A 55,443-nucleotide genomic window follows, 5' to 3' on the forward strand; every position below is an offset into this window, starting at 1 on the left:
CCGGGACAATCTCAGCAGTGGTCATTGCGTTCCCAACTAAAGAAATTAAAAAAGTGCCCGCGCTGTTCCAAGTGTTATTTAAGGAAAACAAACAGCTGACAATAGAAGAGCTTATTCCTATGTTCTCTGAATGGGCCCAGCTTGCTCGCCGCGAAGGCCTTCTTGCTTTAGAAGCGAGCATTGAAGATGTAGATGATGCTTTCCTCAAAAACGGGCTCAGCATGGCTGTTGACGGGCAAAGCGCGGAATTTATCAGAGATATCATGACAGAGGAAGTCGAAGCAATGGAGGACAGGCATCAGGCCGGAGCCGCTATTTTCACACAGGCAGGAACGTATGCGCCGACACTTGGAGTACTCGGCGCTGTAATCGGACTGATCGCCGCCCTATCTCATATGGATAACACAGATGAGCTTGGACACGCCATCAGTGCGGCCTTTGTTGCCACCCTTCTCGGTATCTTTACGGGATATGTATTATGGCATCCTTTCGCGAATAAATTAAAACGAAAATCAAAACAAGAAGTAAAACTGCGTGAAGTCATGATCGAAGGCGTCCTTTCCGTACTTGAAGGACAAGCACCGAAAGTCATCGAACAAAAGCTTTTAATGTACCTTCCTGCGAAGGACCGCTTGAAATTTGCAGAACAAGGAGAGGCGCAAAATGGCGAGAAAAAAGAAGAAGAAGCATGAGGACGAGCACGTTGATGAATCATGGCTGGTTCCTTACGCCGATATTCTAACTCTTCTCCTGGCTTTATTTATTGTGCTGTACGCGAGCAGCTCGATTGACGCAGGTAAGTTTCAAATGCTTTCAAAATCATTTAATGAAGTCTTTACGGGCGGCACCGGCGTGATGGACTACTCCAGTGTCATCCCTCCTGAAAACGATTCAGACGGAATTGATGAAGTGAAAGATGAAAAAGAAGAGAAAGAGAAAAACAAGAAAGATCGAGAAAAAGCGGCTGATCAAGAAGAACTTGAAAGTGTCAAGAGCCAGGTAGAAAAGTTCATCAAAGATAAAAAGCTCGAACATCAGCTGGAAACAAAATTGACTAGTGAAGGTCTTCTGATTACGATTAAAGACAGTATTTTCTTTGATTCTGGGAAAGCGACCATCCGTAAGGAAGATGTTCGGCTTGCAAAAGAGATTTCCACTCTTCTTGTGATTAACCCGCCGAGGAATATCATTATCAGCGGACATACGGATAATATGCCAATTAAAAATTCTGAATTCCAATCAAACTGGCATTTAAGCGTCATGAGAGCGGTAAACTTTATGGGACTCCTGGTTGAAAACCCTAAGCTTGACGCAAAAGTGTTCAGTGCCAAGGGCTATGGTGAGTATAAACCGGTGGCTTCCAACAAAACTGCGGAAGGCCGAAGCAAAAACCGGCGCGTTGAAGTTCTCATCTTGCCGAGAGGCGCTGCGGAAACGAATGAACAATAGAAAAAAAGGAAGCCTTGTGATAGATCAGGCTTCCTTTTTTTACTTATTATGAAACTGTTTTGCGTTTAATCCTACTCTTTTTAACATCTCTGTACACATCTCTACCTCTTCTTCGCTTAATACGCTGATCATTTCATCAATTTCCGCAGCGTGATCAGGAAAAATATCATTCAAAAGACCGGTGCCTTTTTCAGTGATTTGTGCAAATGTCACTCGTCTGTCTGTAGGAGACGCTTTCCGAATGAGAAGTTCTTTTTGCTCCAGCTTATCTACAACATATGTGATGCTCCCGCTAGCCAAGAGAATTTTATCCCCTATCTGCTGCAGCGGCTGATCGCCTTTATGGTACAACAGCTCAAGCACAGCAAATTCAGTCGGATTCAGCCCATGATTATGAATATGCTTATTCATATGATCGTTAATAGACCGATACGCGCGCGACAGCACGATAAATAACTTCAGTGATTTTTCTGTCATGTCTCAATCATCCTTTTAGAAACCGTTACAGAGAAACATTAATAAACAAAGACGGAAATGTCAATAAAAATCTTTCCAATATTTCTCTTCTTTTTGATCATGTAAACCACCCAACATCTTTTTCTAATTTTTTTGGTTATTTTTTCTTATTAAAGAAGAAGAAACAATGATATAATACCTCTAATCAGGTGTAAGTTGGAGCGATGCAAATTGAAAATACTAAAAGGCGCCTGCGGGAGAATCAAACTTTATTTGATACTGGTCGTGATTCCGGCACTCGTCATCAGCTTTTTCGTATATGAAAAAGAAAAAGATACAATAGCTATAGAACATAAGCAAGAAGCAAGTGTTATGCTGAACCTTCACCGCAACAAAATTAATTATTTAATCGGAGAAACAAAGGCGAGAATGACCTCCCTGTCCATCGCCATCGACAGACCGGTTGATATAAAAAAAATGCAGTCTATTTTGGAAAAAGCCTTTGATTCAGAGCCGAGATTTTCCGGTCTCTATCTTCTTAATACAAAAGGAGACGTCACTGCAAGTTCAACAGAATTAAAAACGAAAGTAAACCTGGCAGACAGATCTTTTTTTACAAAAGCGAAGGAAACCAAAAAGACAGTCATTTCAGAAAGTTATTCGAGCAGAATTACAGGCCAGCCAATTTTTACAATTTGTGTCCCTGTTTTGGACTCAAAACGAAATGTGACAGATTATCTTGTCGCAGCGATTCAAATTGATTATTTGAAAAATATCATTAACTTGCTGAGCCCTGATGTTTATATTGAAGTAGTGAACCAAGACGGGAAAATGATATTTACGAGCGGACAAGCCTCTCATGCAAAAGATCAGAAACCAGTCAGCGGATTTCTGGATGATATCAGCTGGAATATGAAAGTATATCCGAAGCCGGTCACAATAGAAGAACTGACGAAAAGCCTTGTTCTGCCACTTTCATGTACTATTGTTTTGCTGAATATCCTTTTTATTCTCGTGCTGTATTATTTGCTGAAACGCCAGACTCAGCTGGAGCGCTCAGAAAATGAGGCGCAAAAATTAGAGCTGATCGGGACGCTTGCTGCCAGCACAGCTCATGAAATCCGCAATCCGCTCACCGGCATAAGCGGCTTTATTCAGCTGCTGCAAAAGAAATATAAAGGTGAAGAAGATCAGCTGTACTTCTCCATTATTGAACAAGAGATAAAGCGCATTAACCAAATTGTGAGTGAGTTTCTCGTTCTCGGAAAACCGACAGCTGAAAAATGGGAGCTGAACTCGCTTCAGGATATTATCGGTGAAATTATGCCGATTATCTATTCTGAGGGCAACCTATACAATGTTGAAGTCGAATTACAGTATTTAACCGGGCAGCCCTTACTCGTTAAATGTACAAAAGATCATATTAAACAAGTGATTTTAAATGTAGCAAAAAATGGCCTCGAATCAATGCCTGAGGGAGGAAAACTGACGATCTCCTTGGGTGCTTCGGATCAAAAGGCCATTATCAAAGTTGTGGATAACGGTGAAGGGATTTCTCAGGAAATGCTGGATCATATCTTCCTTCCCTTTGTTACTTCTAAAGAAAAAGGAACCGGTCTCGGCCTTGTCGTATGTAAACGGATTGTGCTGATGTACGGAGGCTCCATTCATATCGAAAGTGAAGTGCGAAGAGGTACAGAGGTGACGATCATCCTCCCCGTATCCGCTTCATAGCCCCCTTGACTGTGTCAGGAGGGCTTTTTATCTTCGTGACCGGGCATTGCCACTTGACTTGCTCGCCGTTCTGCCAGAAAAGAGTATTTTGATGAAGCGCAGCAGCATTTTCAGAAGCAAAAAAAACATAAAGAATACCAAAAAACCCTTTAAACCCTCAGTAGCATCTAAAAACTCCATATTCCCTCTCCCCGTCACTTTTTGTTGAATTTCAATCGCGAATACGATGACAATGATAACTGTAACGGTATAGATAAAGGACAAGGCTGTCATGCTCCACTTAGAAATCCAAGTAAACACAGCGTGAGTGACGCCGAAAAAGAAAATGCCAAAAACGCCAATCACCCAAAAGTGCATTTCTTTGTCGGTTAAATGAATGCCGAACATTCCGCATAATGAAATAAAAGCATCATGAAATTGATTGATCATTTCAGTAATGATAATCGCCAGTTCTTTCATCAGTTCCCTCTTTCATATGAATTTTTCCAGAAAAAAAGAGCGCTTCTGAAAAGCTCTCTCTTTATATATGCATCTGATAGCGCCGCTATTTATTTGCATCATATGCAGGCATGACATCTCTGCGGGGCCACAAGCCTAATTTCTTTACAAGGCCTTGAATCCCTTGAGAATGTTCGTTTTCTAGCATAAGCTGCTGATATTCATTCATTAAACAGTCCAGCTCCTGACTGTGCCTGATCGTGTCATGGCCCGTAAATCCCTGTTTTCTAGCGGCATCTATCATTAACTTTCTTTTTTCATCAATAGACACCAACAATCTTTCTTGTTCAGAAGAACCGCCCATTCACTTCACCCCTCGCCGCTAAGAAATAGGAAACAAGTTTGATTGGGTTATTGTGCATTATTACAGATTATACTTTATTTGTAAACATATTTTCATTAAATAAGTTAAATTTTCAGGTATAATAGATTTATTGATAGGATTAGAAGAACAATACCCAGAGGAAGAATATCTTAAACACGCCGCCAGGCAGGAGGTATGCCACATGAAGAAAAAGAAAGCATTGATGCTCGGAGCGGCAGGCGGAAAAGCGATTTTAAAAAGGAAAAACCGAAAAAAATGTATCCAGCATATTACTGTTTTTTTGCAAATGCTTCGTGATTGGAGAAACGGCGACTACCCTCATTCACAGGTTAAAACGCTTTTACTTCTAACTGCTGCCATCTTGTATATCGTCATGCCGCTCGATATCATTCCAGACGTTATCTTCGGTCTTGGGATCATAGACGATGCAGCTGTTTTAGGTTTGATTTGGACACTGATTAAAAAAGAAATGTCACGATATGAAAAATGGCGTTTGCAATGAAGAAGCCCCGTTCGATTTGAAAGGGGCTTTCAGATTGTTGACAACATCCTAATACTTTTTGAGTTTTAGGATGTTGTCCTCTTTTCCTGCTTATTGATTCACGCTGTCCTTTTCATAAATCGGAATCCAGCCTTCGGTTGTCACAAAGATTCTTACCGCGACAACTTTTCGGTCCTCCTGAAGGGTGAAGTAATGGCGGATATTTTCAGGCACTGAGATTAAATCTCCGGGGTTTAAACGGACATCAAAAAACGTGCCGTCTTTGCCTTGAATGACAAAAATCCCATGGCCGCTTACGATAAAACGGACCTCATCGTCTGTGTGGTGATGCTCTCTTTTAAAGTTCTCAAGCAGTTCATCAAGTTTCGGATTGCTGTCTGACAATGAAATAACATCCTGTGCTTTGTAGCCGCGGCGGTTTGAAATATCTTTAATTTCAGTTTCAAAGGCATCAAGGATTTGCTGTTTTTCTTCTTCTGTCAGATCATATTTCTCTGAAAGCTGTTCTGGGAGCTTACACATATCCCATTGCTCATAAATGACCTCTTGACTGTCCAGAAAGCTTGCTACTTCCTCTTGATTTTCAATCGTTGTATTTGCCTCATCATGAATACGAATTGTTGCCATTTCAGTTCCTCCTTTTATTTAACCAGCTGATGCTGAATTGTGTTCAATTTCAAATGGTAGCTGAACAAAAATTCATATGCTTCAAGCACTCTTTTTGCTTCAAACGCTGTTCGGCCCCAAGCTGTAATACCGTGATTTCGGATTAGAACAGCTCCTGAATCTTCTGAAACCTCTTCCGCAAACAGTGCCGCGAGCGTCGGAATATGAGCTGGATTTTCAATGATCGGAATGGTCACTTCTGCATTCTCTTCCCACAGTCCGAGCGCTTTTATGATTTCCTGGCCTCTGAATGTGATTTTCTTTTGGTCTCCGTATAGCTCTGAGATGACATTATTGTTTATCGTATGGACGTGCAGGCAGCATCCGGCATTGGTTTTATTGTACAAATGTGTATGCAAAAGCGTTTCCGCTGACGGTTTCAGAGAATGCCCGCTTTCGGCAGGCTCTCCGTTTTGATCCACCAGCAGAAAATCTTCATCCGTCTCTTTGCGTTTATCTTTTCCGCTTGCGGTTACGAGAAAGGTTAAAGGCTCATCAGAAACCTTAATAGACAGATTGCCGCTAGTCGCCGGAAACCAGTCTCTTTCAGCCAATTCCCGTTTTACTTCAGCGAGCTCTCGCCAGCGTTCTTGTTTTGCAGCCATTCCTGTACCTCCGTTACGTTCTCAATATCTTTTCTAATCTCATGAAAATCTTGATACGGGAGATGATTCAGATTTCGCTCCCGGCATTCGTTTAATAAATAATCCCTTGCAAAGCAAAGGTCAGACAGCTTTGCCGCCTCCACATCTGTAACCGAGTCACCGATCATGATGAGATATTGGTCCGCTTCAGAAAGTTCATGTATCACCGACGGTTTGCAACACCCGCATTGATTGCTGCATGATCCTTTGCAAGAATGAGGCCAGTCAATATGAATATAGTCGCTGTCAAATGACGCATGGTTGCAATAAATACGTTCTTTCTCCACAATGCCTTCAAGCAAAGGATACACAAAAAAGTCCATTCCTCCGCTTACGACATAAAACGGAAGCTCGTGCTCATTGATAAACGCTACAAATTCCCGAAAGCCTTCCCTGATTTTTGCATCTTCCAATACAAATCTTGTAATCTCTTCTTTTAAACTGCTAGGCAGAAGGCCGAACATCCGCCCGACACCTTCCTTGATCGACAGCGTTTTGGAAAGGACGCCGTCTTTTAATGCCGTCCACTCCGGGGGAGCGAATGTTTTCATGATGCTTATAATGTTGTCGTTTCTCGTGATGGTTCCGTCAAAGTCACAAATGATTAAAGGTTTTCGGGTCGTCATACGGCTTCAACCTTTCCCCATTTATCAAGCGCAAGCTTTAGATCCTTGCATTGTTCGGCTTTTTCATCAATCGGCTGGGCTTCTAAGACCGCATCAATAATGGCTCTGAACGCTTTGCCCCCGCCTTGAGCGCCGTTCGGATGTCCGTGTACGCCTCCACCGGCGTTAATTATATGATCTATGCCGAAATCCCGCATTAAAAGCGGAACCATACCGGGATGAATGCCTGCTGACGGAACGGCAAATGTTTGGTTAAAGGCATCCTCTCTTACACATTCTTCATGAATCGCCAGCGCATGTTCTTTCGGAAGCGCAACCGAGCCGTATGGCGACGGAAAGAGACTGAAGTCAGCACCGCAATACCGGTTTAATTTTCCGAGCAAAAGAGCGTGAGAAAAGCCATAAAACGGAGAAGATGTGAACGCCCCGCTGACCGCTGGATGCGCCATAATCGGGATCGCAATTTCGGGATCTTCCGCAAGGCTTTGCATGACGTCCAAGCCGTAAGCGAAAACATTAAACAAAAGCGCATCCGCTCCTAATTCGGCGGCGCGTCTCGCTTTATCTTTCAGATCAGCCGTACGTCCAGTCAAATTGACCGCATACAGCGTTTTATGCCCGGTTTGTTCATACGTTTCTTTCAATATTTGCTTGCCCTCTGTAATTCTTGTTTCAAAAGGCGCCGGACCTGTCTCAAAGAAAATTTCATCGTCCTTGATCAAGTCAACTCCGCCAAGCGCCTGCTGTCTGAGCTGTTCTTTAATATCACTCAAGTCCCTTCCGATAACCCCTTTAAATATGCTCATTAACAGCGGTCTCTCAAATTCCCCCAGCAACTTCCGGATGCCGTATACGCCAAACTTCGGTCCCGGCAGCGTGCGCTTAAATGCTTCAGAGAAGTGAAGATCGAGTAATTTGATTTTCCCATCAAGCGACAGCTTGCCAAACACTGTTGTCAGCAAAGCCGGAATATCCTGAGAGAAATTGATGTCAGGATAGGCGATTGTGATCACCGCTTGTTTTTCTGATGCAGGAGTTCCCTCTCTTTCCTCGACCTGTATCACCCGCCCCTTGTGCTTTTGCATTTGCTCCTGTTTCACCAAGGGCAAATCCGTCCAAGAGCCAACTGTCAATCCTGTTGCGATTTGTTCTGCTTTTTTCTCTGTATCGGCTCCCGGTTCGGTCAGGAGATATGTTGCCAATAACTCACTCATGCCAGAGCTCCTTTCATTTTCATCCATATAAAAAAACCTCTTCAAACAGCAATCGCGTCTAAAGAGGTTTCGTTTCTCGTCCGAATCTTATCTCTCAGCCGCCAGCTGCAAGAATTAGCACCGTGCTTTACAAGTCGGTTGCCGGGCTTCATCGGGCTCGTCCCTCTGCCTGCTCTTGATAAGAAAATATAGATTTTATAAATTATTTCGAATTATCCCATCGTTATCAAGTCTTGTCAATGCTTTTTTGGGTAAACAGGTTCAGTTTCCCAATTCGATAAGCGGCTTCCTTCAGTCTTTCTTCACTTGTCAGCAGCCCGACTCGGACGTAGCCCTCGCCATATTCACCGAAGCCGTTTCCGGCTGCAACCGCCACATTCGCTTTTTCCAGCAAAAGGTTTGAGAACTGCTCGGAAGTATAGCCTTCAGGCACAGGCAGCCATGCAAAAAATGAACCTGCCGGAGCTGTCACATCCCAGCCGATTTTCCGGCATGACGCGATCCAAACGTTTCGCCTGCTTTCATATCGGGCATTTTGCTCCGCCACACACGTCTGATCAGCTAACAGTGCCGCCGCTGCAGCCTCCTGAGTCGCTCTGAAAAGACTGACAAACATATGGTCTTGATACAGATTGATCGCTTCAATGACCGAAGCGTTTCCAACGGCAAAGCCGACCCGCCACCCTGCCATATTATATGTTTTTGACAGCGTGTAAATTTCAATGCCGATATCCTTGGCACCTTCAGTCTGCAAAAAACTTAAAGGCTTTCCGCCGTCAAATCCTACAGCGCCGTAAGCAAAATCGTGAACGACACAGACCCCGTTTTCTTTCGCAAAACTCACGGTTTCTTCAAAGAAGTCAGGGGTAGCAACGGCTCCGGTCGGATTATTCGGATAATTCAAATACATTAATTTCGCCTGTTCCCTCACTTCAGCGGTAATGCTGCTGTAATCAGGAAGAAACGCTCTGTCCTTTACGAGCGGCATCATTTCCATCTTCGCTTTCGCGAGTGCCACACCTGACCAGTAATCAGGATAGCCTGGATCCGGAACTAAAATGGTATCTCCGGGATTCAGCAAGCATTGCGGGAGCTCAACCAGACCGGCTTTCCCGCCGAATAATACAGCGACTTCAGTTTCCGGGTCAAGATCAATGCCATATTCTCTTTTATAAAATGCTGCCGCTGCTGATTTCAGACTGTATGAGCCGCGAAAAGACGAGTATTTATGATTTTCAGGATCAGCAACAGCCCGTTTCATTTCCTCGACGATATGTTCCGGAGTCGGCTGATCCGGATTTCCCTGTCCGAGATTGATGACGTCGTGTCCTTCTGCGAGCTTTCGGTTCACTTGCTGCACCAAAGAAGCGAAGAATTGTTGAGGCAGCTCCTTCAATACATCAGATTGTTCAAATTTCATCTATTCTCACCTTCTAAAAAAATCTTGAAATGATAGTCCATCATCATATATGGTTAAATAAAAAAAGTAAAGAAAAATGTGGAGTGATAATAAGATGAAATGGACGATATCTTGTCTTCAATTTGATATTTCATACGGAAAACCTTCAGAAAATATAAAAAAGGCTGAATTCTTCATCGAAAAAGAAAGCAAACATGCTGACGTTCTTGTTCTTCCTGAACTATGGACAACCGGATATGACTTGGCCAACCTTGATGAGCTCGCTGATGAAGACGGACGTTCTGCTCAAAGCTGGCTGAAGAATACGGCAAAAAAACATGGCGTTCATATTATCGCCGGATCGGTTGCTGTCAGAAAGGATTCTGATGTTTATAATACAATGTACATCGCGGATAAGGAAGGACAAATCATTAAAGAGTACAGGAAAGCCCATCTTTTTCAGCTGATGGATGAGCATGTGTATTTATCAGCCGGTTCCGAAGACGGATACTTTGAGCTTGATGGCGTCAAAAGCTCAGGATTGATCTGTTACGATATCCGTTTTCCGGAGTGGATCAGAAAACATACGACAAAAGGTGCCAACGTGCTGTTTATTTCTGCGGAATGGCCTCTTCCCCGCCTTGATCATTGGAAAAGCCTGCTTATTGCGCGGGCCATTGAAAATCAATGCTTTATCGCTGCCTGCAATTGCACCGGTTCAAATCCAAATAATGAATTTGCCGGGCATAGCCTGATTATTGATCCGTGGGGGCGCGTCCTAGCTGAAGGCGGCCGGGAAGAAGGCGTTGTCCGAGCGGAAATCGACCTTCAGGAAAGCGTTAAGGTGCGGGAAAACATTCCTGTTTTCGATGATATCAGAAAAGATTTATATTAGAAAATAGATTGACAATTTACTTAAACACCTGTTACTATGTTCATCAACTGATAAATTAGAATTGTTTAACAAGTGAATATATTCTCTTATCGAGAGTTGGGCGAGGGATTGGCCTTTTGACCCCAACAGCAACCGACCGTAATTCCATTGTGAAATGGGGCGCATCTTTTTCGCGCCGAGACGTTCGTCTCTTAAGGCACGGTGCTAATTCCATCAGATTTGATCTGAGAGATAAGAGAGGCGGACATTATATGTTAAGCCTCCTTCTCTCTGAGAAGGAGGCTTTTTTACGGCCATTCAGCTGAAAACATATCAAGAGATTACATAATTGGAGGTTATGACAATGGCAGTCACAAAAACACCTTTATACGAAACGTTAAATGAAAGCTCCGCTGTGGCACTTGCGGTGAAGCTTGGCTTATTTCCAAGCAAAAGCACGCTGACATGCCAGGAGATCGGAGACGGCAACTTAAATTACGTTTTTCATATTTATGATCAAAAACATGACAGAGCTTTGATTATTAAACAGGCGGTTCCTTATGCAAAAGTTGTCGGAGAAAGCTGGCCGCTGACAATCGATCGAGCCAGAATCGAAAGCAGCGCTCTCATCCGCCAAGGCGAGCATGTCCCTCATCTGGTTCCAAGAGTGTTTTATTCCGATACAGAAATGGCAGTTACTGTCATGGAGGATCTTTCTCACTTAAAAATCGCAAGAAAAGGACTCATTGAGGGCGAAAACTATCCGCGCCTGTCCCAGCACATCGGTGAATTTTTAGGAAAGACCCTTTTCTATTCTTCAGATTACGCGCTTGAACCTAAGGTGAAAAAACAGCTTGTTAAGCAGTTTACAAACCCGGAGCTGTGCGACATTACGGAAAGACTTGTTTTTACAGATCCTTTCTTTGACCATGACACAAATGATTTTGAAGAAGAGCTTCGTCCTTTTGTCGAAAAGCTTTGGAATAATGACAACGTCAAAATCGAAGCCGCTAAACTGAAAAAGTGTTTTTTAACATCTGCAGAAACGCTGATTCACGGTGATTTGCACACAGGAAGCATTTTCGCCAGCGAACTTGAAACAAAGGTGATTGATCCTGAATTTGCTTTTTACGGACCGATCGGATTTGATATAGGCCAATTTATCTCCAACTTATTTTTGAACGCACTCGGCCGTGACGGTGATGACAGAGAGCCATTATATCACCATGTCAAGCAGGTCTGGGAAGCATTTCAAGAGACATTCACTGAAGCCTGGGAGAGGGACAGTCTGGATGTTTACGCCAACATCGACGGTTACCTTACTGACACCCTCAGTCATATTTTTGAAGAGGCGATCGGATTTGCAGGCTGCGAGCTGATACGCCGGACGATCGGCCTTTCCCATGTGGCTGATCTGGATACAATCGTGCCGTTTGATAAACGAATCATCAGAAAACGGCTGGCGCTCGAAACCGGCACAGCCTTTATTGAAAAACGTTCGGACTTCAAAACGATCACAGATGTTATTGAATTATTTAAGTTACTTGTAAAGGAATGATCCATTCATGACCCATTCATTTGCTGTTCCACGTTCTGTTGAATGGAAAGAAACAACTATTACCATTTTAAATCAACAAAAGCTTCCTGACGTGACCGAATATGTGGAGCTGACGACGAAAGAGGATGTATTTGACGCGATTGTCACGCTCAAGGTAAGAGGCGCCCCGGCCATCGGCATTACGGCTGCCTTCGGACTTGCGCTTGCTGCAAAAGACATAGAAACAGATGATGTCACGGAATTCCGCAGCAGACTTGAAGATATCAAACAATATTTAAACAGCTCACGGCCTACCGCCATTAATTTATCTTGGGCGCTTGAAAGACTGAGCCATTCGATCGAAAACGCCATTTCCGTAAATGAAGCAAAAACGAACCTTGTCCATGAAGCGATTCAGATACAGGTCGAGGATGAGGAAACGTGCCGGATGATCGGCCAAAACGCCCTGCAGCTTTTCAAAAAAGGCGACCGGATTATGACGATCTGCAATGCCGGTTCTATCGCGACGAGCCGCTATGGAACGGCACTCGCTCCATTTTACTTGGCCAAACAAAAGGATTTGGGACTGCATATTTACGCTTGTGAAACAAGGCCTGTCCTTCAAGGTTCACGACTTACTGCGTGGGAGCTGATGCAGGGGGGCATCGATGTCACTTTGATTACAGACAGCATGGCCGCCCACACGATGAAGGAAAAACAAATTTCCGCCGTCATCGTCGGAGCCGATCGAATTGCAAAGAACGGTGATACGGCAAATAAAATTGGAACATATGGTCTCGCGATTTTAGCAAACGCCTTTGATATTCCGTTTTTTGTCGCTGCACCATTATCTACATTTGATACGAAAGTGAAAAGCGGCGCCGATATCCCGATAGAGGAACGGGATCCTGAGGAAGTGAGGCAGATTTCCGGAGTGCGGACCGCTCCGTCTGATGTGCCTGTCTTTAACCCCGCTTTTGACATTACACCGCATCATCTCATTTCGGGAATCATCACAGAAAAAGGGATTATGAGCGATAACTATGAAGAAGAAATTGAACATCTGTTTCAAGGCGAAAAGGTTCACTAAAAAACCGTTGGGCTTTGCTCATTATGGGCCAAGTCAACGGTTTTTTTGTTTGTTTTGATTGATATGAATGATTTCATCTTTTTGAGCGCTTGATAAGATATGCAGTTTCACAAACAGTTCGGCAAAAGCGGCAATTTTTTCAGAGCGGCTCGGCTTCAATGGCTTTGTCCTCCTTTTTCGTCAGACCAACTTTTTTAACCTAATAAAATGATATGTCGGGCCGCAAAAAAAGGGAACGTGCCATACGTTTTATTTTTCTTTGTAGGAAATTTGCTCGATGTTCAGCAAAAATGCTTTGATATCGGTTTTGCTCCCCGCGTATCCTGTTAACGCGCTGTTTTTGCTGATCACTCTGTGGCACGGGACAAAAATCGGCAGGTCATTTCGTTTATTAGCCTGTCCGACGGCGCGCACCGCTTTCGGACTGCCGACCGCAGCGGCAATGTCAGCATAGCTTCTCGATTCTCCGTATGGTATCATCGCCAGCGCCTCCCATACTTTTCGCTGAAAGGGAGTGCCCTTTTGGCTCAGCGGCAGTGAGAATGTCTTTCTTTCGCCGGCAAAATATTCATGAAGCTGTTTTTTCGCTTCCGCCAAACAAGGTGTTTCCTTGTGCTCTATATGCTGAACGGTTTCTTTCCAATCCATCCAATCTTCCTGGCTGAGAAATAGGCGGGTGATATGGCCATCCGCCTCGGCAATCATAAATTCCCCGAGCGGCGTTTTAGCTGTCGTATAGTAGTTCACTCTTCAATCCCTCTTTCTTGAGCATTCTGTCTGACGGGAAGCGTAAGGTGGAAAACCGTGCCCTTCCCTTCTTCACTTTCTACCATGATCTCGCCTTGATGTTCTTCAATAATTTTATAGCTTACCATAAGCCCAAGTCCAGTTCCCCGTTCCTTTGTCGTGTAAAACGGTTCACCAAGGCGTTTTAATTTATCTTCTGTCATTCCGACTCCCTCGTCTTTTAAGGAGATGAGAACATGATCTTGATCCAATGTCCTTATCGTCACAAAAATGTTTCCGCCGTCGGGCATCACTTCGATGGCATTTTTTAATATATTGATAAATACTTGTTTCAGCTGATTCGGTTCACAGTAGATCGGAGGAATGTCGTCAATTAAATCAAGATGCATTTGCACGTTGCTGAGATTGGCTTGCGCGTTCAGAAGGTCTATGGTGTCTCTCATAATTTGGGTGATATGTTTTTCTTCATACATAATGGCCTGGGGCTTGGCTAAAATCAAGAATTCGGTGATGATGGATTCGATGCGCTTTAGTTCTGAGGTGATCACGTTGAAGTAAAGGGTATAGTCTTCCTCCACACTTCCTTTCAGGAGCTGAATAAAGCCTTTAAGTGCTGTCATCGGATTTCTGATTTCATGAGCGATGCCGGCAGCGAGTTCGCCGACAACATGAAGGGTATCCGACTTGCGCAGGCGTTCCTCCAGCTCTTTTCGCTCCGTTACGTCTTTAAAGATAGCCAGGTTCATATTTTGAATGATATTTCGTTTAAATGAGAATTCCAGTTTTCTATTGTCACTGCTGCTCAGCAAAAACGGAATTTCGTTGTCCATTTCATCAAAATTAATCTGCCTTGCCGGTGATGCAAGATTTTCTATTTCATACGAAGAAATAATATCTAACAGGCTGTGCTTTTTTATCTCTTCATAAGACAGGCCTAAAATATGGCTTGCTAACGGGTTGGCGTCGATGATCCTGTATTGATTGTCGAACAATACATTGCCGTCCATTGAGCCGTTGAACACTTTTCTGAATTTCAGCTCGCTTTCCCGAAGCTCCTTTTCCATCCGCTTTCTGTCGCTGACATTTCTTAAAATCGTCAAGTGCTGGTTTTCGAGTATGGTCCGCTTTGAAGTAAATTCGAGTTCTTTGAACTGCCCGTTCGCCATTTGAAACAGCAGCTCTTCTCTGATCTCTCCGTATTTTGCGTATTTCCTCTTCGTTATGCTGTATTTCCGCTGCGAGTCAACGAGAAAATCACACACCTTTCGTTTCAGCAGCAAATTCATCGGCAGCTCAAAGATTTTACAGGCGGACTGATTCGCCTTCACGATTCTTCCGTCATTTGACCAGATGATAATGGCGTCCATCGCATTTTCAAATATTTCTCTGAAGCGCTCCTCGCTTTTAAAGAGCTGCAGCTCCATAGACCGCTTCTCTGTAATGTCCCTCATAATGGACATATAAAAACCGCTGATGATGTTTGATGTGATCGTGAATTCAAATAGCTTTTGGACTCCTGAACGAAGCTTGACGGGCAGCTCCCCCTTCGCTTTCCCCTTGCGGTTGAGCGTCTTCCAAATATTATCGAAATCTTTACGTGAGCCGCTGTCTATGAATTTGTACAACGATAAATGAGACAGCTCATTTTGATTGATTTCAAAACTTTTACAGAAGGACAAATTCGCATCAATAAAACCGCCATCTTTATCAAACAGAACGATTCCGTCAACAGCTCTGTCAAACAAGTCCTTAAAAAGCTGTTCATTCATAGAGAATTCCCGCTCTAGAATCTTCTTGGAAGATATGTCTCTCATGACAACAAAAAAGAAATCCTCGCCAATCCCTCTTTTGGCCAGAAACTCTATGTATTTAGTCGCTCCGCCATCAAGCCTGACCGGCACCTCCTTCCATAGGAAACCTTTCTTAAAAAACTTCTTTACAGCAAGATTCAGTTCATCCTTTGGGATAGAAAACAAAAAATCCAAAACGGAGCGAGTCTTCAAATCCTCCGAATCAACTTGAAGCATCCTTTCTGTGGCTTCATTCGCCTGAACGATTCTCAATTCATTATCACATATAAAAATAGCATCGAGCGTATTGTTGACAATCACTTGATGCTGATCTAACTCCTTTTTCAGCCGTGCATTTTCTTCTTTGATTCGCTTCAGTTCTTCCCGCAGCTCTGACTTTGTCTGGACATCAAGAGTTCCCATGCGTGTACACTCCTTCTTCAAAACCTATCCCTCAATATTTCTACAAAATGCAGGAACTTCCTTCATTTGCCCTATAAATTTCAGTAAATTTCAGCGCGGTTACATAACGAAGACATTTTCTACGATCCTTACCTCCACTTTACATCGACCTAACAATCAGCTGTTTTTCAATTCATTTTTCCTCTTTTATTTTAAAATATAAACCACCAGGGAATAATCTCTTAATGACTGATTAAAGAGAAGGTGATGCTATGAGTAAATCGCGGGACAGTTATTTTGATAATGCCAAATTCTTATTGATATTCCTTGTTGTATTCGGCCATATTCTTCGTTCTTTTATTCATGATAACAACTTTATGCTCTACCTTTACAAGTTCATTTACACATTCCACATGCCTGCCTTTATTCTTGTTTCCGGTTATTTTGCGAAAGGCTTTAAACGCGCTGGATATGTGAAAAAGCTGGCGGTCAAGCTGATTATTCCGTATTTGATTTTCCAAATCATCTATTCCGTCTTTTATTACATGATGCAAGACGAAAGCATGGCAAATGTGAATCCGATTGATCCGCAATGGTCGTTATGGTTTCTCGTAAGCTTATTCTTTTGGAACCTGCTGCTTTATCCTTTTTCAAAGCTTTCAAAGCTGTGGGCGCTGTTTGTCAGCTGCGGCATTGCCGTGCTGATCGGTTATCTAGACTTTGTCAGCAGCACGCTGAGCTTGTCACGGACATTTGTGTTCTTACCGATGTTCCTTGTCGGGTTTTATCTGAATAAACACCATTTTGATTTATTGAGATCAAAACGGGGCAAACAAATTGCACTCGGGGTGCTTGCCGCCGTATTCGTCATCTGCTGGGGCGTCGACTTTGACTATTCTTTACTGTTCGGCTCTAAACCGTATTCTTCATTTGGAGACGTTACCTTGGCAAGCGGGCTTTCCCGAATCGGCTGGTATGTACTCGCCTTTGCGGCAACCTTCAGCTTTTTAGCGCTTGTTCCGCAAAAACGGTTTTTCTTTACGAAATGGGGAACCCGGACATTTTACGTGTATTTGCTCCACGGGTTTATTATTAAAACGCTGAGACAGGTCGGGCTTGAGGATGGGCTTACTGACTATCAAAACTTAGTGATTCTCTTACTCTTAACAGCAGCCCTGACATCAGTACTCTCAAGCAATTTTGTTAAGACAGTTGCTCAGCCCTTCATTGAGCTGAGAATGACCAGCTTATCGCAATTTGTCAGAGGAACGGGCAAAAATGCTTATTTAAAATAGAAAAGCGCCTCTTAAGCGGACGCCGCCTAAGAGGTCTTTTTTATTTTCGTTTGTTCTCTTTTTTCTTTTCAGGCTTTGTGATTTCTAGCGTTTCGATGATCTTCCCGGCATTGTAATCCCCTAATTCACTTGAGAATTCTTCCTCCAGCACCTTCTTATTCATTGGCTTTTTATGATTTTGCATCTCTCTGCTATGGCGGTTTTTCTTCAAAATCACATGCCTCCTTGCCGGCCCTGTTTGGAATTGCGGTTGGCACCCCTAAAATTCGGGTTGTCATGATACTGTGTCTTATATGAATTTGGGTCCATGCTCTCGGTAGGTGTATTGTTATTTTTAATGGCCTCATCCACTTCGGCTTTGCGCTTCATACGAATCCTCCTCGCCTGTTTTTCAGACATTTGATTTCGCTAAAGATGCAGGAGCGTTAAACCGCACCTGTAGATGTTAGGTTCTCCAACTCAAACGGCGGCACACATCTTTTTTTTGGCAATCAAAAAACACCGCAAAACACGCGGTGTTTTTCTATCCGATAATCACTCTTTCCTTCGGATAATGATAATTCGCTTCAATTTCCTTCCTTCCGATCAGATACAGGAAGGTCAGGATGCCGATTCGCCCGATAAACATGACAATCATAATAACGCATTTTCCAACGTTGCTTAAATCAGCAGTAATTCCAAGTGACAGACCGGTTGTACCGAATGCCGAGCAGACTTCAAACAAAATCTCAAGCAGGGAATGCTCTTCAGTAATCGTAAGAATGAGTGTCGCGCCAAAAACGAGCAGAATCGCCATCATTGTGACAACAAGCGACTTCATGAGATCAGCAGGATGCAGCTCCCGTTTGAATACCTTTACGGATTTATTGCCGCGGGCAAAATGAAACAGCGCCAGAAGATTCAGGGCGAAAGTCGTTGTCCGTATGCCTCCCCCTACTGAACTTGGCGACGCACCGATAAACATCAGCGCACTCATAAATAGCAGGGTCGGGTCAGACAGCTGGCTTATATCAATCGTGGCAAGCCCTCCGCTCCTTGTTGTGGTTGATTGAAATAGAGAAAGGAATAAAATATCATGCCACGATTTACCTGCAAACAAATGATTTGCTTCAAGGACATAAATCCCTATCGAACCAAACAAAACAAGTGCGCCAAACATTGTTGTTGTAATTTTTGTAAATAAACTAAACGGATATCTCCGGTTTTTGGAAAACAAAAAGTCTTTCACTTCCACTAGAACAGGGAAACCGATGGCTCCGAAAATAATCAATAACAGTGTAATAAATTGCACAAAATAATCATGCCGATAGGGTATCAGAGAGCTGCCTGTTATATCAAAACCGGCATTTGTGGTTGCACTGACACTCGCAAAAAAACCATGCAAGTAAGCATCTTGAATGGAATCGTAGTAGGTTAAAAAATATGTCCCAAGGATGATGGCGCCAAAGAGCTCAATCCATAATATGAGAAAGAGAATCTGTTTCATAAGATTGACGATCCCAGAAAATTGTGATTGATTTTGATCGACCATCATTAATTTCCGTTCTTTTAACCCTATTCTTTTGCCCATTAGCAGCCAAACAGAAGTGCCTAATGTCATAATGCCAATTCCGCCAAACTGCAGAACAAACGCAAGAATAACAATTCCTGTTGTACTAAATGTATCAGCCGTATTCACAACAGAAAGCCCGGTTACGCTCACGGCGCTGACTGCTGTAAACAGAGCATCGATAAAAGACCATTCTGCTCCTTGTTTATGGGCCACTGGAAGACTCAATAAAATAACTGCAACCGTCACCGCAAGAAAATAATAAACCGCGATCAGCTGGGCCGGTGACAATGCCTGTATCAATTTTCCAAACTTTAATTTCATGTAAAATCCTTCTGCCTCTCTTTTTAAGTACGGTAATTATTCTAAAGATATTGGACACAATTTTAAAGGCTTTTACGCAACATTTTCTTAACTTGCTTATTTTTTTATCATTTTAGTCAAAGGATCAAATAAAAAACCTCTGAGAGGTTCTCTCAGAGGAACAAGGTGTTTGTATTATTTAGCTTCTAACCTTCTGATTCGCTCATCTAAATCAGGGTGAGTAGAGAAAAGCGAAGAGCGCTTCTTGCCATTAATCTTTAATGTTTGGACAGCTGTCTGATCGTCTTCCTTAATGCGGGAAGAATAGCTCTTAAGCGTCCGCAGCGCGTGAATCATTTTATCCTTGCCGGCCAGATCGGCTCCTCCTCTGTCAGCGTGGAATTCACGATGGCGTGAGTACGCAAACACAACCAGGCTGCCGAGAATGGAAAAGACAATCTGAAAGACAATCACTGCAATAAAATGAACGATCGGCGCAAGGTCTTCCTTGACAAAACGGCTTGCAATCCATGCTGCGATACGGGATAAAAAGACGACAAAGGTATTGACGATACCTTGTAAAAGCGTCATCGTAACCATATCACCGTTAGCGATATGCGCGACCTCGTGGGCAAGCACACCTTCAACCGCAGCATCATCCATTTGCTCCAGCAGTCCTGACGATACCGCCACAAGAGAACGGCGTTTTGACGGTCCAGTCGCAAACGCGTTCACTTCAGGCGAACGGTAAATGCCGACCTCCGGCATTTTCGTTAAACCGGCAGAACGGCTTAATCGATGAACACGATCAACCAATTGCTGCTCCTCGTAACTGAGCGTATGTTTTTCCGGATTCAGCACTTTGACGCCCATCATCGTCTTGGCCATCCATCTGGACATCGCAAGAGACATAAAGGAGCCGACAAAACCAACAACCAAACTGAACACAAGGAGCGCAATTGGATCGATACCGCCATCAGCGGTAAAGTACGTCCCGACTCCGGTAACCGAGCTTAAAACAGATAAAACGATCCCGATTGTTGTAAGCACCAAAATATTCGTTAAAATAAACAAAAAAATTCTTTTCGCCATAATAACCTCCGTTATTTTAAGTTCAAAAGAACTTGTATATTTAAATTATAAAACATCTGTTTGAAAATGCAAGGAATTAGACGTATGATGTTAATGTATTGCTGACGCTTAAATTTTAAATTCATACATAGACTTATATTCGCGTCAAATTGTTTTGAAGAGGTGAACAATGAACATTTTCAAACTCACTCGAACCGATATGGTGCGGCTGCTCTATTCCCTAAAAGGACAAGGAGAAATAAGCCCGCTCGACATTGTCGTCCAATCAGCGAACATGTCAGCAGATAAAGCTGCCAATCATCTTGAAATTCCTGAATTTCTTACAAGATATGAACGAAAAAAACAAAAAAAAGAATACGGTCTCTCTACAAACGAAATCGTAGAACTCGGCAACCTATGCGAGCTGACTTCGTTAAAGTCAACCGCAATCCAAAACTGGGTAAAGCGTGATTTCAAAGATCTGATCGGACATCCTGAGCTGGGCAAAAAATATTCGGTTGAACAGGCAGTCATACTTTTAATTGTACGTGATTTAAAATCGATTTATGACTTTGAACATATACGGGCTATTTTAAGAGTGGCGTTTAACACCATCTCAGACAGAACCGATGATGTCATCAGTCCGATTTCTTATTATGAAAGCTGCGCATATGTGCTTGATGCCGTTCATCACCAGGACACACCTTCTATGAAGGAATCAAATCTGCAGGAGATCGTCGAACAGGAAACAGATCGTCTCCGCCATCGTTTTGAAGAATTAAATGACAGCCAATGGCTTAAAATCAGACAGATTATTGCCATAACAGTTCTCTCCATTTTGACATTCCATATTCAGGCAACCGCACATAAAATGACAGCTGACATTCTATAGACTGCGGTGCCCCCGGCTAAAAAACCGGGGGCTTTCTTATTTTCCACAACAATTCCCAGCATAAATAACCCCCGTACATTTCAAACTAACTACGCGTTAAGAATTCTTTATAGAAAAAGGAGATGAAAAAGATGGCGAGCAGAAATAAACTCGTTGTTCCAGGGGTGGAGCAGGCACTAGACCAATTCAAACTCGAAGTGGCTCAAGAATTCGGTGTGAACCTTGGTTCTGATACAGTCGCACGCGCTAACGGCTCTGTAGGCGGGGAAATGACAAAGCGGCTGGTACAGCAAGCACAATCACAAATAAATGGCACAACTAAATAAATTCAGGCCTTTATTCGCCGGGGTCACTCGGCGAATTTTCAGTTTGAGCTGAATTATTTTCACTGCTGTAGCCGTTTGGATTACGGCGGTCAGAAGCGTTATCCCTGTTTGACGAAGAACGATTCTTGCCTTGTTCACCGTTATTCCAGTCCCTGTGATATTGGCTTTGATCCTTTTCAGCGCTGTTTCCTTCATTTCCTTTATCTTGAGGATCTTGTATTGGGGTTTGCTGATCCCCATCTTTTTCAGCATTTGTGTTTTCATCTGATTCCTTTACATTTTTATCTTTGTCACCATCGTTAGTCTGGCCATCCGTAGTATCTTTTTTCCGGTCTCCGGAATCTATATCATCCTGCTGTTCATTATCTCCTTGCTTGCTGTCCTGGCCGTCAGGTTGATCTTTTTTTTCATCCTCATTTTCGGCACTGTTTTGATTCTCTTCCCCGGATGGTTTGCTGGGGTCCTCTTTTGAATCTTTATTGTGATTCTTTTCGTTTGATTTGATGTAGCTGCCTGTTGAAACGCCTTCCTTCTTCGCTTTTTCCCTTGTTTGCATATCTGACTCAAGAGATTCCATGCGGTATGTCGTTTTATATTTTTCCGTCACATCATTCAGCTGTTTTTTCACAGCTTTTTTATATGTATTGTCTTCCGTATTTTCATAAACAGTGGAAATCAATATTTCTTTCGATTCCTTTACATATCCATGTTCACTGCAGTCGGTAATAATATTATCAATCACCTTTTTAAAATCAGTCTTCTCCCAATTATCTATATCATTGACGACCTTCTTTCCCTCATCGTTTAGAGGCGTCAGTTCAATCACTTCGTAATCGCTGTTTAACGCCATTTCAAAGCTTGGATTAATATCGATTGTCATATACGCATAGGCCTTATTATTAGAAAAAACGGGGAGAATAATAAAAATAAAAAGCATAATAGCGGTCATCGTAACGATCCCCATTTTGAAAGGGCGCAGTTTAAAAAAATCAAAAAAGCTGGCCCTTCTGCCCATGCGTGATTCACTCGGAAGCATGATTTCTTCTCCGATTTCATAGCTGCGGCGATCATGTTTAGCTTTTAAAAATTGTCCGTCAGGGGTCAGCAACGTGACGAATTTTCTATTTTTCTCTACTATAATCCCTCTTCTCATGAGTGCAGCACCCCTTTAAGATAATCTTTTAAATAAATATAATCACCCGTAATGATAATACACATCGCAATAATATATTTTCTGTTTCTCTCAATCGTTTTTCGGCTTACAGAGACCAGCTGTTCGAGCTGTTTCACCGGAAGCTGTTTCTTTGTATACAGGATAGCGGCCAATTCTTCATGTTCAACAAGGGTGATCGCCACCTTTATGGCGTTTTGCCTTGCGTCCGCATGTTTTGGAGAGTTTTCAAGCAGCTCTTTAAACGATAAACCATAATCTTTTAGCTGCTTTTGAAAATAGAGGATTTCCTCCCGCCTCTGCTCCTGTTCAATCTGACGGCGGTATTCATCAATGGAAAGCTCGGCTTCGATCAGGCTTTGAGATGACTCCTGATCGTCTCCTTCCTGTAAATCGATGTTGATATTCTGTGCGCTTCTTGCTTCTTTTCTGATGTAATCAATGACTTTTCTTTTTATAATAAGCTCAGCAAATGCGAGCAGCGAATTTCCTTTTTCAGATGAGTATTTTTCAATAGCTTCATTAAATGCGATGAGTCCGATGCTGAACTCATCGTCTTTTTCATCTATATATCGTTTACAAACGGATGAAACCGTCTTTGCGATAAATGGCTTATATTGCTGTATTAATTCATTCTGCAGATCTTTATTGCCTTTTTGTATACTTTCAACCGTTTTTTCAAGCGTTTGCTTCTTTTTTCCTAATTTAAACAAAAGGCTAAGCACTGGTTTCACCTCAGTTCCTCCCTATAACTACTCATTAATGATAGCTAATTTGATAGGGATTCGCAAAGGAGAAAAAGAAATATTGGTTTCCAATGTCTCAATTATGACAAACCATTCTGACGTCCTATACATGATTTCGTGCCTTTCTAGAGAATTAAGGGGGTTTTATCAGTGTTTTTTGTAACAAAGCTGTTATAAAAATGTTATTTTATTTCGTCTATGAAAACGTTTTAAACATGAAAAGACTCTGCTTTTTAAGCAGAGTCTCATATTACGCCCTTTCCCGGCTGCTGTTATTTTGTTCGTTTTGTGTGCCCTCCGGCTGTTTTTTACCTGACATGAACCAGCCGGAAACCGCGATTGCCGCTAAGACACCCCAGAATATCAGCTTCCATGTTCCAGAATGGATAAAGTGCTCAGAAACAATCGCTATGTCGTTATGGGCAAGTGTATATAAAGCAAGCTTCACTCCGACCCAGCCGACAATCACAAAGGCTGCTGTTTCTAGGCTTGGACGTTCCTTTAATAACTTAACAAACATTGAAGCCGCAAACCGCATGATCACCAGGCCGATGATACCTCCGGCCAAAATGACGGCAAATTGCCCTCCGTCAAGTCCGCCGATCTGTGGAAGCGGTGTTGCAGGAAGCGTAACCGCCAGCGCTACTGCCGCTAAGATGGAATCAACCGCAAACGCGATATCTGCCAATTCAACTTTTAAAACAGTCGGCCAAAAACCGCTTTGCTTCGTCTCTTTATGCGTGTCTTCTTTTTTAAACACATATCTTTTCAATAAGTGGCTTATTGAGATATACAGCAAGTAGATCGCGCCAATCGCTTGAACCTGCCATACGTTGACCAAAAAAGAAATGGCGAATAAAGAGCCAAATCGCAGAACAAAAGCCCCTGCCAACCCATAAAATAACGCCTTTTTTCTTTTTTCCTCCGGCAAATGTTTTACCATTACCGCCATCACTAACGCGTTATCGGCGGCTAAGATACCTTCCAGCCCGATCAAGACGAGAAGAACCCAACCATACTCCAATAATAATGCTGCATCCATAAATGATACCCTCCCAAAAAAGTTGTTTTCTTTCTCTTCATCCGATCTTATGGCGGCCGGACCATGCAAAAAAGACCTTTGCCGTCATAAGGCAAAGGTCTTGCTAGACATGAATTCAGGCATGCCAACAAAGCCGATGGATATCACAATCCATGGAATGACGACTTTGTTTCCGGAAACAAATCCGGACGCTACTCCCCTTTGGGATTTCAAGAAATATAATATTATACGTCAATGATATGTGCAGCGAGATCATTTGTCAACGCTTATTTTTTAAAAATGCAGATAAATGTTCTGAGTGCGTGCGTTTTTTCCTCTTTTTAATCAGCAAGTAGACCACGAACAAAGCTAAAATTGCAATCCCGATCGGAAGCATATATTGATCGAGAATAGAGCCGACTTCCTTCCAATTTTCACCGAGCTTCACACCGAGATACACATATACAAATGTAATGGGCAGCATGGCGATGAATGTGTAAATCGAAAACACCCAAACGTTCATTTTTGCAATGCCGCACGGTATAGAGATCAATGTGCGGATGCCTGGCAAGAAACGGCCGCTGAAGGCCACAAATCCCCCGTGTTTTTTAAAAAATTCATCCGACTTATCGAGAGCTTCAGGCTTAATGAAGAGGTACTTCCCGAAACGTTCAAGAAACGGCCTCCCTCCGTATCGGCCTATCCAATACAGCGTGAGCGGGCCGGCAACTCCCCCAAGCGATCCCGCCAAAACAGCGCCGGCAAGCGTCATATCACCTTTAGATACCCAATAACCCGCAAGCGGCAGGACGATTTCAGCAGGAATAAACTCAATACAGAGCGCTAGAAATATTCCAAAATAAGATAGGCTTTTAAATGCTTCTATCCAAGACATAATCAGTTCTTCGATATCCATCACTTCCCTTTTTTCATCTTTATGTATCATACATTTTGTTTTTTTCAGAAAACGTCAACATGATTTTAACACATATTTCACGGTCAGCTGAACTAAAAATAGATCTCTTGCAATTTCTATGGTCTCAAAGGCTGAAATTCTGCGGTTAAGCAGCCGATAATAATGAGAGTCAACAAGACTGGAACACACGGGGGGGAATCTCCATTTGGAAATACACGTATCATATAATATAACACTCATATGTTTATCAATTCTAATTGCCTGTGCCGCAGCGTATATTTCCCTTGAACTGTCAAGGAAAGTCACCATTCATACAGGCTTAAAAAGTAAGATTTGGCTGATCGGCGGCTCACTTATTATGGGATTCGGTATTTGGTCAATGCATTTTGTCGGGATGATGGCCGTCGATATCAAGATGCCAATGCAATATGAATTCATGCCTTTAATTGCGTCCATTGGCGCAGCTGTTTCCGGATCATTTGTGTCCCTCTATTTTGTCAGCCGGCACATTCTTACATATTACAGACTGCTTAGCGGGTCAGTTGTGCTTGGCGCGTCTATTGCATCTATGCATTATATCGGAATGTCTGCCATTTCCCGGGTAATGATTATGTACGAACCGCTTCTTTTTACAGCATCCATTCTGATTGCGATTGCGGCATCTTTCATCTCATTAAAAATATTCTTTGACTTGGCCATGAAAAAACATTCTGAACACCTTATGTTCTATAAAGTCATCAGTTCGATTGTAATGGGAATAGGCATTTCAGGCATGCACTATACAGGGATGCTTGCGGCAACTTTCCGTTTGGATACGGACCCGCCCGGAAGCCATATGGAAATCCATACATTTCATTGGTCGGTTTTTGTTGCGTTAATTATTTTCTGCATTCAAACGCTATTGTTATTCAGTTCCCATGCCGATCGAAAGTTTATTAAACAGAGCGAGCGCATAAAGGATAACGAACAGAGATTTCAATCTTTAATCGTCCATAATATTGACGCGATCTTTATTTTGTCATTAGAAGGAGAGATTATATCTTCCAATCATGCTGGTGAGGACATGATCACCAAATTTGGCTTTAGTATGCACGATTGGAGAAATTACATATCACAGAAGCTTGAACGCCTTTTTAAGCAGGTCAAACTAGATAAACAAGCCATCAACAGCGATAGCGAACTGATCACTGAAAAAGACCAGTTTCACTTAAATATTACGCTCATACCCGTCGAAGTCAATCAAGAACTGGACAGCATTTATGTCATTTGCAAAGATATGACAAAGCAGTACAGGGCAGAAAAAGAAATCCATAGAATGGCTCATTATGATTCACTTACAGATTTACCAAACAGACGGCATGCCATCTCGCACTTAACAGAGGTGCTGAATCGCGAACATACCTTGGATTATAACACCATTGTATTCTTTCTAGACTTAAACCGATTTAAAGTGATAAACGATGCGTTAGGACATAATGTCGGTGATCAGCTGCTTCAGATGACAGCTAAACGCCTGTCATCTGTTGTGCCTGATAATGGGTTTATCGCCCGTCTCGGCGGTGATGAATTTATTATTATCTTGACTAACGCCAATACCCGAACAGGCGAAGCGGATCTTCTAGCAAGAAAAATTATCCAAAAATTCAAAAAACCTTTTAAGATTCAAGATCAAACGCTTATTACATCTGTCAGTATCGGAATTGCGATATCACCAAAAGATGGGACGAACGGTCTTGAATTAATGAAAAAAGCCGATATGGCGATGTATGCCGCTAAAGAGCGAAACAAAAGCAAATACAGATTCTATTCTTTTGCAATCGGTAACAAAGAAACAGTCAAGCTTAACCAAGAGATGGAGCTCAGAGAGGCAATAGAAAACGATCGATTTATCTTGTATTATCAGCCGCAATTTAGTGCAAAAAATCAAAAAATGACGGGTGCAGAGGCGCTGATACGGCTTGTCACACCTGACGGGCAGCTGCGTCCACCCGGAGAATTCATCAGTGTTGCTGAAGAAACGGGTCTCATTATTGATATCGGAAAGTGGATTATAGATGAAGCATGCAAGCAGGCAAGGGCTTGGCATGACAAAGGTTTTGATCTTTCTGTCGCCATTAATATTTCCGCCAGACAGTTTCAATCCGAAGAACTGATTCTCCTAATCAAGGAGGCGCTTGTTAAATACCAGCTTCCTCCTCGGCTTCTGGAAGTGGAAGTAACAGAAAGCATGACAATGGAAAATCTCGATCACTCCAAGAAGGTGTTGTCGTCTTTAACGGAATTAGGAATCAGAATCAGCATTGACGATTTCGGAACGGGACACAGCTCCCTTAGCTATTTAAAGGACTTTCCGATTCACAGGCTGAAAATCGACAAATCGTTTATCGACGATATTCAGACACATCCGAAATCAGAGCAAATTACCGGGGCCATTATTGCCATGGGCCACCAGCTGTCTTTGCAGGTGATTGCTGAAGGCGTGGAAAATTCAGCTCAAAAACAGCTTCTTTACGAAAAAGGCTGTGACCATTTACAGGGCTTCTTTTTCAGCAGGCCCATACCGCCGGAACAACTTGAACAACTCATTCTTGAACAGCCGCCGCATTAACAGCGACGGCTGTTTTTTTACCCATAAGTTACTACACATGAATCGCTCTCCTCCTCTTCACACTAAAAGAAAAAAGGGGTTTATTGATATGCATACAATGTGGAAGGGATCGATCAGTTTCGGATTAGTAAACATCCCGATTAAGCTATATGCGGCCACAGAAGATAAAGACATTAAACTGCGCAGCCTCCATAAAGAGGATCACGCGCCTATCAAATACGAAAAAATTTGCACGAATTGCGAAAAAACACTCGGTCCTGATGAAATTGTGAAGGGATATGAATATGTAAAAGGAAAATATGTAGTGCTGACGGATGAAGATCTAAAAAGCTTAAAGCAGGAGCATGAGGAGAAAGCGGTTGAGATTGTTGACTTTGTTCAGCTTCAGGACATTGATCCGATTTATTTTAATCGCTCCTATTTTGTCGGACCCGGAGATAACGGTACGAAAGCCTATACCCTGCTGCGTGAAGCGCTGCGCTCAACCGGAAAGATCGGCATCGCCAATATGACAATCAGGTCGAAGCAGCAGCTAGCCATTCTCCGCGTTTATGAAAATTGTATCGTGATGGAGTCTATCCATTATCCGGATGAGGTCAGAAGCGCTGTCCATGTCCCAGGTGTACCGGATCAATCGAATGTAAACGATAAGGAACTGCAAACGGCAATCACATTAATAGATGAGCTGACAGCTGAGTTTGAGCCGGAGAAATATGAGGACACGTACCGGCACGCATTGCTGCAAAGAGTCAATGATAAGCTCGAAAATAAGGAAACAGCTGTCACTCCTGATAAAGCGCCTCCTCGTGAAGATGTCATTGACCTGGTCAGCGCCCTGCAAGCCAGCATCGACCGCACCAGAAAGCCGAACCGGGAAACTCCGGCAGCTGCACCAGCACAAGCCGCTGAACCGAAAGGAGCCGGAGATAAGAAACAAAAAACGACTAGAAAAAAAGCCTCCGGCACCTCATAGTCCATGGCGTTTACGATGCAGCCCGTCCTTACTTCATCACCGCCAATAGGAACAGAATGGCGCTACGAAGTAAAATATGACGGGTACCGCTGTATCCTCCGCATCCATTCGGCAGGTGTGACCTTAACTAGCAGAAATGGCTTGGAGCTTACCAGCACCTTCCCTGAAATCACACAATTCGCCAAAACCGCCTTTCAGCACATAGAAAAAGATCTTCCGCTGACACTTGATGGCGAGATTGTATGTTTAGTGAATCCTTATCGTTCAGATTTTGAGCACATTCAAGTGCGGGGCCGTTTGAAAAGGCCAGATAAAATCCGGGAATCGGCCAACGCGCGGCCGTGCTGCTTTCTCGCCTTTGATCTGTTAGAGCGACGCGGAGAAGATGTATCGTCACTTTCGTACCTGGATCGAAAAAAATTGCTGTACGACCTTATGGCTATGCCAAAACTTCCTGCATCTCCAAACCCTTATGCTAAGGAAACCATTCAGTATATCCCCTCCTTTGACCATTTTGATACGATTTGGGAGATGGTTACGAAATATGATGGAGAAGGAATTGTAGCGAAGAAAACAAACAGCAAATGGCTTGAAAAGAAGCGGTCATCCGATTGGCTTAAATATAAAAACTTTAAACAAGCTTATGTTTGTATAACAGGGTTCAACCCCAACAATGGATTTCTGACAGTATCTGTGTTAAAAAACGGCGTGATGACACCGATTGCCTCTGTCTCACACGGAATGCGCGATGAAGAAAAAAATGCCGTACGCAAAATTATGGAACAGCACGGACATCAAACACCATCAGGCGAATATACGCTCGAACCATCGATATGTGCAGCCGTTCAATACTTAACGATTCTCCAAGGCACATTGAGAGAGGTATCGTTTGTCGGTTTTGAATTCCATATGGACTGGACCAAATGCACGTATGCGCAAGTCATCCGCCACTCCAAACCGGTCCATCCGAAGCTGCAGTTCACAAGCCTGGATAAAATCATTTTTGAAAAGAATAAAAAAACAAAAGAAGATTTTATTCAGTACATGATTGAAGTCAGTGACTACCTGTTTCCCTTTTTGAAAAACCGTGCTGTCACAGTCATCCGCTATCCGCATGGATCAAGAAGCGAATCATTTTTCCAAAAAAATAAGCCGGACTATGCGCCGGATTTTATTCAATCTTTTTTTGACGGAAACCATGAACATATCGTCTGCGAGGATATGTCTACATTGTTATGGCTCGCCAACCAGCTTGCTTTGGAGTTTCATGTTCCTTTTCAAACCATTAAAAGCAGGCGCCCGGCTGAGATTGTCATTGATTTGGACCCGCCTTCACGAGAGGACTTTCCCATGGCCGTGCAGGCTGCAAATGAACTGAAACGGCTGTTTGACTCCTTCGGCATCACATCGTACCCGAAGCTGTCCGGAAACAAGGGCATCCAGCTTTATATCCCCTTGTCCCCTGAGGCATTTACGTATGAAGAAACACGCCAATTTACACAGCTGGTCGCAGAGTACTGCACCAATGCATTTCCCGAGCTATTTACCACAGAACGCCTGATCAAAAACAGGCACGGCAAATTGTATCTTGATTATTTGCAGCATGCAGAAGGGAAAACGATTATCTGTCCTTATTCGACAAGGGGGAACGAGCTTGGCACTGTCGCGGCACCGCTCTATTGGCACGAGGTACAAACGTCCTTAACACCCGCTATGTTTACAATTGATACCGTCATCGACCGGATAAAGAAGCAGGGCTGCCCATTTTTCGATTTTTACCGCAGCCCGCAAGACGAACCTCTTAGCGCCATTTTACATCAGTTGAACGGAAAGAGCTGACAAATAAGTCAGCTCTTTTCGTTCAACTGTACTTTTTTTCTAACCGCTCTTTTTCCTGGCGCTGGAGCGGGCTCAGCGGTTCATTATACAAATCGATATCAATCGCATATTTCGGCCGGCTTTTCACTTCTGAAAAAATGGTTCCGATATACTCCCCGATGATCCCGATTCCCATTAATTGCAGACCGCCCAAAAACCAAATGGAAATGATGAGCGACGCCCAGCCTGCATTTGTATGGCCGAGCAGCTTTTGAATAAATGCACCGATTCCCGCCACAGCGCTGACGAAAAATAAAACAAAACCTAAAAGCGTAAAAAAGCGAATCGGCGCGACACTGAATGATGTAATCCCGTTAAAAGCGAATGATAGCATTTTTTTCAGCGGATATTTCGTTTTGCCGGCAAAACGTTCCTTTCGGTCATACAAGACTTCGGCAGATTTAAAGCCGATCATGGGAACAATTCCTCTTAAAAACAGATTCGCTTCCGGATAGCGCGCAAGCTCTTCAAGCGATCTTTTATTCATTAGTCGAAAATCAGCATGATTATAAATTAATTTAATCCCAAGCTTATTCATGAGGCGATAAAATCCTAAAGCGGTCGTTCGCTTGAAAAAGGTATCGGTTTTTCTGCTGCGGCGGACGCCGTAAACGATCTCGCAGCCCTCATGATATTTCAATATAAAATCCCGGATAACAGAAATGTCATCCTGTAGATCAGCATCAATTGAAATGACACAGTCTGATTTGTTCTTCGCTTTATGGAGTCCGGCTAAAAGCGCTTTTTGGTGTCCGACATTGCAGGCTAATTTTAAGCCGGCAACCTTCTTGTTTCTTATGCTTTCCATGGCAATCAAGGCCCAAGTGCGGTCTTTGCTGCCATCATCGACAAACAGAATTTTACTGTCTTCAGCGATTAATGTTTCTTCAATCAAGCCGTCTACAACCTCTGTCAGCTGATGGCAGGTCTCCTGAAACACTTCCTCTTCATTGAAACACGGAACGACGATGGTTAACACTGGCTGTGGCTGTTTCAATCGATATCCTCCTTATCTTGTTTCATATAAATAAATGCGCCAGGCCGAATCTATATGGTCAAACGTCTTCACAAGCGCGAGATGGTTTTGATCAGCATTCATGATCGGAACTGAAGAAAAAATGTAACGACCGCCCATTTTTTTAAATACATCTGTATTTAATTGAAGATTGTTGATCGTTTTCTTCGAGTTCTTTTTAAAATCATATCGTTTCCCGAGCTCATCGACGAAAAGGTAGCAACGGCTGCCCCATTCATCAAAATATTGTTTCAGCCGAGCGTTTTTTTCCAGCTCTTTTTCAATGATTTTTCTAAATTCATATTTATATGAAAGCGGGTACAGGTTGTTATACGTATCTAACGTGTAAAACCCGTTATATTGGGCGATAGACGGATGCAGTCCGATGCTCGCCACCCTGTACGAATCTTGCGGTCGCCCGATATACTCCTTAATCTCCTTGAATTGCTCAGATGCATAAAACTCCCGGAATGTCGGCGCATTGTAGTGAACGCCATACGTATACTCTTCATTAAAAGGCGCCAAAACCATCAGCTGTGCAGCGACTGCGGCGTATACAAGCCATTTCCACCCTCTCCCCATCCGCCATATGAGATATAGAGCTATCGCAAAGCTTACATATATGACAAGCGGCCGGAGGAAATGGAAACGCGCAAAATTAAATTCAGCTAAAAAAGCAAATTTCTGCTTTGGCACAGTCCATATTTTGTTGAACCAAAACGCATACCATAAAGATAGTCCGTAATTAAGCGTAAATAAAAACAGATAAACATTTTCTAGCTTTGTCCGGTTTCGCTTGAACAGCATAGCTGCAAATATAAGCAGCAGGATCGGGAGGATGACAACGGTGTGAACGGTCATCACATGATTATGCCCATAGACAAAGTTTTTTACGGATAGACGAAGTGAATGCCATACGTCATGCCGTGATGAAATAAATTCTATCCGATGCATCGGCGCGTGGGAGAACAGCATTGAATACACAAGCCGATATTCAACGAAAAGGTAAATACTCGTCATAAATGCAATGCTGCCTAAAAACATCAAATTCCATCTTCTTTGTGTGATGGCATCATACAGCCAAAAGCACGCCATTCCTGCCAAGAAAAAGAAGAAACCTAAGACAAAGCTTGAATATAAAGGAAGCAAACCGAGCGTCAGCCACTCTCTCCATGAGATATCCCCTTTTCGGATATTCAAAAAAGCCCACAGTGCCAAAGGATATCCAAGCGTACTCAGCATTCCCGAAGGCCAGAAAGGTGTTAAAGCAAATGCCAGCGATACGCCAATTCGGATGAAAGCCGCTTTTGGCTCCGGAATCACATGTTTCTTCAGCAGTACATACATTCCCAAAAAAGCGACAACCCTTGTAATCGTCTGGCTTATTGCATAGGCGGTCATGGAAGAAAAGAAAGCGTGCAGCCAAACAATCCCGCTCCACTCAGTGCCAAAGGCATCTCTCGGCAGCCCGTTAATAATTTGCGGAATGGCTGCGTCAACCTTGCCGATGATTTCTCCGCTATCCGCCAAAACCTTGTACCAAGCGATATTGGAATCTAAATTATCGTGGACGCGAATATGGGCATCTTCCTTTAAAATAAAAAGCGGGGATACATACAGCAAAAGGAGAAATAATGCGATCCAGAGATAATATGTTTCTTTTTTGTGTTGTCTCAACAATCGTAACATCGCTTACACATCCATCTGTTATTCTGACTCCATATCCGGCATGTTCTGCCTCATGTGTCAAAATTTATTATCCCTTTTCCCTTCCAAAACATTCATCAGAAGACATTCCGTTTTTAACTTGTCTCTTCCCCATTAATTCCCGCTATCTTTAAGGCATGATCACTTACTATACTGATAGGAGGGAGGGGATATATTTTGTTTACAATCTTACTTTCATTAGCCATACTCGTATCTGTGCCATTTATATATAAAGCGAACCGCAATACAAAAGATGTGAAGGTCAACAGCATTTCAATTGATCAAAAAGACGGCCTTCCAGCTAGAAAAAAATTGAATATCCTTCATTTATCAGATTTTCACTTAGAAAACATTTCTGTTTCACCTGAAGAGCTATATCGTTTAACAAAAAATCAGCCTGTGGACATCATTGCGCTCACCGGAGATTTTCTAGATCGGAAACGTAATATTCCGAAGCTGGCAGGTTACTTAAACGCATTGCAAAAGTTGGAACCTGCATATGGAATGTACGCGGTGTTCGGTAATCATGATTATGTATTAAAAGATAGGGACTTTCTGAGATTGAAGCGTGTTTTAGAGGAAAACGGCTGTATCACGCTGCAAAATGAACATGTTCGAATTGAGACGGCCGCGGGGCCTGTCAATATTATCGGCATTGATGATTACAGCACGAACCGCAGTAATATTGCCGGCTCTTATCAAGATCTAGAAAACGGCTATCAGCTCGTATTAACACATGACCCAAACATTATTCTGGATATGAAAGATGTTCATTTTGATTACCTGCTCTCAGGCCATTTTCACGGCGGGCAAATCCACTGGCCAAAACCGTATCACTTGGTGAAAATGGGCAAGCTCGTGCGCATGAACATGATTAAAGGGCTTCATTATCACCACGATAAACCGTTTTATATCAGCGAAGGTTTAGGACAAACCGGTGTAAATATCCGTGTCGGAAGCCGCCCAGAAGTGACATTTCATCAGATATAAACAAAAAAGACTGCGCTGACCCCAGACATCAGTCTTTTTTTTGATAGGTTTTCTGAAGCTTTTCTTTCGAAATAAACAAATAGGATGTATTCGGTAAATGCCGCACGCTCATCGGCTTTGAAGTGAGATATAAAATCGGCATATGGGTGATCTTTTTAAAACATCTGTAGAAAGGATTGACCGGGGTGACCACATCAAAGCCGAGCCTTTCCACACCTTTGTCAAGCATTGTAATGCCCACAATCCCTTTAATTTTTTCACTTTTTTTATGCTTGTTGATGTAATCCAAAAGCATCGGCATCGATTGGTATACTTTTTGATAGATAATGATTCCCTTTCTGACTGTGCTCTCAATGCTTTGCAGCTCCCTGATCAGCTTAATGTTGTGCAGATGGATTTTAACGAGCACATCATTTTTTCTGATATGCGTTCCGTCGCTCAGCACGACCTGATGTCCTTTGTACTTCGTCAGCCTGACTCGAAAGACGCTTTTTCGATCCTTGTCAATCAAGGTCAGTCTTGAAAAAAAGAAATAAATCGGGTCAACCACTCTCCAAATAGAAAGGAAACAGGTTTTCATCTCTTCACCTTCCTTATGATCAAAAACACCCTTATATTTTGTGAACGTTCTCCCCAAAATATAGTTGCCATATTTTTTTAAGGAGGACCATCATGAAAAACATTCTCATTTTTCCTTTTTTAAGCATTTCCACAGGGCATCATCATGTGGCGGATGCCCTGCAGGCTGAACTGGAGTCTCAAGGACTCGCATCTGAGAAAATTGATATCTTTTCACACGCATATAGACGATTAGAAAAACTGTCCTCCGAGGCGTATTTAAAATGGATTCAATATTTCCCGAAAACGTACAACGGCATTTACAGGCTCCTCGCCTGCGGACGATATCAAAATGACAAACGCTATCCCATGTACGAATGGCTGTTCACACAACAAATGAGGCACATCCTCAAAGAAAAACAGCCTGATATCGCCTTCTGCACACATGCGCTGCCTTCATATCTGCTGAACCGGCTAAAGCCGGAATATCCGAATATGACGGTTGTAAATGTATATACTGATTTTTTTGTGAATCAATTATGGGGACGGGAGAATATCAATTTCCATTTTTCTCCGATTGTGGATATTAAGAAGCAGCTCATGTCTGAAGGAATCGATCCGAAAAACATATACATGACCGGCATTCCCGTTCACCGGATGTTTGAAGCGGGATCAGCAGACACCTGTCAGCATCATCCGCCATATACCATCATCATCACAGGCGGCAGTATGGGAGTCGGGGGTATTTTAAAATGGGTTCAGGATCTGTCGCCAGAAGGAAACATCTTATACAAAATATTATGCGGCCAAAACGAAAAGCTCTACTGCTATGTCAAAAGTTTACGCCATCCTTTTATTGAGGCGATTCCCTACCTTCACAGCAAAGCAGAGATGAACCGTTTATATGAACAGGCGTCAGGCATTATGACAAAACCAGGAGGCGTGACGATCAGCGAATGCTTACAGAAACGGCTTCCGGTATTTATTTATCATGCGCTGCCGGGCCAGGAGGAAATGAATTTGAACCTTCTAAAGGAACGGAAACTTGTCACAGATATGAGAAATTGGGGTATGCAGAAAGCAGAGGAGCGTATGGCGGCATTTTTCCAATCGAATAAACAGATGAAAGAATATGAAAAACATGTCAATGGATATCTTGCCGAAATCTCCGATCGGAAGATTGAAGATGTATTAAAAAGGATGATATGAAACAAAAAAACACTCCCTGAAACAGAGAGTGTAGAATCGTTAACGAAACAGCAAATGCTGGCTGTGAATGCCTGCTTTCTTCAGCAAGACGATCAGCTGATCCTGTTCATCAGGCGAAAGGCCTGAAAACGCTCTCGCAATACGCAGTGCATGAATCGGATAAATTTTATCCAAATACTCATTGCCCTTGTCAGTTAAATGCGCGTAAACGGAGCGTTTATCTTTCGGGTCCTGCTCCCTTACTAAAAACCCGTTTCTTTCTAATTTGTCAATGACATATGTGACGTTTCCGCTCACTAGCAGAAGTCTCGACCCAATTTGCTGTAATTTTTGCGGGCCTCTTGTGTAGAGGAGCTCCAATACAGCAAATTCAGTGGGATTAAAGCCATGCTCTTTGCTGTCACGGATACTATGTTCAGACACACTTTTGAAAGCCCTTGCAAAAACTCTGTACAAATTCATCGCACGCTCAACTTCTTCTTCGTTAAACGATAATCTCATCATATCTACCTCGTATATAGGATTTTTATAAAAAAATAATGAAAACCCTTACATATAATAAGAGTTCAGTCCCTTACTATACGTATTCGCTATCATTCGAGAAATTCCTTCTGAAAGCAAAAATATCCTTATACATTATCTTGTATAAGGATATTTTTTGTCATTTGGAATGCTGCGAAAGAAATATGCGTATTCCTTCCGCAGTTCAGAAATCGTCATTTTGTTCATGACTTCTTTATTATAAACTCCTATTTGAAAGAGTTTTTCAGAATAATGGCTTCGTTCTTTTTCTAAAGCGGATTTCAATAAATTACTCATGGCGTCCTCCTTCATTATGAGGTATCCTATACACAAGATACCCTATTTAAATGAACGTGGTATGAATCTAATGTAAAGAATTTATAATTACGAAGATTTTCGGTAATGTCCGTTTTGAACCGATCTTAATAATTGAAAAGCATGTTCTCCGGCGAGCTGCATAAACGTCTCCAGCATTTCATCACGCTTGATATCCAACTCTATAATTTCTTTTGCCAGTGAGACCGCTTTTTCTTCCTCCATGATTATCCTTCCTCCTCAGTTAATCGTTATATAAAGGATAAAACGCACTTGTGTGTTACGCATTATTCTTGTTAATTTTTCTTCCGTATTTTTTCAAAAATCTTCTATTTGATGTTAGAAAATATGACAAGCGTCAGGTTTTTTCTCTTTGTTTTTTGTATAATATTATCAAAAGACATCCAGGGGTGGAAAAATGGCCACAGAAGATCATTCTTATAAAGACAAAAAAGTGATTTCAATCGGGATTGTGAGTGAATTGACAGGATTGTCCGTAAGACAGATCAGGTATTATGAGGAACGAAAACTCATTTATCCGCAGCGTTCTTCAAGGGGAACGAGAAAATATTCTTTTGCCGATGTGGAACGGCTGATGGATATCGCCAATAAGCGTGAAGACGGCGTACAGACGGCAGAGATTTTAAAGGATATGCGGAAAAAAGAGCAAATGTTAAAAAACGATCCGCAAGTGCGGAAAAAAATGCTGGAGGGGCAGCTTAATGCGCACTTTCGGTACAAAAACCGTTAAATGATAAAAGTCCGACTCGCAATTGAGACGGACTTTTTACTTTTATAATGAGTGTATGAATGCAGTGGCAATGCCAAAGTAAATTAATAAAGACAGAATATCGTTTAACGTTGTGATCAGCGGCCCTGAAGCGATCGCCGGGTCTACTTTCAGCTTGTGCAAAATAATAGGGATAATTGTTCCTGACATTGTGCCGATAATTAAAGTGAAGAATAGTGAAGAAGCGACAACAAATCCCAGCAGCGCGTTTCCCTGCCATAAGATGGAGACAATCGCAATCAGCACAGAACAAACCGCTCCGATATAAATACTTGTTCTGAACTCCCGAAAGATCAGGCGTACAATCGTTTTTTTGTTCAATTCTTCTTTAGACAACCCTCTGATGACAACCGCGAGGGATTGTGTTCCCGTATTTCCTGTCATCCCTGACACCATCGGCATGAAAAATGCCAGCGCGACAACCTGCTGCAGCGCATCTTCAAAATAACTGATAATGCTTCCTGAAATCAGCCCGATAAACAAGAGCAAAATCAGCCATGGCAGGCGTCGGTATGCCGCCACATAAGACTTTGTGTCAAAGGTGATGTCTTTACCGGAAGCGGCAAATTTTTCGTAATCCTCATCAGCTTCCCGAATGACGACGTCGATAATATCATCGACTGTTACAATGCCGACAAGAACATTGTTTTCTTCCACAACCGGGATCGCCAAGAAATCGTAACGTTCAATCAGACGGGCAACTTCTTCCTGATCCTGAAGAGCGTCTGCTGATATGACGCGGGTAAACATTAAATCCTGCACCTTTTCTTCAGGTTCGCCCAAAATCAAATCACGGTAGGATAGCACGCCCACCAGCTGTTTGCTTTCATTGATGACATATAAGTAGTTGATCGATTCAGCTATTTCAGCAAAGCTTTTTAATTTGACGACCGCGTCTTTTACCGTGTAATGCTGAGGAATCCACACAAACCGGTTTGTCATCATGCGTCCCGCTGAGTCGGCCGGATAGTTCATCAAAAGCTGTACAGCTTTTGACTCTGACGCTTCCATGCTGGACAAAAGCTGTTCCTTCAGTTCTTCATCCATTTCTTCAAGCAATTGCGCGAGGTCATCGTTGTCCATTTTGTTCATCGCAAGTGTTGCTTTTGTTTTTCCGACTTTATTTAAGACGGCAAGCTGAAATTCGCGCTCCAGCTCCCCGATCATATCCGTGATATCATCTACAGTTAAATAAGATAAATAGCGGGCGCGGTGTTTTTCCGGCATTTCTTTGAAAATAAATGCCATATCATAGGGCTGAAGCTCATCAATAACGCTTCTGAAATCCTTAATCTTCCCGTCTCGCAATAAAATAATGATGCGTAAAATGAGTTCGTCATAGGTCATGTTTTGAACCATAAGGACTCGTACCTCCTCTACGGAGACGTGCCGGCCTCGCCTGAAGGTGCGGCAGATCGTCTCCTCACCGTGTAATCAATTGTCTTGCTGTCATAGTATATGGGTACTTCTTCAGATTGACTCGAATGGGGAGAATCCATACTCCGCACCTCCTTTGATAAGATTCGTTTTAAAGGCATAAAAAAAGCCTTCGGGATTGAAGGAGAAAGAAACACGGCAAAAAAGCGTGCGGGCGCCTTCAATCGTAGAGCTTTAGCACTGTATGGCATAGGAGCAATCATCCAGCTGCGTTAAAAATCACCTTATGTCGATGATTTCTGTTGACCCATTGGCGTCTTTGGACATTTTTGGGCAGCAGCGTATCTCCATACAGGAGCCTCACCTAACGAAGTTCATAATTGAATTGACACACTGAGATTACAGAAAAAAACAAGCTGTGTCAACTCAAAAAAGTAATTAATGCGCTTTCATCACAATAACGGAACAAAACAAGGGCCTAAGCCCTTATTCTGTTGTTTGCGTTTCATCATCTTCCGAGAGCAAATGATATGTTTCATGAAGAAATAAAGCATATTCTCCTTCTTTTGTCGGATGAGGGACATATTCAGCTTGATTGATGTATTGCTCCTCTTTCTTTTCCATGTGTTTCGCCTCCTTTTCTATTTAGATTGTCCAAATGAAGGCTTCTTATCATGAAAAACCCCCGCTGATATGCGGGGGTTTCCTAAAACGGCTTAAGTTTTAGGGTTTTGTCATCATTTCTGCTGATTGAAAACCCTTGAAGTCTAGGAAGGGCGAGGATTGGAATGTAGAAATTCGTAAGTACCAACGCGCAGGACTGACAACGAATGCAACGGTTTGTCGACACGCTGAAAACCCCGCTCTAGCGGGGTTTTGATTAGTCGTCTATCTCCTGCTTGATGATACGTCCATCCTTTGCGGAAATGTCAAATTCCGCCTCAGTGCCTTGTTTCGTTTTGATTTCAATTTCATAGATGTAAGCACCATCGTCTTCATCAAGCTTGCTTTCTGTTACGGTTCCATTCGTTTGCTTTAAGGCCATTTCTTCAGCTTCTTCTTTTGTTATAGCGACTTGTTCTGCTTTCTCCTTTAACGGGTCATTAAGCGCTTGTCTTGTCTTAATATCTACATATACGTCGTAGTCTTCACCGTCTTTTTCAATCTCTACTTCATAGACTTCTTTGCCGTTGTAAATATCTCTGTCGATGTCTTCCACTGTGCCGTCAACAACCGTTTTGGCAATTGATTCTGCTTCCTGTTCAGTGAGTGCACCAGTCTTGGAAGCGGCAGTCTGTATGTTATCATTGTTTTCTTTCGCAAACGCGTTGTAGCTGAATCCGCCAGCCGCTAAACATCCTGCTAAAAGACCAACCATCCATCGTTTCTTAAGCATATGTGATTCCTCCTTTGTTTTTGTATGAGTTCAGTTTACATACTCAATATGAAAGGAAAACGAGAGAAAGATAAGAATTTGATGAGAAAACGTCAGTCTTCATACACAATGTTCGCAACTTTTCCGGTGTAGGCATTGATTTTCACTGTCGCTTCTTTATCATCCGGAAGATCAACATCCACTTCAAAGATGAGAGTGCCCCCACTTTCTTCGAGATCTGCGTCATCCGCCGTCCCGCTCGTTTCTCTCTCTGCAATGGTTTTCGCTTCGTTTTCCGTAATCGGTGTTTTGGGTTGATCTTTACCGCTGATTTGGTCAGCAGACACAACTGCTTTTGCCTGCATGTCTACCTTCACTTCGTATGTTTTTCCGTCTTTTTTTTGAATGGTATATGTGGCAACACGATTCTGATGTGTTTGTTTTTTGACGGTTCCCGGGACCCGCTCAAGTGCGAGTTGCTCGGCTTCTTTTTCTGTCATGACAGATGGATTCATCGCTTTAATTCTGTTCATCGAAAGAATGTCAGCCGATTTTGCATCAGCTTTTATAAAATAAGTTCCCTTTGGATTTTCAAGGGTCATATCATATGTTTTTTTATCCTTTGATTGTGTTACATTCGTGATCTCGCCTTCATAAGAGGCTTCGACTTTTTTTACGACAGCCTCCTTTGACATTACATCTTCATGGGTTTGCCGAATGATAAGAACCGCACAGATGATGATGGCTAAAACCGCCGCTGCAGCAGATATTGCTTTGATTGATTTGTTCATCAGCCTCCCCCATTCTGTTCTCTGAATTCCATGGTGACAGCTGTTCCTTGTTCCGGCGTACTTTTTACAGACAGCTCAAGGCCGTGCTCATCGGCGATTTGCTTGGCAATGGAAAGGCCTAAACCCGTTCCGCCTGTTTTTCTGTTTCGTGCCTCATCCGCTCGGTAGAACCGTTCGAACAGGTGCGGGATATGCTCCTCAGCTATTCCGATGCCTTCATCCCTTACTGACAGAATCGGTAGCCCATTCCTCGTTCCGGCTGTCATCACAATGGCTTTTTCACTATATTTAATGGCATTATCGAGCAAAATGGTCAGCAGCTGCTTGATGCGTTCTTCATCAGCTATTACAAACAGGCTCTCCTTATCTGTTTCAAGAAAAATGTCACGCTGATAGACAGGCTGGAGCGTTTGCATGACAGTGCGCGACACTTCAACCAGATCGATTGTTTTCAGATCAAGCTCAAGGCCTTCGCGGCTTTTGGCCAATGTCAGAAGCTGATTGGTCAGTTTTTTCATATGCAGCGCTTCTGAATAAATAGCTTCTATCGATTCCTCAAGCACTTCCGGCTTTTTTGCCCCCCATCTCTTCATCAGGCTGCTGTAGCTTTCTATAATTGTGAGCGGGGTTTTCAATTCGTGTGAAGCATCTTGAACGAATTGCTGCTGTTTATCGTAATGCTCTTTCAGCATCATCGCCATCTCATTAAACGTCAGCCCCATCTGATATAACTCGTCGTGGGACTGTCCTTCCAAGGAAATCGTTTTGAATGCTTTCTCCCGCTGTATGTCTTTCATCGTCATCATTAATCGCCTGATCGGATTGATGATCCGGCGGGCGAGCAAGCTTCCCGCAAAAAAAGAAGCGATACAGACAGCAGCACTCGCAGCGATTAAGATGATTTTCAGCAGAAACAGACTCTCTTCTGTGTTCTCCAGCCTTTCAACCAGCTGAAGAGATACCACTTGCCCATCGGTCCAAATAACCGGAACAGCAGCTTCAGCAAACAGTTTGCCGTCATGTTTCCTTACATCTGCAGTTTCACCGCTATGAAAAGCGAGAGGGAATTCTTTATACGCTTTTTCTTTTGTTATGGTCATCACAGCTTTTTGATCTCCATTCACAACACGGACCATGCCGTTTGCCGGAAGATAGGCCTGCAGCATGTCCTGCAAAGCCACTCCTTCTGTTTCAGCAGCATGCAGTGCTTCGGCGATGTTACTGGTCTCATCTGCAAGCCGGGCCGCATCCGTTGATGTCAGGGCGGATGAAAAAATGAGATAGACCGCGGTATGGACCAGAATTAATAACAGTAACAGCGATAGTGATGTGTATAGATGAATCTTGGTCTTTAGCTTCATTTTTTACCCCTTAATGGCATAGCCAACCCCGCGAATCGTATGGATCAGCTGTTTTTCGTAAGGATAATCCAACTTTTTTCTGATGTATCTGATGTAGACGTCCACGACATTTGTATCACCAATATAATCAAATCCCCATACTGAGCTTAAAATCTGCTCCCGTGTCAGCACTTGCTGCGGATGCTTCAGCATATAGACGAGCAAATCAAATTCCCGCGGCGTTAATTCCACCTCTTTGTCTCCGCGTCTCACTTCACGTGTTTTTTCATTCACCCGTAAGTCGTCATAAGTAAGAAAGGTGTCAACATCTTTTGTTTTTGTCCCGTTTTGGCGCAGTGCCGCCCTGATTCTGGCAAGTAATTCTTCAATTTCAAACGGCTTTGTGACATAGTCATTGGCACCGATGTCCAGTCCAGTTACCTTATCAGGCACACTGTCGCGCGCCGTTAATAAAATGACAGGTGTTTGCGAATCCGTTTTTCTCAAGCGGCGCAGCACCTCCAGGCCGCTAAGTCCCGGAAGCATAACATCAAGAAGCACCAAGGTATACCCGCCTTCCGCTGCCGCATTCAGCCCTTCCGTACCATTGTGTTTCATGGTAACGCTGTAACCTTCATACTCCAATTCAAGCTGAAGCACTCTGGCGATTTTTTCTTCATCTTCCACAATTAATATGTGTCCTTTTTCCAAATCCGATCACTCTCTCCTGTCTCGATATGAAAAAAATAATTTCTTGGTTTACAAAATGATTCTTATCATCTATTATGATGTCAACATAAAAAATTGTATACGGAAAGCACTAGGGGTGCTGTTTTGGCTGAGATAAAGCGCGGGAGTAACGCGTTTTGATCCCTTATGACCCGATCTGGATAATACCAGCGTGGGGAAGTGCAGGTTGACCGAATGGTGTATTTTTTGTGCGCTTAATCGATCTCTTACTGCATATTCCCTTAGAATATGCAGTTTTTTATTTTACCAAAAAACAAGGGGTGAAAGAAATGGAGCAAATATGCGGTACAAGCAGAATCGCCGGTTTTCGGTTCTCTTTATATCCGATGACAGATGATTTTATCAATGTGATCAAGTCCGCACTGAAAAAAACCGACACATCTAAGGTTTGGACGAAAACCGACCATATCAGCACAGTCTTACGAGGATCAGCTGATCATGTATTCGATGCAGCCAAAGCCATTTATCTTAACGCGGCAAACAGCGAAAAACACATCGTCATGAACGGCACGTTTTCCATCGGATGCCCGGGCGACACACAAGAAGATACATATCTTTCCGCAGACGATAATCGTGTCAATGAAGATGCTGTCCGGAGCCTGAACGCGGAAGCGCCATGCCAATTTGCCCTTTATCCAATGAATGAGCCGGATTATATGGAGTTGATCATGGAAGCTGTCGACATTGCGAAAGCAGAAGGCACCTTCGTACAGGGTGTCCATTACGCGAGTGAGCTTGATGGGGATGCGCATGACGTATTCAGGACATTGGAAGCCGTTTTCCGCATGGCTGAAAAGCAAACAAAGCACGTAACCATGACTGTGAATCTCTCGGCTAACAGTCCATCTAGAAAAAACAGAAAGCAGGGATAAAATGAAAAGCTGGAAAGTAAAAGAAATTGTCATTATGTCCGTTATCAGTATCGTTTTTGCCGTGGTTTATTTATTATTTACGCATTTTGGAAACGTACTTGCAGGTATGTTCGGTCCAATCGCTTATGAACCGATTTACGGTATTTGGTTTATCGTTTCCATCATCGCCGCGTACATTATTCGAAAACCCGGAGCGGCGCTTGTTTCTGAAGTCATAGCCGCTCTCGTTGAATGCCTGCTGGGAAATCCATCTGGCCCGATGGTCATCGTCATCGGCATCGTTCAAGGTCTCGGAGCTGAAGCTGTATTTCTCGCGACGCGCTGGAAAGCATACTCTCTGCCTGTACTTATGCTGGCAGGAATGGGATCTTCAGTAGCCAGCTTTATCTATAATCTATTTGTTTCTGGCTATATTGCCTATTCACCAGGTTATCTTCTCATTTTGCTTATGATCCGTCTTGCTTCCGGCGCACTTCTTGCGGGACTTCTCGGGAAAGCTGTCAGCGACTCTCTCGCGTATACGGGCGTGCTAAACGGAATGGCACTCGGAAAGGAACTGAAAAAGAAACGGAAACGGGTATCAGAACATGCAAGCCTTTGATAAGCTCCTCACGGTTGACAGGCTCAGCTTCTCTTATGAAGAAGACGAGAAACCGGTTTTTCAAAACATTTCGTTTGAGCTTCAAAAAGGAGAATGCGCTTTATTGCTAGGACCGAGCGGGTGCGGAAAAAGCTCGCTCGCCCTTTGTTTAAACGGTCTCTACCCGGAGGCTTGCGACGGTACACAGTCGGGGCATGTATTTTTACTTGAAAAGCCGGTCACAGACCCTGGAGCCTCCGAAACAGTAGCCCAGTATGCCGGAGTCGTCTTTCAGGACCCCGATCAGCAGTTTTGCATGCTGACGGTGGAAGACGAAATCGCTTTCGGGCTGGAAAATCTGCAGATTCCGAAAGAAGAGATGACGGAGAAGATCGATGCGGTTTTAGAAAAATTACGTATTGCTCATTTAAAAGAAAAAACAATATCCACTCTGTCAGGAGGACAAAAGCAGAAAGTTGCGCTCGCCTGTATTTTAGCGATGGAGCCCGAGCTCATTATGTTAGACGAGCCGACTTCTCTTCTAGATCCTTATTCAGCGAGGGAGTTCGTTCACATGATGAAAGATCTTCAGCGTGATAAAGGCTTCAGCCTCCTTGTGATTGAGCATCAGCTTGATGACTGGACGCCTTGGGTTGAAAGAACGATCGTGCTGGACAAAGCAGGAAAAAAAGCGCTGGATGGCCGAACACAAGATCTATTTCAGCACGAAGCGGCAACCCTAAAGCAAATGGGCATCGCGATTCCAAAAGTGTCTGATCTGCAGAAAAAGCGGAATATGCCGTTTACTTTATCAAAGGAAACGCTGTTCAAAGAGCCTTTTCCTGCCGAGTATGCAGAAAAGAAAGAAGCTCCTTCTGGGGAGAGTGTGCTGGAAGTCAGTTGCCTTTCATTCGCAAGAGGACAGCAGACGATTTTCAAAGACCTGAGCTTTTCATTGCACGAAAGCTCTTTGACGGCGCTTGTCGGCCCGAACGGCACTGGAAAATCGACGCTTTTATCTGTTCTAGCACGTCTTATGAAGCCGCAAAGCGGCAAGATTCTTCTATATGATCAGCCGCTGCAGTCATATAAAGAAAAAGAACTGCGAAAACGTTTGGGATTTGTTTTTCAAAACCCAGAGCATCAGTTCGTCACCGATACGGTGTATGACGAGCTGATTTTCGGCCAAAAAGCAAATGCTGAAACTAAGGGAAAAGCGCAGCATCTGCTGGATCGTTTCAGTCTTGCGCATTTGGCTGATCATCATCCGTTTGCGATCAGCCAAGGGCAAAAACGGCGCCTGAGCGTCGCTACCATGCTCATGCATAATGTAAAGGTTTTATTATTAGACGAACCAACCTTTGGCCAGGACGCCCGCACGGCTGCTGAATGCATGGATATGATTCAGCGTATCAAGGAAGAAGGAAGCGCTGTCCTTATGATTACGCACGATATGGAGCTTGTCTCTTCGTATGCCGACAGCGTTCTTGTTCTCCACGATACGAATCTGGATTTTGACGGATCTCCAGCGCAGTTATTTTCTCAGGAAAAAGGGCTTGTCCAAAAAGCAAAGCTCACCCTCCCCCTTCTATATGAATGGATGGCCCGCCAAGAGGAGGTGCGTGATGAAGCAGCCGTTACATCTCATTAATCCGGCAGTGAAAGCGGCGGCGGTTTTTTGCTGTGTCGTCATGCTGTCGTTTATTTACAATCCTTACACCCCTGCGTGTTTTTATATCATCATCGTTGCCGGTGTCCTATTGGCGGCCAGAATCCCCTTGAAAAAATGGTTTTTGTTTACGATTCCATTTTTGATTTTAGCATTCGGATGCGTATGGACAGCCGCTGTTTTTGGAAAGGTCCCGACAACTCCGGATAATTTCTTGTTTCAAGCCGGCCCTATCTCAATCAACAGCGATAATGTCTCTGTCGGCATTTCTCTCGGGTTTCGTATTTTGTGCTTTTCCGCCTTATCGATGATGTTTGTTTTTACGACCGATCCGATTTTATTTATGCTGAGCCTTGTCCAGCAATGCAAGCTCTCACCAAAGCTTGCATATGGGGTCATTGCAGGCTTTCGTTTTCTTCCGCTGCTAAAGGATGAAATCCAGCTGATCCAGCAGGCTCATAAAATCAGAGGAGGAGCGGCGGAGAGCGGCTTCATTGAGAAAATCAGCGCGCTAAAGCGGTATACCATCCCGCTGTTGGCAAGCGCCATCAGAAAAGCGGAACGGACAGCGCTTGCGATGGAATCAAAAGGTTTTACAGGAAGCAGAAACCGGACATATTACCGGACACTGACCGTAAACCGCCGCGATTGGCTGTTCTTTTGCCTCGTTCTCTTGTTATTCGCGGGATCTTTACTCGTATCCTTATGTTTTGCCTCATAAAAATCCGCTATCGGTTGATAGCGGATTTTTTTCTTATTGATGATAGTTTAATGCCTGGGCAAGATTGGTTTTAATTGTGATATTCGAAAAATCAATCCCAAGCTGTACAGCGGTTTGCGCGATTTCAGGCCTGATTCCTGACAGGGTTGACCTGACACCGATTAAAGTGAGCGCCTCAATCAATTTAAAGATTTGGTGCGCCACCATCGTATCAACCACCACCACACCTGATAGATCGATTAACAGATGCTCCACGCGTCTTTTTGCACAAGCATGAAGCGTGTTTTCCAGAATGAACTTTGCCCGTTCGGTATCAATGTCACCGACAAGCGGCAGCAGAGCTGTTGATTTGCTCAAGGTGATGACAGGCGAGCTTAATTCCAATATCATTTCTCTCTGAGCGTTTAATTGCTGTTTGGCATTCGCTTCAGCGTGATCGACAAATGTATAAATGGTAAAGTCAAAGACTTTTACAATCAAATCGGCCCATTTTTGTTTCTCTCCCGGTTCAAACGCCGACTCATTTTCTTCTGCGAACTTCTCAAAATACTTCGTATATAATCTCCGGTTTCTCATAAACTCCCGAATCACATACTGAACCGGAGTGTCGAGATGCTTTTGATCGTTCGTCAGCTCAATAACCCACACTTGAAATTCTTCGAGAAATTGTTTTTCCGGTAAAACATACATGTCATTCAGATGCCGGTAAAATTCTCTGTCCTGTTCTTTCAATTCTTCCGTTACAGATGCATTATGTAAGGCATAAATCGAATTCGGATCGCTTTCTTCCATCGTTTCAATCCATTCATCAGCCATTTGTTCCACATACTCTGAAAAAAATGCATATAATTTTTCATTCAGTTTCATCACACTACTCCTTTCCCCAAACACTATTATAACTTGACTGACAGCTGAATCCCAGTCATACAAGCTGAAGCCATCCAATATTTTGAAAATTACTAATTCTTTGGGTTGTATCCTATTTTTTCAAAATGCTTCAAATGGCTCTGTCCGAGCGGTTGCTTTTTTCATATAATGTGAAGCAACATCCTTGTATCCACTTGCAAGCATAAAAAAGGAGGGCTTTTTTATGAATGGTGAAATCCGCTTGATCCCGTATGTGACGAATGAGCAGATCATGGATGTAAACGAGCTTCCTGAAGGCGTTAAAGTGATTAAGGCGCCAGAAATATGGGCAAAAGGGGTAAAAGGAAAAAATGTGAAAATTGCTGTATTGGACACGGGCTGCGACATAAGCCATCCTGATTTAAAAAACCAAGTCATCGGCGGAAAGAACTTCACGGATGATGACGGTGGCAAGGAAGATGTGATTTCCGACTACAACGGACACGGCACACACGTCGCCGGAACGATTGCAGCTAACGATTCAAACGGCGGCATTGCCGGGGTCGCGCCTGAGGCAAGCCTATTGATTGTGAAGGTTCTTGGCGGTGCAAACGGCAGCGGCCAATATGAATGGATTATTAACGGCATTAACTACGCTGTGGAACAGAAAGCCGATATCATCTCGATGTCCCTTGGCGGACCGAACGATGTGCCGGAGCTTGAAGAAGCGGTGAAAAACGCCGTCAAAAACGGAGTGCTTGTCGTTTGCGCAGCGGGAAATGAAGGTGACGGAAACGAACGAACAGAAGAGCTTTCCTATCCTGCGGCTTATAATGAAGTGATCGCGGTTGGATCTGTTTCCGTAGCGCGTGAATTATCAGAATTTTCTAACGCTAATAAAGAGATTGATCTTGTGGCACCGGGAGAAAATATAGTGTCCACCCTTCCTAACAAGAAGTACGGTAAGCTTACCGGCACTTCAATGGCTGCCCCTCATGTCAGCGGAGCGCTTGCTTTAATCAAAAGCTATGAAGAAGAATCATTTCAACGAAAGCTTTCTGAAACTGAAGTTTATGCACAGCTGGTCCGCAGAACACTCCCTCTCGATATTGCAAAAACGCTGGCAGGTAATGGATTCCTGTATTTAACCGCTCCTGATGAGCTGGCAGAAAGAGCAGCGCAATCACATTTGATGACCCTATAAAATTATTTTTCTTATATAACATAAACCACATATAGTAAATAAAATTTCAAATTCTATGTTGACAACAAATTTGAATTACTGTTAAGATTACCAACAAATGATTCAACTTTTCAAAAAATTAATAATATTTTCTCTTATCGAGAGTTGGGCGAGGGATTGGCCTTTTGACCCCAACAGCAACCGACCGTAATTCCATTGTGAAATGGGGCGCACTGCTTTTCGCGCCGAGACTGATGTCTCATAAGGCACGGTGCTAATTCCATCAGATTGTGTCTGAGAGATGAGAGAGGCAGTGTTTTACGCAGAAAAGCCTCTTTCTCTCATGGGAAAGAGGCTTTTTGTTGTGAGAAAACCTCTTAGCAGCCTGTATCCGCGGGTTAACGAGAGTGTTTTACATAAAAAGGAGGAGAAACAATGACAACCATCAAAACATCGAATTTAGGATTTCCAAGAATCGGACTGAACAGAGAATGGAAAAAAGCGCTTGAAGCGTATTGGAAAGGCAGCACTGATAAAGATACGTTTTTAAAGCAAATCGACGACCTCTTTTTATCCGCAGTAAAAACACAAATCGACCAGCAGATTGATGTTGTGCCAGTTTCTGATTTCACACAGTATGACCATGTACTCGACACAGCAATCAGCTTCAACTGGATTCCGAAACGATTCAGACATTTGACTGACGCTACCGATACATACTTCGCTATCGCCCGCGGAATAAAAGACGCCGTATCTAGTGAAATGACAAAATGGTTTAATACAAATTACCATTACATCGTTCCTGAATATGACGAAAGCATTGAATTCCGCCTGACAAGAAACAAACAGCTCACAGATTACCGCCGGATCAAACAGGAATACGGCGTTGAAACAAAACCTGTGATTGTCGGCCCTTATACGTTCGTTACGCTTGCTAAAGGCTATGAACCGTCTGAAGCAAAAGCGATCCAAAAACGTCTTGTGCCGTTATATGTACAGCTTTTGAAAGAACTTGAAGAAGAAGGCGTAAAATGGGTTCAAATCGATGAGCCGGCGCTTGTTACAGCCTCTAGCGAAGATGTCCGCGGCGCAAAAGAATTATTTGAAAACATCACAAGTGAACTTTCATCCTTGAATGTGCTGTTGCAAACGTATTTTGATTCTGTTGATGCTTACGAAGAGCTCATCTCTTACCCAGTGCAGGGAATTGGCCTTGATTTCGTTCACGATAAGGGCAGAAACCTGGAACAGCTGAAAACACACGGCTTTCCAGCAGACAAAGTGCTGGCAGCCGGCGTGATCGACGGACGCAACATTTGGAAATCGGATCTCGAAGAACGTCTCGATGCCGTTCTTGATATTCTCAGCATTGCAAAAGTGGATGAACTGTGGATTCAGCCTTCCAGCAGCCTGCTGCACGTTCCGGTAGCGAAGCACCCTGACGAGCATTTGGAAAAGGATCTGCTGAACGGATTATCGTACGCAAAAGAAAAACTAGCCGAGCTGACATCTTTGAAAGAAGGCTTAGTATCAGGAAAAGCGGCGATCAGCGAACACATTCAGCAGGCTAAAACGGATATTCAGGCGCTCAAACAGTTTGCAACAGGCGCGAATTCCGAACAGAAGAAAGAGCTTGAGCAATTAACCGATAAAGACTTCAAACGCCCGATTCCGTTTGAAGAACGTTTAGCCCTGCAAAATGAATCTCTCGGCCTTCCGCTTTTGCCGACGACTACGATCGGAAGCTTCCCGCAGTCTGCTGAAGTGCGGAGCGCACGCCAAAAATGGCGGAAAAATGAGTGGTCTGATGAACAGTATCAAAACTTTATCAATGCAGAAACAAAACGATGGATTGATATTCAGGAAGAATTGGAACTTGATGTCCTTGTTCACGGTGAATTTGAACGGACAGACATGGTCGAATACTTCGGTGAGAAGCTGGCCGGCTTTGCCTTCACAAAATACGCATGGGTTCAATCATACGGCTCACGCTGTGTCCGCCCGCCAGTCATTTACGGAGATGTTGAATTTATTGAACCGATGACAGTGAAAGACACGTTATATGCACAGTCATTGACATCCAAGCATGTGAAAGGAATGCTGACCGGCCCAGTTACAATCTTAAACTGGTCTTTCCCTCGAAACGACATTTCGAGAAAAGATATCGCCTTCCAAATCGGGCTCGCCCTTCGCAAAGAAGTAAAAGCGCTTGAGGACGCAGGCATTCAAATCATTCAAGTCGATGAGCCAGCGCTGCGAGAAGGCCTTCCATTGAAAACCCGCGATTGGGATGAGTATTTGACTTGGGCGGCTGAAGCATTCAGATTAACCACTTCTTCCGTGAAAAACGAGACGCAAATTCATACACATATGTGCTACAGCAACTTCGAAGACATTGTCGATACGATCAATGATCTTGATGCCGATGTGATTACAATCGAACACAGCAGAAGCCACGGAGGATTTTTAGATTACTTAAAAGACCATCCGTATTTGAAAGGGCTCGGCCTTGGTGTATATGACATTCACAGCCCTCGAGTGCCGTCAATTGAAGAAATGTACGACATTATCGTGGATGCGCTTGCCGTCTGTCCGACTGACCGCTTCTGGGTAAATCCAGACTGCGGATTGAAAACAAGACAACAGGAAGAGACGGTTGCAGCCTTAAAAAATATGGTTGAGGCAGCGAAGCAGGCAAGAGCTAAACAAACACAGCTTGTATAAGTAAGATAGAAACCATCTGCCTTTGGCAGATGGTTTTTCTATTAGAAAGCGGGAATCGGTTTCCGATGCTTCCCGTCCCCTTCTACTACTATTTTGGCTGTTCCATTTTCATCAAATTCCACAAGGCTCAATGATGTATCATGTATGTAAGCAGAATTCCATATGTCATTAACGCGTCTTCCCTTTATGATATTTAACAGCATTAATATAAAGACAGAATGGGTAACCAAGAGAATATTGCCGGAAGAATGGCTGTCTAAAATCGCTTGGAGAGCCAGCCTTCCCCGGTTTTCAAGATCAAAAAATGTTTCACATCCCGGCTGGCGATAAGCTTCGGGATGATGTAAATAAGCATGAAAAAGATCAGGTTCGCTTCTTTCAATATCCTCTTGTTTTTTCCCTTCCCATGAGCCTAGTGACATTTCTCTGAACATATGATCTTTAACCAACGGGGGCCGGCGAGATCCCAGTATAGCTTTTGCCGTCTCTTCTGTCCGCTTGCTCGGGCTGATGTAAACCTGATTCAATTCAACATCCTTCAGACGCTTCCCAAGAGCGCGGGCGTTGTACAGTCCAAGTTCTGTTAAATCAGAATCCAGCCAGCCCTGCATCCGTTTTTCCACATTCCATTGAGTCTGTCCGTGCCTGGCAATATATAAATGCAGCATGATCACCCCTCCACTTTTCTCCTCTTATCTTAGCAAATCCCCCAAATATTTTGTTTATTTTGCACTTTTTTGAGAATGTTCTTTGCACTTGTTTTCGGCTATACTGATAACACTCAATTGACAGGAGGGTTTAGGATGAATCATGAAACGTTCTTAAAACGGGCTGTCGACCTTGCTCGCGAAGGAGTGAACGCAGGAGTTGGCGGGCCTTTCGGTGCTGTTATTGTGAAAGACGGAGCCATTATTGCCAAGGGGCAGAACAGCGTCACAACAAGCAATGATCCGACTGCCCACGCGGAAGTGACGGCTATTCGAAACGCCTGCAAGGCGCTTGGAACATACCAGCTTAATGACTGCATTTTGTATACGAGCTGCGAGCCATGCCCCATGTGCCTAGGCGCCATCTACTGGGCCCGGCCGAAAGCTGTTTTCTATGCAGCGGAGCATACAGACGCCGCCGAAGCTGGATTTGATGATTCATTCATTTATAAAGAAATTCTTAAACCTGCTGAAGAAAGAACAATCCCCTTTTATCAAGTGACTCTGACGGAGCATTTATCCCCGTTTCAGGCATGGCTTGCTTTTGACAATAAAAAAGAATATTAAAGGATCAGGCATGTGCGGCCTGATCCTTTGTTAATTCGCTGAGAAGCTCCTGTGCACGCGCGCACTTCGGGTTTGCTTTCAGCGCTTTTTGCAAATACAAAACAGCAGTCATATGTTGACGCAATTCAGCATGGCAGACACCGAGCCAGCAGCTTGATCTAAAATCGGCTGCTCCCTTCACCTGTACGTACAGATGATGTTCATTATCGGTTTGCAGGCAAGCCTCAAACGCTGTGATCGCTTCTCTGATTTTTTTCAGCTGATACATAATGATTCCTTTATAATAGTGAAGGGTGCAGTAATCCGGATAATGCCCCAGCGCTTCATGGATATCCTGTTCCGCTTCTTCGTACCGTTCTGCTTCAATTAATAATTTATACTTTACATAATAGCTAGCTGGCGGCGGAATTTGCTTTTTTCTTTTACATTCATTGATACAATCCATTGCCAGCCGGAAGGCTTTATCAGGTTCGTTTCCTCTGTCATACTCAGCTGCTTTCTGACAAATGAGAGATGGCTCAGCAGAGGATATCAGCAATGCTGCATTTAATAAACTGATGTTGCGTTGATGCTTTTGCTGTGCCTCCTGCTCTAAATAGCCGTAATGGTGAATGGTACATGGCAGCGAGAAAGTGCTGCTTGCTTCTTCTCCCTCAGGTCTCTCGCCGATACTTCCCGTAAATGTTATGTTTCGCTGATTCCGGATCAGCCTGATCTGCCTTTGTTCAAACGCTTCATTTTCAACCCATTGCTTTCCTGTATAATTCACGATCTTCACGCAACCGAGAGACGGCAGGCTGTCAGTCAGCAGCGAAGGAAATAGGCTGCCCGTTTCCGGGTCTAGTTCTTCGTCGGCATCCAAGATCAATATCCACTCTCCCTTGGCATGCTGTAAACTAATATTTCTCGCTTGTGAAAAGTTCTGTTCCCATATATGATGATACACTTGGGCATGAAAGCTTTTGCAAATGTCTTCCGTCCGATCGCTTGATCCCATATCAACCACAATGATTTCATCAGCTATATGCTGCACACTCTCTAAACAGCGGGCGATATGGCGTTCTTCATTTTTCACAATCATACAGACGGACAGCTTTGGTCTTTTCATGTACTCACCTTTTCTCTAGTCTGAATTCACCTATACTACATGTATTCACACTTCGAAAAGTTCATGCCCGCCTCGCATGCTTCCGCATAAAAAAACATCCTGAGAATCCTCAGGATGCGGTCATTATTTTAATTCTAACGTTACCTCAATATTTCCTCTCGTAGCCTTTGAATAAGGACAGAATTCATGAGCAGCATTAACAAGCTCCTGTGCCTTGTCTCGATCCAAATCTTTCGTGTTCACCACAAGTGTGACGCCGATTTTAAACCCGTCGTCGCTCTCATCCTTCATAAGGCTGACCTGGCCTTCAATTTCGGAATCAATGGTAACATTTTGCTCTTTGGCCACGTGTTCGAGCGCGCCGCCGAAGCACGCAGCATATCCTGCCGCAAAGAGCTGTTCCGGGTTTGTGCCGGTTTGTCCTTCTTTTTTTGCATTAGGCATTACAATATCAAAATCAAGAACACCGTCATCTGATGTAATATGTCCTGCCCGTCCGCCGCGAGCGGTTGCTTTTGCTGTAAATAGTGCCATCATTCTCATCCTCCTTATTTCGATCTAGTTGTTATATTTCCCATTCTGAACTTTTTAAACATGCTCTGTTTGCCGAGAATAGGAAAAGTAGTGTTTTTCAGATACAATAGAATGGAATGGAATGACGGAAAGAGTTGGTGAACAAGATGGAAAATGAATTTGACCATATGAAATTGGAGAATCAGCTTTGTTTTTTGCTATATGCAAGTTCGCGGGAAATGACAAAGCAATACAAGCCGCTGCTTGACAAGCTGAATGTGACGTACCCTCAATATTTGGCCTTGCTATTGTTATGGGAACACGAAACGCTTACTGTCAAAAAAATGGGTGAGCTGCTGTATTTAGATTCGGGGACGCTCACTCCGATGCTAAAGCGAATGGAACAGCAGGATTTGATTACAAGAAAAAGGTCTGAAGAGGATGAACGGTCCGTGCTGATCAGCCTGACAGAGGACGGAGCGTTATTAAAAGAAAAAGCGGCTGACATTCCG

The 55,443-nt window shown here is 43.3% G+C and carries 59 protein-coding genes, 1 pseudogene and 6 riboswitches (2 of these 66 cut by a window edge); of the genes and pseudogenes, 24 read left to right on the forward strand and 36 right to left on the reverse strand.

Features of this window, described 5'->3' with window-relative positions; genetic code table 11:
- Both motA and motB read left to right on the forward strand, forming a co-directional pair.
- Positions 1 to 692: the 3' portion of a flagellar motor stator protein MotA gene (motA, locus tag V6D44_RS02530; protein ID WP_087990988.1), read on the forward strand. Its footprint begins 121 nt before the window's first position; the window shows 692 of its 813 coding nt (coding positions 122-813); its start codon lies off the left edge, out of view; the stop codon is at positions 690 to 692.
- Positions 664 to 1,449 (forward strand): flagellar motor protein MotB, encoded by a 786-nt coding sequence (gene motB / locus V6D44_RS02535; protein WP_087990987.1) that lies wholly within the window; start codon positions 664 to 666, stop codon positions 1,447 to 1,449. The genes motA and motB overlap by 29 nt, the downstream gene beginning before the upstream one ends.
- A 39-nt stretch (positions 1,450 to 1,488) precedes the next feature.
- Here motB and mhqR read toward each other — a convergent pair whose 3' ends face one another.
- Entirely contained in the window at positions 1,489 to 1,926 is a 438-nt protein-coding gene (gene mhqR, locus V6D44_RS02540) for a MarR family transcriptional regulator MhqR (RefSeq protein ID WP_087990986.1), read from the reverse strand.
- Between the two features lie 195 nt (positions 1,927 to 2,121).
- On the opposite strand from mhqR, the gene kinD reads away from it, so the two are divergent.
- Positions 2,122 to 3,639: a sporulation kinase KinD gene (gene kinD, locus V6D44_RS02545; RefSeq protein ID WP_202328600.1), complete on the forward strand. Its 1,518-nt coding sequence runs from the start codon at positions 2,122 to 2,124 to the stop codon at positions 3,637 to 3,639.
- 27 nt (positions 3,640 to 3,666) lie between these two features.
- Here the strand turns inward: kinD and V6D44_RS02550 are convergent, their stop codons facing one another.
- Positions 3,667 to 4,098 carry a hypothetical protein gene (locus V6D44_RS02550; RefSeq protein ID WP_087990983.1) on the reverse strand — a complete coding sequence of 144 codons (432 nt, stop codon included), beginning with the start codon at positions 4,096 to 4,098 and terminating at the stop codon, positions 3,667 to 3,669.
- A gap of 85 nt (positions 4,099 to 4,183) precedes the next feature.
- Positions 4,184 to 4,441 (reverse strand): aspartyl-phosphate phosphatase Spo0E, encoded by a 258-nt coding sequence (spo0E, locus tag V6D44_RS02555; RefSeq protein ID WP_087990982.1) that lies wholly within the window; start codon positions 4,439 to 4,441, stop codon positions 4,184 to 4,186.
- A 202-nt stretch (positions 4,442 to 4,643) separates the two neighbouring features.
- Between spo0E and V6D44_RS02560 the strand changes: the two genes are divergently transcribed.
- On the forward strand, positions 4,644 to 4,964 hold the full coding sequence (locus V6D44_RS02560) for a YkvA family protein (protein WP_087990981.1): 321 nt from the start codon (positions 4,644 to 4,646) through the stop codon (positions 4,962 to 4,964).
- Positions 4,965 to 5,054: 90 nt separating this feature from the next.
- On the opposite strand, the gene mtnD is transcribed toward V6D44_RS02560, so the two are convergent.
- The 5 genes from mtnD to mtnE form a co-directional block, all read right to left on the reverse strand.
- Entirely contained in the window at positions 5,055 to 5,591 is a 537-nt protein-coding gene (gene mtnD / locus V6D44_RS02565) for an acireductone dioxygenase (RefSeq protein ID WP_253269046.1), read from the reverse strand.
- A gap of 14 nt (positions 5,592 to 5,605) precedes the next feature.
- Positions 5,606 to 6,235 (reverse strand): methylthioribulose 1-phosphate dehydratase, encoded by a 630-nt coding sequence (locus V6D44_RS02570; RefSeq protein ID WP_087990980.1) that lies wholly within the window; start codon positions 6,233 to 6,235, stop codon positions 5,606 to 5,608.
- Positions 6,193 to 6,900 carry a 2-hydroxy-3-keto-5-methylthiopentenyl-1-phosphate phosphatase gene (mtnX, locus tag V6D44_RS02575; RefSeq protein WP_253269045.1) on the reverse strand — a complete coding sequence of 236 codons (708 nt, stop codon included), beginning with the start codon at positions 6,898 to 6,900 and terminating at the stop codon, positions 6,193 to 6,195. Before mtnX ends, V6D44_RS02570 begins: the two co-directional genes overlap by 43 nt.
- Positions 6,897 to 8,114: a 2,3-diketo-5-methylthiopentyl-1-phosphate enolase gene (mtnW, locus tag V6D44_RS02580; protein ID WP_253269044.1), complete on the reverse strand. Its 1,218-nt coding sequence runs from the start codon at positions 8,112 to 8,114 to the stop codon at positions 6,897 to 6,899. Before mtnW ends, mtnX begins: the two co-directional genes overlap by 4 nt.
- Positions 8,115 to 8,198: 84 nt before the next feature.
- A riboswitch (SAM riboswitch) is annotated at positions 8,199 to 8,299 on the reverse strand.
- 41 nt (positions 8,300 to 8,340) lie between these two features.
- Positions 8,341 to 9,534 carry a methionine-glutamine aminotransferase gene (gene mtnE, locus V6D44_RS02585; protein ID WP_253269043.1) on the reverse strand — a complete coding sequence of 398 codons (1,194 nt, stop codon included), beginning with the start codon at positions 9,532 to 9,534 and terminating at the stop codon, positions 8,341 to 8,343.
- A 94-nt stretch (positions 9,535 to 9,628) separates the two neighbouring features.
- On the opposite strand from mtnE, the gene V6D44_RS02590 reads away from it, so the two are divergent.
- From V6D44_RS02590 to mtnA, 3 genes are all read left to right on the forward strand, one after another.
- Entirely contained in the window at positions 9,629 to 10,408 is a 780-nt protein-coding gene (locus tag V6D44_RS02590) for a carbon-nitrogen family hydrolase (protein ID WP_087990976.1), read from the forward strand.
- A gap of 83 nt (positions 10,409 to 10,491) precedes the next feature.
- A riboswitch (SAM riboswitch) is annotated at positions 10,492 to 10,646 on the forward strand.
- A gap of 105 nt (positions 10,647 to 10,751) precedes the next feature.
- Positions 10,752 to 11,945: an S-methyl-5-thioribose kinase gene (mtnK, locus tag V6D44_RS02595; RefSeq protein ID WP_141113381.1), complete on the forward strand. Its 1,194-nt coding sequence runs from the start codon at positions 10,752 to 10,754 to the stop codon at positions 11,943 to 11,945.
- 7 nt (positions 11,946 to 11,952) lie between these two features.
- Positions 11,953 to 13,014: an S-methyl-5-thioribose-1-phosphate isomerase gene (mtnA, locus tag V6D44_RS02600; RefSeq protein ID WP_253269042.1), complete on the forward strand. Its 1,062-nt coding sequence runs from the start codon at positions 11,953 to 11,955 to the stop codon at positions 13,012 to 13,014.
- Between the two features lie 33 nt (positions 13,015 to 13,047).
- On the opposite strand, the gene V6D44_RS02605 is transcribed toward mtnA, so the two are convergent.
- The 3 genes from V6D44_RS02605 to kinE form a co-directional block, all read right to left on the reverse strand.
- A complete protein-coding gene (locus tag V6D44_RS02605) occupies positions 13,048 to 13,173 on the reverse strand; it encodes a hypothetical protein (RefSeq protein WP_141113380.1) in 126 nt (41 codons plus the stop codon).
- Between the two features lie 90 nt (positions 13,174 to 13,263).
- Positions 13,264 to 13,761 (reverse strand): methylated-DNA--[protein]-cysteine S-methyltransferase, encoded by a 498-nt coding sequence (locus V6D44_RS02610; RefSeq protein ID WP_087990974.1) that lies wholly within the window; start codon positions 13,759 to 13,761, stop codon positions 13,264 to 13,266.
- Positions 13,758 to 15,974: a sporulation two-component system sensor histidine kinase KinE gene (gene kinE / locus V6D44_RS02615; protein WP_253269041.1), complete on the reverse strand. Its 2,217-nt coding sequence runs from the start codon at positions 15,972 to 15,974 to the stop codon at positions 13,758 to 13,760. The genes V6D44_RS02610 and kinE overlap by 4 nt, the downstream gene beginning before the upstream one ends.
- A gap of 251 nt (positions 15,975 to 16,225) precedes the next feature.
- On the opposite strand from kinE, the gene V6D44_RS02620 reads away from it, so the two are divergent.
- Positions 16,226 to 17,248, forward strand: a complete 1,023-nt coding sequence (locus tag V6D44_RS02620; protein ID WP_087990972.1) for an acyltransferase family protein — start codon at positions 16,226 to 16,228, stop codon at positions 17,246 to 17,248.
- A gap of 40 nt (positions 17,249 to 17,288) precedes the next feature.
- On the opposite strand, the gene V6D44_RS02625 is transcribed toward V6D44_RS02620, so the two are convergent.
- The 4 genes from V6D44_RS02625 to htpX form a co-directional block, all read right to left on the reverse strand.
- Positions 17,289 to 17,459 (reverse strand): hypothetical protein, encoded by a 171-nt coding sequence (locus V6D44_RS02625; RefSeq protein ID WP_087990971.1) that lies wholly within the window; start codon positions 17,457 to 17,459, stop codon positions 17,289 to 17,291.
- A 2-nt stretch (positions 17,460 to 17,461) separates the two neighbouring features.
- On the reverse strand, positions 17,462 to 17,617 hold the full coding sequence (locus tag V6D44_RS02630; RefSeq protein WP_087990970.1) for a hypothetical protein: 156 nt from the start codon (positions 17,615 to 17,617) through the stop codon (positions 17,462 to 17,464).
- A 154-nt stretch (positions 17,618 to 17,771) separates the two neighbouring features.
- Complete coding sequence (locus V6D44_RS02635; protein ID WP_087990969.1) at positions 17,772 to 19,121, reverse strand: TrkH family potassium uptake protein; 1,350 nt, start codon at positions 19,119 to 19,121, stop codon at positions 17,772 to 17,774.
- Between the two features lie 174 nt (positions 19,122 to 19,295).
- Complete coding sequence (gene htpX, locus V6D44_RS02640) at positions 19,296 to 20,192, reverse strand: protease HtpX (RefSeq protein ID WP_087990968.1); 897 nt, start codon at positions 20,190 to 20,192, stop codon at positions 19,296 to 19,298.
- Between the two features lie 169 nt (positions 20,193 to 20,361).
- Here htpX and htpK point away from each other — a divergent pair, with 169 nt between their 5' ends.
- Both htpK and sspD read left to right on the forward strand, forming a co-directional pair.
- Positions 20,362 to 21,063 carry a transcriptional regulator HtpK gene (gene htpK / locus V6D44_RS02645; RefSeq protein WP_087990967.1) on the forward strand — a complete coding sequence of 234 codons (702 nt, stop codon included), beginning with the start codon at positions 20,362 to 20,364 and terminating at the stop codon, positions 21,061 to 21,063.
- Positions 21,064 to 21,194: 131 nt separating this feature from the next.
- Complete coding sequence (sspD, locus tag V6D44_RS02650; RefSeq protein ID WP_010330194.1) at positions 21,195 to 21,389, forward strand: acid-soluble spore protein SspD; 195 nt, start codon at positions 21,195 to 21,197, stop codon at positions 21,387 to 21,389.
- 10 nt (positions 21,390 to 21,399) lie between these two features.
- Here the strand turns inward: sspD and V6D44_RS02655 are convergent, their stop codons facing one another.
- The 4 genes from V6D44_RS02655 to V6D44_RS02670 form a co-directional block, all read right to left on the reverse strand.
- Positions 21,400 to 22,542, reverse strand: a complete 1,143-nt coding sequence (locus V6D44_RS02655; RefSeq protein WP_087990966.1) for an anti-sigma-I factor RsgI family protein — start codon at positions 22,540 to 22,542, stop codon at positions 21,400 to 21,402.
- A complete protein-coding gene (gene sigI, locus V6D44_RS02660) occupies positions 22,539 to 23,294 on the reverse strand; it encodes an RNA polymerase sigma factor SigI (RefSeq protein ID WP_087990965.1) in 756 nt (251 codons plus the stop codon). The genes V6D44_RS02655 and sigI overlap by 4 nt, the downstream gene beginning before the upstream one ends.
- Before the next feature lie 262 nt (positions 23,295 to 23,556).
- Positions 23,557 to 24,348: a TerC family protein gene (locus V6D44_RS02665; RefSeq protein ID WP_253269040.1), complete on the reverse strand. Its 792-nt coding sequence runs from the start codon at positions 24,346 to 24,348 to the stop codon at positions 23,557 to 23,559.
- A gap of 105 nt (positions 24,349 to 24,453) precedes the next feature.
- Positions 24,454 to 24,560: riboswitch (yybP-ykoY riboswitch) on the reverse strand.
- A 47-nt stretch (positions 24,561 to 24,607) separates the two neighbouring features.
- The gene (locus tag V6D44_RS02670) at positions 24,608 to 25,273 is read right to left on the reverse strand and encodes a DedA family protein (RefSeq protein WP_087990963.1); all 666 of its coding nucleotides are present in this window, start codon (positions 25,271 to 25,273) and stop codon (positions 24,608 to 24,610) included.
- A gap of 175 nt (positions 25,274 to 25,448) precedes the next feature.
- Here V6D44_RS02670 and V6D44_RS02675 point away from each other — a divergent pair, with 175 nt between their 5' ends.
- The 3 genes from V6D44_RS02675 (at position 25,449) to V6D44_RS02685 (ending at position 30,663) form a co-directional block, all read left to right on the forward strand.
- Positions 25,449 to 27,851, forward strand: coding sequence for an EAL domain-containing protein (locus V6D44_RS02675; protein WP_253269039.1), 2,403 nt, complete (start codon positions 25,449 to 25,451; stop codon positions 27,849 to 27,851).
- A gap of 88 nt (positions 27,852 to 27,939) precedes the next feature.
- Entirely contained in the window at positions 27,940 to 28,824 is an 885-nt protein-coding gene (gene ku, locus V6D44_RS02680; RefSeq protein WP_442893317.1) for a non-homologous end joining protein Ku, read from the forward strand.
- 3 nt (positions 28,825 to 28,827) lie between these two features.
- Entirely contained in the window at positions 28,828 to 30,663 is a 1,836-nt protein-coding gene (locus V6D44_RS02685) for a DNA ligase D (RefSeq protein WP_087990961.1), read from the forward strand.
- Between the two features lie 22 nt (positions 30,664 to 30,685).
- Here V6D44_RS02685 and V6D44_RS02690 read toward each other — a convergent pair whose 3' ends face one another.
- Both V6D44_RS02690 and V6D44_RS02695 read right to left on the reverse strand, forming a co-directional pair.
- Positions 30,686 to 31,699 (reverse strand): glycosyltransferase family 2 protein, encoded by a 1,014-nt coding sequence (locus V6D44_RS02690; RefSeq protein ID WP_087990960.1) that lies wholly within the window; start codon positions 31,697 to 31,699, stop codon positions 30,686 to 30,688.
- 12 nt (positions 31,700 to 31,711) lie between these two features.
- A complete protein-coding gene (locus tag V6D44_RS02695; RefSeq protein WP_087990959.1) occupies positions 31,712 to 33,406 on the reverse strand; it encodes a DUF6044 family protein in 1,695 nt (564 codons plus the stop codon).
- Between the two features lie 195 nt (positions 33,407 to 33,601).
- Here V6D44_RS02695 and V6D44_RS02700 point away from each other — a divergent pair, with 195 nt between their 5' ends.
- Positions 33,602 to 34,414 carry a metallophosphoesterase gene (locus V6D44_RS02700; RefSeq protein WP_087990958.1) on the forward strand — a complete coding sequence of 271 codons (813 nt, stop codon included), beginning with the start codon at positions 33,602 to 33,604 and terminating at the stop codon, positions 34,412 to 34,414.
- A 28-nt stretch (positions 34,415 to 34,442) separates the two neighbouring features.
- Here V6D44_RS02700 and V6D44_RS02705 read toward each other — a convergent pair whose 3' ends face one another.
- The gene (locus V6D44_RS02705) at positions 34,443 to 34,994 is read right to left on the reverse strand and encodes a YkoP family protein (RefSeq protein WP_087990957.1); all 552 of its coding nucleotides are present in this window, start codon (positions 34,992 to 34,994) and stop codon (positions 34,443 to 34,445) included.
- A gap of 92 nt (positions 34,995 to 35,086) precedes the next feature.
- Between V6D44_RS02705 and V6D44_RS02710 the strand changes: the two are divergent.
- A pseudogene (locus V6D44_RS02710) lies at positions 35,087 to 36,201 on the forward strand (MGDG synthase family glycosyltransferase).
- 19 nt (positions 36,202 to 36,220) lie between these two features.
- Here the strand turns inward: V6D44_RS02710 and V6D44_RS02715 are convergent.
- The 3 genes from V6D44_RS02715 to V6D44_RS02725 all read right to left on the reverse strand — a co-directional run bounded on the left by V6D44_RS02715 (position 36,221) and on the right by V6D44_RS02725 (position 37,243).
- On the reverse strand, positions 36,221 to 36,685 hold the full coding sequence (locus V6D44_RS02715; RefSeq protein WP_003232536.1) for a MarR family winged helix-turn-helix transcriptional regulator: 465 nt from the start codon (positions 36,683 to 36,685) through the stop codon (positions 36,221 to 36,223).
- Positions 36,686 to 36,817: 132 nt separating this feature from the next.
- Positions 36,818 to 37,000 carry a stress protein gene (locus V6D44_RS02720; protein ID WP_087990955.1) on the reverse strand — a complete coding sequence of 61 codons (183 nt, stop codon included), beginning with the start codon at positions 36,998 to 37,000 and terminating at the stop codon, positions 36,818 to 36,820.
- An 87-nt stretch (positions 37,001 to 37,087) separates the two neighbouring features.
- Complete coding sequence (locus tag V6D44_RS02725; RefSeq protein WP_087990954.1) at positions 37,088 to 37,243, reverse strand: hypothetical protein; 156 nt, start codon at positions 37,241 to 37,243, stop codon at positions 37,088 to 37,090.
- A 193-nt stretch (positions 37,244 to 37,436) separates the two neighbouring features.
- Here V6D44_RS02725 and tnrA point away from each other — a divergent pair, with 193 nt between their 5' ends.
- Positions 37,437 to 37,769 (forward strand): MerR family transcriptional regulator TnrA, encoded by a 333-nt coding sequence (gene tnrA / locus V6D44_RS02730; protein ID WP_003218544.1) that lies wholly within the window; start codon positions 37,437 to 37,439, stop codon positions 37,767 to 37,769.
- 42 nt (positions 37,770 to 37,811) lie between these two features.
- On the opposite strand, the gene mgtE is transcribed toward tnrA, so the two are convergent.
- The 7 genes from mgtE to ykoG form a co-directional block, all read right to left on the reverse strand.
- Positions 37,812 to 39,167: a magnesium transporter gene (gene mgtE / locus V6D44_RS02735; RefSeq protein ID WP_087990953.1), complete on the reverse strand. Its 1,356-nt coding sequence runs from the start codon at positions 39,165 to 39,167 to the stop codon at positions 37,812 to 37,814.
- A 17-nt stretch (positions 39,168 to 39,184) separates the two neighbouring features.
- A complete protein-coding gene (locus V6D44_RS02740; protein WP_277986989.1) occupies positions 39,185 to 39,307 on the reverse strand; it encodes a hypothetical protein in 123 nt (40 codons plus the stop codon).
- Positions 39,308 to 39,397: 90 nt separating this feature from the next.
- Positions 39,398 to 39,564, reverse strand: a riboswitch (M-box (ykoK) riboswitch).
- Positions 39,565 to 39,671: 107 nt separating this feature from the next.
- Complete coding sequence (locus V6D44_RS02745) at positions 39,672 to 39,809, reverse strand: transcriptional regulator SplA domain-containing protein (protein ID WP_003218541.1); 138 nt, start codon at positions 39,807 to 39,809, stop codon at positions 39,672 to 39,674.
- 256 nt (positions 39,810 to 40,065) lie between these two features.
- Positions 40,066 to 40,581, reverse strand: coding sequence for a PepSY domain-containing protein (locus V6D44_RS02750; protein ID WP_087990952.1), 516 nt, complete (start codon positions 40,579 to 40,581; stop codon positions 40,066 to 40,068).
- A 92-nt stretch (positions 40,582 to 40,673) separates the two neighbouring features.
- Positions 40,674 to 41,351 (reverse strand): PepSY domain-containing protein, encoded by a 678-nt coding sequence (locus tag V6D44_RS02755; protein WP_087990951.1) that lies wholly within the window; start codon positions 41,349 to 41,351, stop codon positions 40,674 to 40,676.
- On the reverse strand, positions 41,351 to 42,712 hold the full coding sequence (locus V6D44_RS02760; protein WP_333516253.1) for a sensor histidine kinase: 1,362 nt from the start codon (positions 42,710 to 42,712) through the stop codon (positions 41,351 to 41,353). The genes V6D44_RS02755 and V6D44_RS02760 overlap by 1 nt, the downstream gene beginning before the upstream one ends.
- Before the next feature lie 3 nt (positions 42,713 to 42,715).
- Positions 42,716 to 43,402, reverse strand: coding sequence for a two-component system response regulator YkoG (gene ykoG, locus V6D44_RS02765; RefSeq protein ID WP_087990949.1), 687 nt, complete (start codon positions 43,400 to 43,402; stop codon positions 42,716 to 42,718).
- Between the two features lie 101 nt (positions 43,403 to 43,503).
- Positions 43,504 to 43,616, forward strand: a riboswitch (TPP riboswitch).
- Positions 43,617 to 43,710: 94 nt separating this feature from the next.
- On the opposite strand from ykoG, the gene V6D44_RS02770 reads away from it, so the two are divergent.
- The 4 genes from V6D44_RS02770 to thiX are packed head-to-tail and all read left to right on the forward strand — an operon-like array spanning position 43,711 to position 47,283.
- A complete protein-coding gene (locus V6D44_RS02770) occupies positions 43,711 to 44,313 on the forward strand; it encodes a Ykof family thiamine-binding protein (RefSeq protein ID WP_087991043.1) in 603 nt (200 codons plus the stop codon).
- A 1-nt stretch (position 44,314) separates the two neighbouring features.
- The gene (locus V6D44_RS02775; protein WP_087990948.1) at positions 44,315 to 44,914 is read left to right on the forward strand and encodes an ECF transporter S component; all 600 of its coding nucleotides are present in this window, start codon (positions 44,315 to 44,317) and stop codon (positions 44,912 to 44,914) included.
- Positions 44,901 to 46,544: an ABC transporter ATP-binding protein gene (locus V6D44_RS02780; RefSeq protein ID WP_087990947.1), complete on the forward strand. Its 1,644-nt coding sequence runs from the start codon at positions 44,901 to 44,903 to the stop codon at positions 46,542 to 46,544. Before V6D44_RS02775 ends, V6D44_RS02780 begins: the two co-directional genes overlap by 14 nt.
- Complete coding sequence (thiX, locus tag V6D44_RS02785) at positions 46,519 to 47,283, forward strand: HMP/thiamine ABC transporter permease ThiX (protein WP_087990946.1); 765 nt, start codon at positions 46,519 to 46,521, stop codon at positions 47,281 to 47,283. The genes V6D44_RS02780 and thiX overlap by 26 nt, the downstream gene beginning before the upstream one ends.
- 33 nt (positions 47,284 to 47,316) lie before the next feature.
- Here the strand turns inward: thiX and rsbRB are convergent, their stop codons facing one another.
- Complete coding sequence (gene rsbRB, locus V6D44_RS02790; RefSeq protein ID WP_087990945.1) at positions 47,317 to 48,150, reverse strand: RsbT co-antagonist RsbRB; 834 nt, start codon at positions 48,148 to 48,150, stop codon at positions 47,317 to 47,319.
- Positions 48,151 to 48,373: 223 nt separating this feature from the next.
- On the opposite strand from rsbRB, the gene isp reads away from it, so the two are divergent.
- Positions 48,374 to 49,333 carry a serine protease Isp gene (gene isp / locus V6D44_RS02795; protein ID WP_253269038.1) on the forward strand — a complete coding sequence of 320 codons (960 nt, stop codon included), beginning with the start codon at positions 48,374 to 48,376 and terminating at the stop codon, positions 49,331 to 49,333.
- A gap of 131 nt (positions 49,334 to 49,464) precedes the next feature.
- Positions 49,465 to 49,620: riboswitch (SAM riboswitch) on the forward strand.
- Positions 49,621 to 49,747: 127 nt separating this feature from the next.
- Complete coding sequence (metE, locus tag V6D44_RS02800; protein ID WP_087990943.1) at positions 49,748 to 52,036, forward strand: 5-methyltetrahydropteroyltriglutamate--homocysteine S-methyltransferase; 2,289 nt, start codon at positions 49,748 to 49,750, stop codon at positions 52,034 to 52,036.
- Positions 52,037 to 52,077: 41 nt separating this feature from the next.
- Here metE and V6D44_RS02805 read toward each other — a convergent pair whose 3' ends face one another.
- Positions 52,078 to 52,704 (reverse strand): histidine phosphatase family protein, encoded by a 627-nt coding sequence (locus V6D44_RS02805; RefSeq protein ID WP_087990942.1) that lies wholly within the window; start codon positions 52,702 to 52,704, stop codon positions 52,078 to 52,080.
- Between the two features lie 135 nt (positions 52,705 to 52,839).
- Between V6D44_RS02805 and V6D44_RS02810 the strand changes: the two genes are divergently transcribed.
- Positions 52,840 to 53,310: a nucleoside deaminase gene (locus V6D44_RS02810; protein WP_253269036.1), complete on the forward strand. Its 471-nt coding sequence runs from the start codon at positions 52,840 to 52,842 to the stop codon at positions 53,308 to 53,310.
- Positions 53,311 to 53,314: 4 nt separating this feature from the next.
- Here the strand turns inward: V6D44_RS02810 and V6D44_RS02815 are convergent, their stop codons facing one another.
- Together V6D44_RS02815 and V6D44_RS02820 are read right to left on the reverse strand one after the other, a co-directional pair.
- Positions 53,315 to 54,418 carry a TPR domain-containing glycosyltransferase gene (locus V6D44_RS02815; RefSeq protein WP_087990940.1) on the reverse strand — a complete coding sequence of 368 codons (1,104 nt, stop codon included), beginning with the start codon at positions 54,416 to 54,418 and terminating at the stop codon, positions 53,315 to 53,317.
- A gap of 123 nt (positions 54,419 to 54,541) precedes the next feature.
- Positions 54,542 to 54,952, reverse strand: a complete 411-nt coding sequence (locus V6D44_RS02820; RefSeq protein WP_087991042.1) for an organic hydroperoxide resistance protein — start codon at positions 54,950 to 54,952, stop codon at positions 54,542 to 54,544.
- 146 nt (positions 54,953 to 55,098) lie between these two features.
- On the opposite strand from V6D44_RS02820, the gene ohrR reads away from it, so the two are divergent.
- Positions 55,099 to 55,443, forward strand: partial view of an organic hydroperoxide resistance transcriptional regulator OhrR gene (gene ohrR, locus V6D44_RS02825; protein ID WP_087990939.1) — the 5' portion only. The gene runs 99 nt beyond the window's last position; the window shows 345 of its 444 coding nt (coding positions 1-345); it begins with the start codon at positions 55,099 to 55,101; the stop codon falls past the right edge of the window.

The sequence above is a fragment of the Bacillus sp. 0209A genome (assembly GCF_036765095.1).
GTDB classification, from domain to species: Bacteria; Bacillota; Bacilli; order Bacillales; family Bacillaceae; genus Bacillus; species Bacillus subtilis_G.

What these genes read in the sequence shown, in the direction of transcription:
- V6D44_RS02620 (WP_087990972.1), top strand. Translation starts at nt 16,226, where the DNA reads ATGAGTAAATCGCGGGACAGTTATTTTGATAATGCCAAATTCTTATTG.
- V6D44_RS02740 (WP_277986989.1), bottom strand. Translation starts at nt 39,307, where the DNA reads ATGGATTCTCCCCATTCGAGTCAATCTGAAGAAGTACCCATATACTAT.
- V6D44_RS02655 (WP_087990966.1), bottom strand. Translation starts at nt 22,542, where the DNA reads ATGAGAAGAGGGATTATAGTAGAGAAAAATAGAAAATTCGTCACGTTG.
- mtnA (WP_253269042.1), top strand. Translation starts at nt 11,953, where the DNA reads ATGACCCATTCATTTGCTGTTCCACGTTCTGTTGAATGGAAAGAAACA.
- V6D44_RS02775 (WP_087990948.1), top strand. Translation starts at nt 44,315, where the DNA reads ATGAAAAGCTGGAAAGTAAAAGAAATTGTCATTATGTCCGTTATCAGT.
- V6D44_RS02745 (WP_003218541.1), bottom strand. Translation starts at nt 39,809, where the DNA reads ATGGAAAAGAAAGAGGAGCAATACATCAATCAAGCTGAATATGTCCCT.
- V6D44_RS02635 (WP_087990969.1), bottom strand. Translation starts at nt 19,121, where the DNA reads ATGAAATTAAAGTTTGGAAAATTGATACAGGCATTGTCACCGGCCCAG.
- V6D44_RS02725 (WP_087990954.1), bottom strand. Translation starts at nt 37,243, where the DNA reads ATGGAGGAAGAAAAAGCGGTCTCACTGGCAAAAGAAATTATAGAGTTG.
- thiX (WP_087990946.1), top strand. Translation starts at nt 46,519, where the DNA reads ATGAAGCAGCCGTTACATCTCATTAATCCGGCAGTGAAAGCGGCGGCG.
- tnrA (WP_003218544.1), top strand. Translation starts at nt 37,437, where the DNA reads ATGGCCACAGAAGATCATTCTTATAAAGACAAAAAAGTGATTTCAATC.
- mgtE (WP_087990953.1), bottom strand. Translation starts at nt 39,167, where the DNA reads ATGGTTCAAAACATGACCTATGACGAACTCATTTTACGCATCATTATT.
- V6D44_RS02810 (WP_253269036.1), top strand. Translation starts at nt 52,840, where the DNA reads ATGAATCATGAAACGTTCTTAAAACGGGCTGTCGACCTTGCTCGCGAA.
- rsbRB (WP_087990945.1), bottom strand. Translation starts at nt 48,150, where the DNA reads ATGAAACTGAATGAAAAATTATATGCATTTTTTTCAGAGTATGTGGAA.
- V6D44_RS02815 (WP_087990940.1), bottom strand. Translation starts at nt 54,418, where the DNA reads ATGAAAAGACCAAAGCTGTCCGTCTGTATGATTGTGAAAAATGAAGAA.
- mtnD (WP_253269046.1), bottom strand. Translation starts at nt 5,591, where the DNA reads ATGGCAACAATTCGTATTCATGATGAGGCAAATACAACGATTGAAAAT.
- mhqR (WP_087990986.1), bottom strand. Translation starts at nt 1,926, where the DNA reads ATGACAGAAAAATCACTGAAGTTATTTATCGTGCTGTCGCGCGCGTAT.
- V6D44_RS02750 (WP_087990952.1), bottom strand. Translation starts at nt 40,581, where the DNA reads ATGCTTAAGAAACGATGGATGGTTGGTCTTTTAGCAGGATGTTTAGCG.
- V6D44_RS02780 (WP_087990947.1), top strand. Translation starts at nt 44,901, where the DNA reads ATGCAAGCCTTTGATAAGCTCCTCACGGTTGACAGGCTCAGCTTCTCT.
- V6D44_RS02695 (WP_087990959.1), bottom strand. Translation starts at nt 33,406, where the DNA reads ATGTTACGATTGTTGAGACAACACAAAAAAGAAACATATTATCTCTGG.
- mtnK (WP_141113381.1), top strand. Translation starts at nt 10,752, where the DNA reads ATGGCAGTCACAAAAACACCTTTATACGAAACGTTAAATGAAAGCTCC.
- motB (WP_087990987.1), top strand. Translation starts at nt 664, where the DNA reads ATGGCGAGAAAAAAGAAGAAGAAGCATGAGGACGAGCACGTTGATGAA.
- htpX (WP_087990968.1), bottom strand. Translation starts at nt 20,192, where the DNA reads ATGGCGAAAAGAATTTTTTTGTTTATTTTAACGAATATTTTGGTGCTT.
- kinE (WP_253269041.1), bottom strand. Translation starts at nt 15,974, where the DNA reads ATGGGAACTCTTGATGTCCAGACAAAGTCAGAGCTGCGGGAAGAACTG.
- V6D44_RS02760 (WP_333516253.1), bottom strand. Translation starts at nt 42,712, where the DNA reads ATGAAGCTAAAGACCAAGATTCATCTATACACATCACTATCGCTGTTA.
- sspD (WP_010330194.1), top strand. Translation starts at nt 21,195, where the DNA reads ATGGCGAGCAGAAATAAACTCGTTGTTCCAGGGGTGGAGCAGGCACTA.
- isp (WP_253269038.1), top strand. Translation starts at nt 48,374, where the DNA reads ATGAATGGTGAAATCCGCTTGATCCCGTATGTGACGAATGAGCAGATC.
- mtnX (WP_253269045.1), bottom strand. Translation starts at nt 6,900, where the DNA reads ATGACGACCCGAAAACCTTTAATCATTTGTGACTTTGACGGAACCATC.
- V6D44_RS02820 (WP_087991042.1), bottom strand. Translation starts at nt 54,952, where the DNA reads ATGGCACTATTTACAGCAAAAGCAACCGCTCGCGGCGGACGGGCAGGA.
- mtnE (WP_253269043.1), bottom strand. Translation starts at nt 9,534, where the DNA reads ATGAAATTTGAACAATCTGATGTATTGAAGGAGCTGCCTCAACAATTC.
- V6D44_RS02570 (WP_087990980.1), bottom strand. Translation starts at nt 6,235, where the DNA reads ATGGCTGCAAAACAAGAACGCTGGCGAGAGCTCGCTGAAGTAAAACGG.
- mtnW (WP_253269044.1), bottom strand. Translation starts at nt 8,114, where the DNA reads ATGAGTGAGTTATTGGCAACATATCTCCTGACCGAACCGGGAGCCGAT.
- V6D44_RS02755 (WP_087990951.1), bottom strand. Translation starts at nt 41,351, where the DNA reads ATGAACAAATCAATCAAAGCAATATCTGCTGCAGCGGCGGTTTTAGCC.
- V6D44_RS02665 (WP_253269040.1), bottom strand. Translation starts at nt 24,348, where the DNA reads ATGGATGCAGCATTATTATTGGAGTATGGTTGGGTTCTTCTCGTCTTG.
- spo0E (WP_087990982.1), bottom strand. Translation starts at nt 4,441, where the DNA reads ATGGGCGGTTCTTCTGAACAAGAAAGATTGTTGGTGTCTATTGATGAA.
- V6D44_RS02805 (WP_087990942.1), bottom strand. Translation starts at nt 52,704, where the DNA reads ATGCTGCATTTATATATTGCCAGGCACGGACAGACTCAATGGAATGTG.
- V6D44_RS02590 (WP_087990976.1), top strand. Translation starts at nt 9,629, where the DNA reads ATGAAATGGACGATATCTTGTCTTCAATTTGATATTTCATACGGAAAA.
- V6D44_RS02705 (WP_087990957.1), bottom strand. Translation starts at nt 34,994, where the DNA reads ATGAAAACCTGTTTCCTTTCTATTTGGAGAGTGGTTGACCCGATTTAT.
- V6D44_RS02720 (WP_087990955.1), bottom strand. Translation starts at nt 37,000, where the DNA reads ATGAGTAATTTATTGAAATCCGCTTTAGAAAAAGAACGAAGCCATTAT.
- V6D44_RS02560 (WP_087990981.1), top strand. Translation starts at nt 4,644, where the DNA reads ATGAAGAAAAAGAAAGCATTGATGCTCGGAGCGGCAGGCGGAAAAGCG.
- V6D44_RS02550 (WP_087990983.1), bottom strand. Translation starts at nt 4,098, where the DNA reads ATGAAAGAACTGGCGATTATCATTACTGAAATGATCAATCAATTTCAT.
- V6D44_RS02715 (WP_003232536.1), bottom strand. Translation starts at nt 36,685, where the DNA reads ATGATGAGATTATCGTTTAACGAAGAAGAAGTTGAGCGTGCGATGAAT.
- V6D44_RS02670 (WP_087990963.1), bottom strand. Translation starts at nt 25,273, where the DNA reads ATGATACATAAAGATGAAAAAAGGGAAGTGATGGATATCGAAGAACTG.
- ku (WP_442893317.1), top strand. Translation starts at nt 27,940, where the DNA reads ATGCATACAATGTGGAAGGGATCGATCAGTTTCGGATTAGTAAACATC.
- metE (WP_087990943.1), top strand. Translation starts at nt 49,748, where the DNA reads ATGACAACCATCAAAACATCGAATTTAGGATTTCCAAGAATCGGACTG.
- V6D44_RS02630 (WP_087990970.1), bottom strand. Translation starts at nt 17,617, where the DNA reads ATGAAGCGCAAAGCCGAAGTGGATGAGGCCATTAAAAATAACAATACA.
- V6D44_RS02770 (WP_087991043.1), top strand. Translation starts at nt 43,711, where the DNA reads ATGGAGCAAATATGCGGTACAAGCAGAATCGCCGGTTTTCGGTTCTCT.
- V6D44_RS02685 (WP_087990961.1), top strand. Translation starts at nt 28,828, where the DNA reads ATGGCGTTTACGATGCAGCCCGTCCTTACTTCATCACCGCCAATAGGA.
- htpK (WP_087990967.1), top strand. Translation starts at nt 20,362, where the DNA reads ATGAACATTTTCAAACTCACTCGAACCGATATGGTGCGGCTGCTCTAT.